The organism is Pseudomonas sp. WS 5051 (assembly GCF_012985715.1).
In the GTDB taxonomy this organism is placed as follows: domain Bacteria; phylum Pseudomonadota; class Gammaproteobacteria; order Pseudomonadales; family Pseudomonadaceae; genus Aquipseudomonas; species Aquipseudomonas bubulae.
This window is the reverse complement of the sequence record NZ_JAAQWV010000004.1, coordinates 339,975-396,853: the sequence shown is the minus strand read 5'-3', so window position 1 is coordinate 396,853 and position 56,879 is coordinate 339,975. Positions and strand designations below refer to the sequence as shown.

At 58.7% G+C, this 56,879-nt stretch carries 52 protein-coding genes and 2 pseudogenes (1 of these 54 only partly in view); 36 read left to right on the top strand and 18 right to left on the bottom strand.

All coding sequences use genetic code 11. The annotated features are described in order from the left end of the window. From HBN79_RS09050 to HBN79_RS09010, 9 genes are all read left to right on the top strand, one after another. Window positions 1-1,598, top strand: partial view of an ABC transporter ATP-binding protein gene (locus HBN79_RS09050; RefSeq protein ID WP_095039033.1) — the 3' portion only. 226 nt of this gene lie to the left of the window's left edge; 1,598 of the gene's 1,824 nt are visible here — the last part of the coding sequence; its start codon lies off the left edge, out of view; its stop codon occupies window positions 1,596-1,598. Between the two features lie 669 nt (window positions 1,599-2,267). Further along, window positions 2,268-3,077: an energy transducer TonB gene (locus HBN79_RS09045; RefSeq protein ID WP_095002840.1), complete on the top strand. Its 810-nt coding sequence runs from the start codon at window positions 2,268-2,270 to the stop codon at window positions 3,075-3,077. A 53-nt stretch (window positions 3,078-3,130) separates the two neighbouring features. Then, on the top strand, window positions 3,131-3,835 hold the full coding sequence (locus HBN79_RS09040; RefSeq protein ID WP_095002841.1) for a MotA/TolQ/ExbB proton channel family protein: 705 nt from the start codon (window positions 3,131-3,133) through the stop codon (window positions 3,833-3,835). After that, window positions 3,835-4,236, top strand: a complete 402-nt coding sequence (locus tag HBN79_RS09035) for a biopolymer transporter ExbD (RefSeq protein ID WP_016780647.1) — start codon at window positions 3,835-3,837, stop codon at window positions 4,234-4,236. Before HBN79_RS09040 ends, HBN79_RS09035 begins: the two co-directional genes overlap by 1 nt. 118 nt (window positions 4,237-4,354) lie before the next feature. Further along, window positions 4,355-7,183 carry a TonB-dependent receptor gene (locus tag HBN79_RS09030; protein ID WP_169916577.1) on the top strand — a complete coding sequence of 943 codons (2,829 nt, stop codon included), beginning with the start codon at window positions 4,355-4,357 and terminating at the stop codon, window positions 7,181-7,183. Between the two features lie 136 nt (window positions 7,184-7,319). After that, on the top strand, window positions 7,320-9,197 hold the full coding sequence (locus HBN79_RS09025) for an extracellular solute-binding protein (RefSeq protein WP_169916576.1): 1,878 nt from the start codon (window positions 7,320-7,322) through the stop codon (window positions 9,195-9,197). 1 nt (window position 9,198) lies between these two features. After that, complete coding sequence (gene yejB, locus HBN79_RS09020; protein ID WP_095002844.1) at window positions 9,199-10,269, top strand: microcin C ABC transporter permease YejB; 1,071 nt, start codon at window positions 9,199-9,201, stop codon at window positions 10,267-10,269. Next, entirely contained in the window at window positions 10,269-11,291 is a 1,023-nt protein-coding gene (locus HBN79_RS09015) for an ABC transporter permease (RefSeq protein ID WP_169916575.1), read from the top strand. The genes yejB and HBN79_RS09015 overlap by 1 nt, the downstream gene beginning before the upstream one ends. 8 nt (window positions 11,292-11,299) lie before the next feature. Continuing rightward, window positions 11,300-12,907: an ABC transporter ATP-binding protein gene (locus HBN79_RS09010; RefSeq protein WP_138738307.1), complete on the top strand. Its 1,608-nt coding sequence runs from the start codon at window positions 11,300-11,302 to the stop codon at window positions 12,905-12,907. Between the two features lie 138 nt (window positions 12,908-13,045). Here HBN79_RS09010 and HBN79_RS09005 read toward each other — a convergent pair whose 3' ends face one another. Further along, window positions 13,046-13,924 carry a LysR family transcriptional regulator gene (locus tag HBN79_RS09005; RefSeq protein ID WP_095032047.1) on the bottom strand — a complete coding sequence of 293 codons (879 nt, stop codon included), beginning with the start codon at window positions 13,922-13,924 and terminating at the stop codon, window positions 13,046-13,048. Window positions 13,925-14,066: 142 nt separating this feature from the next. On the opposite strand from HBN79_RS09005, the gene HBN79_RS09000 reads away from it, so the two are divergent. The 5 genes from HBN79_RS09000 to HBN79_RS08980 all read left to right on the top strand — a co-directional run bounded on the left by HBN79_RS09000 (window position 14,067) and on the right by HBN79_RS08980 (window position 18,153). Beyond that, window positions 14,067-14,828, top strand: a complete 762-nt coding sequence (locus HBN79_RS09000; RefSeq protein WP_238705515.1) for an iron-containing redox enzyme family protein — start codon at window positions 14,067-14,069, stop codon at window positions 14,826-14,828. Beyond that, window positions 14,825-15,694 carry a DMT family transporter gene (locus tag HBN79_RS08995; protein WP_169916574.1) on the top strand — a complete coding sequence of 290 codons (870 nt, stop codon included), beginning with the start codon at window positions 14,825-14,827 and terminating at the stop codon, window positions 15,692-15,694. The genes HBN79_RS09000 and HBN79_RS08995 overlap by 4 nt, the downstream gene beginning before the upstream one ends. A 117-nt stretch (window positions 15,695-15,811) precedes the next feature. Further along, the gene (locus HBN79_RS08990; RefSeq protein ID WP_095002848.1) at window positions 15,812-16,618 is read left to right on the top strand and encodes an ABC transporter substrate-binding protein; all 807 of its coding nucleotides are present in this window, start codon (window positions 15,812-15,814) and stop codon (window positions 16,616-16,618) included. Between the two features lie 134 nt (window positions 16,619-16,752). After that, entirely contained in the window at window positions 16,753-17,481 is a 729-nt protein-coding gene (locus HBN79_RS08985) for an amino acid ABC transporter permease (protein ID WP_095020718.1), read from the top strand. 3 nt (window positions 17,482-17,484) lie between these two features. Further along, complete coding sequence (locus HBN79_RS08980) at window positions 17,485-18,153, top strand: amino acid ABC transporter permease (protein ID WP_095002850.1); 669 nt, start codon at window positions 17,485-17,487, stop codon at window positions 18,151-18,153. 104 nt (window positions 18,154-18,257) lie between these two features. Here HBN79_RS08980 and HBN79_RS08975 read toward each other — a convergent pair whose 3' ends face one another. The 4 genes from HBN79_RS08975 to HBN79_RS08960 form a co-directional block, all read right to left on the bottom strand. Further along, window positions 18,258-18,593, bottom strand: a complete 336-nt coding sequence (locus HBN79_RS08975) for a DUF3325 domain-containing protein (RefSeq protein ID WP_095002851.1) — start codon at window positions 18,591-18,593, stop codon at window positions 18,258-18,260. Between the two features lies 1 nt (window position 18,594). After that, on the bottom strand, window positions 18,595-20,133 hold the full coding sequence (locus HBN79_RS08970; protein WP_095018630.1) for a PepSY-associated TM helix domain-containing protein: 1,539 nt from the start codon (window positions 20,131-20,133) through the stop codon (window positions 18,595-18,597). Further along, entirely contained in the window at window positions 20,130-20,420 is a 291-nt protein-coding gene (locus HBN79_RS08965) for an iron transporter (protein WP_095002853.1), read from the bottom strand. Before HBN79_RS08965 ends, HBN79_RS08970 begins: the two co-directional genes overlap by 4 nt. A 103-nt stretch (window positions 20,421-20,523) precedes the next feature. Beyond that, window positions 20,524-22,782, bottom strand: a complete 2,259-nt coding sequence (locus HBN79_RS08960; RefSeq protein ID WP_095020720.1) for a FepA family TonB-dependent siderophore receptor — start codon at window positions 22,780-22,782, stop codon at window positions 20,524-20,526. A 306-nt stretch (window positions 22,783-23,088) separates the two neighbouring features. Between HBN79_RS08960 and HBN79_RS08955 the strand changes: the two genes are divergently transcribed. From HBN79_RS08955 to HBN79_RS08945, 3 genes are all read left to right on the top strand, one after another. Further along, window positions 23,089-23,430 carry an FKBP-type peptidyl-prolyl cis-trans isomerase gene (locus HBN79_RS08955; protein ID WP_169916573.1) on the top strand — a complete coding sequence of 114 codons (342 nt, stop codon included), beginning with the start codon at window positions 23,089-23,091 and terminating at the stop codon, window positions 23,428-23,430. An 83-nt stretch (window positions 23,431-23,513) separates the two neighbouring features. After that, window positions 23,514-24,575: a DUF1615 domain-containing protein gene (locus HBN79_RS08950; RefSeq protein WP_169916636.1), complete on the top strand. Its 1,062-nt coding sequence runs from the start codon at window positions 23,514-23,516 to the stop codon at window positions 24,573-24,575. Window positions 24,576-24,829: 254 nt separating this feature from the next. Further along, complete coding sequence (locus tag HBN79_RS08945; protein ID WP_095002857.1) at window positions 24,830-25,369, top strand: DUF1523 family protein; 540 nt, start codon at window positions 24,830-24,832, stop codon at window positions 25,367-25,369. Window positions 25,370-25,459: 90 nt separating this feature from the next. On the opposite strand, the gene HBN79_RS08940 is transcribed toward HBN79_RS08945, so the two are convergent. Both HBN79_RS08940 and HBN79_RS08935 read right to left on the bottom strand, forming a co-directional pair. Beyond that, window positions 25,460-26,761, bottom strand: a complete 1,302-nt coding sequence (locus tag HBN79_RS08940; protein WP_095002858.1) for an MFS transporter — start codon at window positions 26,759-26,761, stop codon at window positions 25,460-25,462. A 273-nt stretch (window positions 26,762-27,034) separates the two neighbouring features. Further along, a complete protein-coding gene (locus HBN79_RS08935) occupies window positions 27,035-27,898 on the bottom strand; it encodes a sensor domain-containing diguanylate cyclase (protein ID WP_095018626.1) in 864 nt (287 codons plus the stop codon). Between the two features lie 183 nt (window positions 27,899-28,081). Between HBN79_RS08935 and HBN79_RS08930 the strand changes: the two genes are divergently transcribed. Further along, window positions 28,082-28,453 (top strand): GFA family protein, encoded by a 372-nt coding sequence (locus tag HBN79_RS08930; RefSeq protein ID WP_169916572.1) that lies wholly within the window; start codon window positions 28,082-28,084, stop codon window positions 28,451-28,453. A 57-nt stretch (window positions 28,454-28,510) separates the two neighbouring features. Here the strand turns inward: HBN79_RS08930 and HBN79_RS08925 are convergent, their stop codons facing one another. Beyond that, window positions 28,511-28,891, bottom strand: coding sequence for a RidA family protein (locus HBN79_RS08925; protein WP_169916571.1), 381 nt, complete (start codon window positions 28,889-28,891; stop codon window positions 28,511-28,513). Window positions 28,892-29,051: 160 nt separating this feature from the next. On the opposite strand from HBN79_RS08925, the gene HBN79_RS08920 reads away from it, so the two are divergent. Beyond that, window positions 29,052-29,954, top strand: a complete 903-nt coding sequence (locus tag HBN79_RS08920; RefSeq protein WP_095020727.1) for a LysR family transcriptional regulator — start codon at window positions 29,052-29,054, stop codon at window positions 29,952-29,954. Here the strand turns inward: HBN79_RS08920 and HBN79_RS08915 are convergent. Further along, a complete protein-coding gene (locus HBN79_RS08915; protein WP_169916570.1) occupies window positions 29,902-30,486 on the bottom strand; it encodes a TetR/AcrR family transcriptional regulator in 585 nt (194 codons plus the stop codon). The genes HBN79_RS08920 and HBN79_RS08915 overlap by 53 nt on opposite strands. A gap of 105 nt (window positions 30,487-30,591) precedes the next feature. Here HBN79_RS08915 and HBN79_RS08910 point away from each other — a divergent pair, with 105 nt between their 5' ends. After that, window positions 30,592-31,092: an HPP family protein gene (locus HBN79_RS08910; RefSeq protein WP_169916569.1), complete on the top strand. Its 501-nt coding sequence runs from the start codon at window positions 30,592-30,594 to the stop codon at window positions 31,090-31,092. 202 nt (window positions 31,093-31,294) lie between these two features. After that, window positions 31,295-33,445: a TonB-dependent receptor gene (locus HBN79_RS08905; protein ID WP_138738296.1), complete on the top strand. Its 2,151-nt coding sequence runs from the start codon at window positions 31,295-31,297 to the stop codon at window positions 33,443-33,445. 42 nt (window positions 33,446-33,487) lie between these two features. Here HBN79_RS08905 and HBN79_RS08900 read toward each other — a convergent pair whose 3' ends face one another. The 4 genes from HBN79_RS08900 to HBN79_RS08885 form a co-directional block, all read right to left on the bottom strand. Next, a complete protein-coding gene (locus tag HBN79_RS08900; RefSeq protein WP_095023727.1) occupies window positions 33,488-33,991 on the bottom strand; it encodes a RidA family protein in 504 nt (167 codons plus the stop codon). A gap of 51 nt (window positions 33,992-34,042) precedes the next feature. Further along, on the bottom strand, window positions 34,043-34,438 hold the full coding sequence (locus HBN79_RS08895; protein WP_238705514.1) for a cytochrome c: 396 nt from the start codon (window positions 34,436-34,438) through the stop codon (window positions 34,043-34,045). Window positions 34,439-34,452: 14 nt separating this feature from the next. Further along, a complete protein-coding gene (locus HBN79_RS08890; RefSeq protein WP_095020784.1) occupies window positions 34,453-35,982 on the bottom strand; it encodes a flavin monoamine oxidase family protein in 1,530 nt (509 codons plus the stop codon). Between the two features lie 376 nt (window positions 35,983-36,358). After that, the gene (locus HBN79_RS08885; RefSeq protein WP_095018622.1) at window positions 36,359-36,868 is read right to left on the bottom strand and encodes a DUF2938 domain-containing protein; all 510 of its coding nucleotides are present in this window, start codon (window positions 36,866-36,868) and stop codon (window positions 36,359-36,361) included. Between the two features lie 78 nt (window positions 36,869-36,946). On the opposite strand from HBN79_RS08885, the gene HBN79_RS08880 reads away from it, so the two are divergent. Beyond that, window positions 36,947-37,402, top strand: a complete 456-nt coding sequence (locus HBN79_RS08880) for a helix-turn-helix domain-containing protein (RefSeq protein ID WP_095018621.1) — start codon at window positions 36,947-36,949, stop codon at window positions 37,400-37,402. Here the strand turns inward: HBN79_RS08880 and HBN79_RS23960 are convergent. Beyond that, window positions 37,387-37,602, bottom strand: a pseudogene (locus tag HBN79_RS23960) (hypothetical protein); the annotation flags it as partial. The gene HBN79_RS08880 and the pseudogene HBN79_RS23960 overlap by 16 nt on opposite strands. Here HBN79_RS23960 and HBN79_RS08875 point away from each other — a divergent pair. Continuing rightward, window positions 37,531-37,986 (top strand): N-acetyltransferase, encoded by a 456-nt coding sequence (locus HBN79_RS08875; protein ID WP_169916634.1) that lies wholly within the window; start codon window positions 37,531-37,533, stop codon window positions 37,984-37,986. The pseudogene HBN79_RS23960 and the gene HBN79_RS08875 overlap by 72 nt on opposite strands. Window positions 37,987-38,182: 196 nt before the next feature. On the opposite strand, the gene HBN79_RS08870 is transcribed toward HBN79_RS08875, so the two are convergent. Beyond that, complete coding sequence (locus HBN79_RS08870) at window positions 38,183-38,788, bottom strand: hypothetical protein (RefSeq protein WP_095025364.1); 606 nt, start codon at window positions 38,786-38,788, stop codon at window positions 38,183-38,185. A gap of 728 nt (window positions 38,789-39,516) precedes the next feature. On the opposite strand from HBN79_RS08870, the gene HBN79_RS08865 reads away from it, so the two are divergent. The 7 genes and pseudogenes from HBN79_RS08865 (at window position 39,517) to HBN79_RS08835 (ending at window position 46,951) form a co-directional block, all read left to right on the top strand. Then, window positions 39,517-40,233 carry a response regulator transcription factor gene (locus HBN79_RS08865; protein ID WP_095025363.1) on the top strand — a complete coding sequence of 239 codons (717 nt, stop codon included), beginning with the start codon at window positions 39,517-39,519 and terminating at the stop codon, window positions 40,231-40,233. Beyond that, window positions 40,230-41,573: pseudogene (locus tag HBN79_RS08860) on the top strand (histidine kinase sensor domain-containing protein). The gene HBN79_RS08865 and the pseudogene HBN79_RS08860 overlap by 4 nt, the downstream one beginning before the upstream one ends. A 130-nt stretch (window positions 41,574-41,703) precedes the next feature. Next, the gene (locus HBN79_RS08855) at window positions 41,704-43,938 is read left to right on the top strand and encodes a TonB-dependent siderophore receptor (RefSeq protein ID WP_169916568.1); all 2,235 of its coding nucleotides are present in this window, start codon (window positions 41,704-41,706) and stop codon (window positions 43,936-43,938) included. Between the two features lie 123 nt (window positions 43,939-44,061). Next, entirely contained in the window at window positions 44,062-44,349 is a 288-nt protein-coding gene (locus HBN79_RS08850; RefSeq protein WP_095002875.1) for a DUF3649 domain-containing protein, read from the top strand. Further along, the gene (locus HBN79_RS08845) at window positions 44,346-45,953 is read left to right on the top strand and encodes a PepSY-associated TM helix domain-containing protein (protein ID WP_169916567.1); all 1,608 of its coding nucleotides are present in this window, start codon (window positions 44,346-44,348) and stop codon (window positions 45,951-45,953) included. The genes HBN79_RS08850 and HBN79_RS08845 overlap by 4 nt, the downstream gene beginning before the upstream one ends. 1 nt (window position 45,954) lies before the next feature. Beyond that, the gene (locus tag HBN79_RS08840; RefSeq protein WP_169916566.1) at window positions 45,955-46,278 is read left to right on the top strand and encodes a DUF3325 domain-containing protein; all 324 of its coding nucleotides are present in this window, start codon (window positions 45,955-45,957) and stop codon (window positions 46,276-46,278) included. Window positions 46,279-46,366: 88 nt separating this feature from the next. After that, window positions 46,367-46,951, top strand: a complete 585-nt coding sequence (locus HBN79_RS08835) for a hypothetical protein (RefSeq protein ID WP_169916565.1) — start codon at window positions 46,367-46,369, stop codon at window positions 46,949-46,951. A 264-nt stretch (window positions 46,952-47,215) separates the two neighbouring features. Here HBN79_RS08835 and HBN79_RS08830 read toward each other — a convergent pair whose 3' ends face one another. Then, on the bottom strand, window positions 47,216-48,430 hold the full coding sequence (locus HBN79_RS08830) for an aldose 1-epimerase family protein (RefSeq protein WP_169916564.1): 1,215 nt from the start codon (window positions 48,428-48,430) through the stop codon (window positions 47,216-47,218). A gap of 463 nt (window positions 48,431-48,893) precedes the next feature. Between HBN79_RS08830 and HBN79_RS08825 the strand changes: the two genes are divergently transcribed. Further along, window positions 48,894-49,220, top strand: a complete 327-nt coding sequence (locus HBN79_RS08825) for a hypothetical protein (RefSeq protein WP_133145014.1) — start codon at window positions 48,894-48,896, stop codon at window positions 49,218-49,220. A 380-nt stretch (window positions 49,221-49,600) separates the two neighbouring features. Here the strand turns inward: HBN79_RS08825 and HBN79_RS08820 are convergent, their stop codons facing one another. Continuing rightward, the gene (locus HBN79_RS08820; RefSeq protein WP_169916563.1) at window positions 49,601-50,509 is read right to left on the bottom strand and encodes a LysR family transcriptional regulator; all 909 of its coding nucleotides are present in this window, start codon (window positions 50,507-50,509) and stop codon (window positions 49,601-49,603) included. A gap of 154 nt (window positions 50,510-50,663) precedes the next feature. On the opposite strand from HBN79_RS08820, the gene HBN79_RS08815 reads away from it, so the two are divergent. The 5 genes from HBN79_RS08815 to HBN79_RS08795 all read left to right on the top strand — a co-directional run bounded on the left by HBN79_RS08815 (window position 50,664) and on the right by HBN79_RS08795 (window position 55,243). Continuing rightward, the gene (locus tag HBN79_RS08815) at window positions 50,664-51,434 is read left to right on the top strand and encodes an SDR family NAD(P)-dependent oxidoreductase (RefSeq protein ID WP_133145013.1); all 771 of its coding nucleotides are present in this window, start codon (window positions 50,664-50,666) and stop codon (window positions 51,432-51,434) included. Window positions 51,435-51,457: 23 nt separating this feature from the next. Then, window positions 51,458-52,798, top strand: a complete 1,341-nt coding sequence (locus HBN79_RS08810) for an MFS transporter (RefSeq protein ID WP_345789303.1) — start codon at window positions 51,458-51,460, stop codon at window positions 52,796-52,798. A 71-nt stretch (window positions 52,799-52,869) separates the two neighbouring features. Beyond that, on the top strand, window positions 52,870-53,742 hold the full coding sequence (locus tag HBN79_RS08805; protein ID WP_095018612.1) for an NAD(P)-dependent oxidoreductase: 873 nt from the start codon (window positions 52,870-52,872) through the stop codon (window positions 53,740-53,742). A gap of 172 nt (window positions 53,743-53,914) precedes the next feature. After that, complete coding sequence (locus tag HBN79_RS08800; RefSeq protein WP_169916562.1) at window positions 53,915-54,772, top strand: fumarylacetoacetate hydrolase family protein; 858 nt, start codon at window positions 53,915-53,917, stop codon at window positions 54,770-54,772. Between the two features lie 117 nt (window positions 54,773-54,889). Continuing rightward, complete coding sequence (locus tag HBN79_RS08795) at window positions 54,890-55,243, top strand: hypothetical protein (protein ID WP_095002886.1); 354 nt, start codon at window positions 54,890-54,892, stop codon at window positions 55,241-55,243. 253 nt (window positions 55,244-55,496) lie between these two features. Here HBN79_RS08795 and HBN79_RS08790 read toward each other — a convergent pair whose 3' ends face one another. Then, a complete protein-coding gene (locus tag HBN79_RS08790) occupies window positions 55,497-56,720 on the bottom strand; it encodes an amidohydrolase family protein (protein WP_138738281.1) in 1,224 nt (407 codons plus the stop codon). Window positions 56,721-56,879: the final 159 nt, after the last annotated feature.

Genomic DNA, 56,879 nt, shown 5'->3' with positions numbered 1-56,879 from the left:
GCCTGCTGTTCGCCCTGGCAGTGGTGCAATTGCTCTGTGCCAGGGGTGCCACGCTGTGCATGATCATGGTCAGGCCCCTGCAGAAAATTCGTATCGTGCGCGACATGTTTGCCTATCTGCAGCGTCACTCGGCCCGTTATTTCGGTGAACACTTTGCCGGTAGCCTGGCCCACCGGATCAATGAAGGCACCATCGGCCTGCTGGAAATCACCTGGCTGCTGATCGTGGAAATGCTGCCGATTGTCGCGGTGCTGGTCACCAGCCTGGTCATGCTGACCCTGGCTTCGCCCTGGTTGGGCCTGGGCCTGCTGGTCTGGGTAGCGGCGTACACCTGGCTGGCGTATCGGTTGTCGCTCAAGGCACAAAAACTCGCCGCCAGGCATGCCAGCGCGCGCAGCCTGACCACCGGCAAGATTGTCGATGCGGTGGGCAACCTCAACAGCATCCGTCTGTTCGCCCGTCAGGATTACGAACTCAACTACCTGAACCGCTACCAGATCGAGGAAAAACAGGCCGGACAACGCTCCTTCTTCTATCAGGAAAAGGTCCGCATGCTGCAGGACAGCCTGGCCATTGTGTTGCGGGTGGGGCTGGTGGCCCTGGCGCTGTACTTGTGGCATCTGGGCAAGATCGATGTGGGCCAGTTTGTCATGGTGGCCACCCTGGGCCTGATGATCGTGGCGCAATGCAGCTTTTTGAGCATGCAGTTCATGCATTTTTTCGAGTGCATCGGCAATATCGAGAGCAGTATCGATACCCTGCTGCAACCCCATGAAATGCCCGATCAGCACAGCGCCCAACCCGTCAATATCGAGAAAGGCGCCATCCGCTTTCGCGATGTCAACTTCGGCTATAGCCCCGACAGGCCGATCTTCAAGCACTTCAACCTGGATATTCGGGCCGGGCAACGGGTGGGTATTGTCGGTTTGTCCGGCTCGGGCAAATCAACGTTGCTAAGTTTGCTGTTGCGTTCGTACGATCCCCAGGGTGGCAAAATTGAAGTGGACGGCATCGATATACAGGCCATGACCCAGCAGTCGCTGCACACCCATATCGGCTTGATCCCCCAGGAGCCCGGACTGTTTCATCGATCCTTGCGCGAGAATATCGGCTATGGCGATGTGCATGCCGGTGACGCGCAAATTATCCTGGCCGCCAAGCGCGCCCATGCCCATGAGTTCATTCTGCAAATGCCCGAAGGGTATGACGCCCTGGTCGGTGAGCGCGGGGTCAAGTTGTCCGGTGGTCAGCGCCAGCGTATCGCTATTGCCCGGGCACTGTTAAAGAACGCGCCCATCCTGATACTGGACGAAGCCACCGCCAGTCTTGATTCAGAAACCGAAAGTCTGATTCAGAACAGCCTCGACGACATCATGTCGGACAAAACCGTACTGGTAGTAGCTCATCGCCTTTCAACTATCGCCCATCTCGATCGCATTGTTGTATTGGACAAAGGGCAGATTGCCGAAGATGGCACTCACCACCAACTACTGGAACGTAAAGGCCTGTACTACCGACTTTGGCAACATCAGTCCGATGGATTGTTGAGTGAACAAGATGAACTGAAAGATGACTTGCCAGTCACGGAAAAAGCGTAACAGCCCCTCCCCCCATATTATTCAGTTGCTTTTCCGCAACACTAACTGCCTGGTACGTTTTACGTTATTACTTGATGATAGTTGCCTATAAGCACCTGCCCACCGACATTCGGCTGGCCGGTGCTTTTTTATTTGCCATCGGTAACATCGAGGGGGTGCGCTCCCTGATGGCACACGCTTCCCAGCCTGCCAGCCATAGGACCCGACAACTGCACTGTTAGTTGGCAGTCACTGTTCACGTTGGTGCACTCTTTTATTACACCCGCCTGCGATTGCCTGATTGTCAGACAATGACGCCGTATCATTCATTCAACTAAGCCCCTTACTTTGTGCGACGCCTTAGTTCATGCCCCGTCATTATCCCTTGCACTATTACTCTGGATGAAACCTGTCACACCCATATTAAATAAACCGCCATCACCCTACATTTCCTGCGCTGTTGGCATAGCTGTTGCTTTACCTAACTTAACGGAACTTTACAAACCTCCAGACACCGTACCTCTTGATTCAACACAAGGAATACACATGACATTCTTGCCCTCCCGCTTTTGACACACCGTAATAAGTGTTTTCCTGCACTTATTACACAACCGTTAAACAAACAGTTCTCGTCCCTGCGTGCAAGGGCGAACGGAGCCTTATTGCCCTTCATTTAGTCGAGGGACTTTTATGAGTGACGAGGTAAAGAATAAAACGCGGTCTGCCCCGCTGCTCGACGCCGAACGAGTACAGCAGTGGACCCATATTCCCCATGTAGCCAACACCTCGACACCCGCAGGCCTGGTTACATCGCGGGCGTTGTTGCTGGTGGGCCTGGTTGCCCTGCTGCACGCAGGCGCCTGGTGGGTCATGCAGCAGGCCAAGGCCGAGCCCGTGGTCACGCCGCCCGAAATTCCGGAAATGACCGTCGAACTGACCAGCCCGGCACCACCGGCGCCACCCGTGGAAGAGCCGCCACCGCCACCGCCGCCGCCAGAACCCGAAGCTCCACCCGAGGACGAAGATGCGGTGAAGGAGCCGCCAAAACCGGTGGAAAAACCCAAGCCCATAGAAAAACCCAAACCGGTGGTCAAGCCCAAGCCGGTGCAAAAACCGCAGCCGGTCAAGTCCGCCCCACCGGCGCCAGCTGCTCCGGCGGCACCGACTGCGCCAGCAGCACCCGCGGCGCCTGCCGCAGCACCGGGTCCGGTCAAGGAAACCGCAGCGGTATCGGGGCTCGCCAGCCTTGGCAACCCGCCGCCCGAGTACCCATCCCTGGCCTTGCGACGCAGTTGGGAAGGCACTGTGGTGCTGCGAATCAAGGTACTGCCCAACGGGCGCGCCGGGACGGTGGAGGTCACCAAATCCAGCGGTAAACAGGCACTCGATGACGCGGCTGTAGAAGCCGTACGCAACTGGAAGTTTGTCCCGGCCAAACGAGGGGATACCCCCATCGAAGGATTTGCCACCCAGACCATCTCTTTCAAATTGCCGGAATAACCCAGCCGGGTGCCGACACTAACTTTTATTTAGCCGCCGTGTGAGGTGTAACCATGAACGAGTCTATGTCTTCCATGATTGTCCCCGGGGTGCTCTGGGCACTGGTGCTGTTTTCGGTGGTGAGCTGGGCCTTGCTGCTCATCAAGTCATCGCAATACCTGCGCCAGAAAGCGCAAAACTCGCAATTCAGCAAAGCCTTCTGGGCAGCCCCTGACCTGCTGACGGCGGCCGAACACGCCAGCCAGTACCCCGGTGCCCTGGCCCGCATCGCCAACAGTGGTTTTGAAGCCATGATTGTTGATGACAGCCCGCGCACCACCCAGCAACTGGCCCACACCATCAACCGCTCCGATCGTCTGGAGCGCAACCTGCGCCAGCAGATCCAAAAAGAGCGCCGCGCCCTGGAAAGCGGTCAGGCGATTCTTGCCAGTATCGGCAGCACCGCGCCCTTTATCGGTCTGTTCGGCACCGTGTGGGGAATCATGGAAGCGCTGCAAACCATCGGCGCAACCGGCTCCGCCAGCCTGGAGACCGTGGCCGGGCCCATCGGTCATGCCCTGATCGCCACCGGCGTGGGGATCGCGGTCGCGGTACCGGCAGTGCTGATTTACAACTTCTTCCTGCGTCGCCTCAAGCTGGCCTCGGCCAACATGGACGACTTTGCCCATGACTTCGACGCCCTCGCCCAGCGCAGCGCCTTTGCCATCGACCGCCAGGCCATTTCCAACAAGCGCACCCCAGTGCGGGAGGCAAGCTGATGTCTTTCTCAACCCAGGACAGTGACGAAGTACTCAGCGAAATGAACGTCACCCCGCTGGTGGACGTGATGCTGGTACTGCTGGTGGTGTTTATCGTGACCACGCCGATGATGACCAACGCGATCAAGATCAACCTGCCCAAGACCGACGCCGTGGCCTCGGCGCAAAAAAAGGACCCGGTGGTGGTCAGCGTTGACCAGGACGGCAAGTTCTACCTGGCCAAGAACGAAGTGGCCCCCGAACTGCTGGAAAAAAGCCTGCAGGACGTGAAGGCCCAGGACCCGGAAGTGCGCGTGCAGTTGCAGGCGGACGAAGGTGTCAACTACGGCCAGGTGGCCAAGGCCATGGCCTCCATTGAACGCTCGGGCATTACCAAGATATCGGTGATGACCGCCAGATGAAGCCCTCACCCCACCCCTCTCCCATAGGGAGAAGGCCAGGGTGAGGGGCTTTTGATCCTGATGTAACCACGCACCACCCACGCCGCGCAGGGGCTTTTGGCCCCTGCAGGGGAGCGGCTTGCTTGAAAAAAGTGTTTTGCCCGGGTCGACACAACCCAACTGGAGTCATGAGGGCTCACAAGGCCATTCCAATAAACGTCTGAATAAGCCGGAAATAACCATGCAGATGAAGAGTTCAGGTTTTACCCTCAAGCCGCTCGTTGCAAGCTTGCAGCGACACCGTTTTGTGCCGTTGTATCTGGTCGCTCTGGGGATGAGCGCGGGCCAGTTGCAGGCAGCCGAAGTGAGCACCACGGATGATTCGTCCGCTGCCGTCAGTGCGGCCACGGTCAGCACCGACAGCGCCGCAGCGCCGGCCACCACGCAACTGGACCGGGTCGAAGTGACCGGTTCGGCGATTCGCCGGGTGGATGCCGAAACCGCCGTGCCGATCACCATCCTGCGCGCCGAGCAGTTGCGCAACGAAGGCGTGACCACCACGGCCGAAATCATGCAGCGCGTGACGGGCAACCAGTCACTTCGCAACTCGGCCAGCTCCGTGGGTTCCGGTACCGGGGGGTCGACCTTTGCCGACATGCGCGGTATCGGTGCCAACAAGACCCTGGTGCTGCTCAACGGCCGCCGTTTGGGCAATAACGCCATTGACGGTTCTGCGGTAGACCTGAACACCATCCCGTTTGCCGCCATTGACCGCGTCGAGGTATTGCGCGACGGCGCATCGGCCTTGTACGGCACTGACGCGATTGGCGGCGTGATCAACTTCATCACCAAAAAATCCATGACCGACGGCACCCTGTCACTGGGCGGCGAAGGTGCAGATGCCAGTGGTGGTGGCGACAGCCACGATATCAGCGGTAGCTGGGGCTACGGCGATCTGGAAAAAGACCGTTTCAACGTCATGGCCGTTGCCGGCTATAACAAGCAAAACGCCTTGCATGCCAAGGACCGCACGTTCGCCAGTAACTACGAACCGGGCCGCGGCCTGGATCAGACTTCCGGCACGTCCAACCCCGCCAACTGGAGCCAGGGCAATATCAATACCAACCCGCTGGCGGCCAATGGTTGCAACGGGGCAAACCTGGTCCTGCGCCAGGGGCTATGCCGCTATGACACGCGCAACTATATCGACCTGCTGCCTGAAACCGAGAAGACCTCCTTTTTCGGCAAAGCGACCGGCAAGATCACCGATGACGACAACGTCAACCTGGAGTATTTCTGGGCCCGTAACAACAATGCCGTGGGTGTTGCCCCCGCACCACTGATTGGCGCCAGCATGGACCCGAGTTCGCCTTACTACCCGGGCAACGGCATAACCCCGGGCACCAGCGATCCATCCTTCGATCCCTCGCAACCGATCGGCCTGAACTGGCGTGAAACCGCTGCCGGTGGCCGCCAGAGCAAAGACCAGAATACCAGCCAGCGCCTGGTATTGAGCTTCGATGGTGTGGCCAAGGGCTGGGATTACAATGTCGGTGCCTCGTACAACCAGAATCAGGTGAACTCCAGTGTGACTGGCGGTTACGCCAGCGACGCGGCCATGCTCAACGGCATTGCTGATGGCATCATCAACCCGTTTGGCCCGCAAACACCTGCCGGGCAGGCCTATATCGACGATCACCAATACCATGGCCAGTACATGTCCTCGGTGGGCCGGGTCACCGGTATCGACGGGCGCATGAGCCGTGAGATCGGCGACTGGTTCGGCGCAGGCCCGTCGGGCCTGGCGATCGGCGGTGAATATCGTCAGGAGAAGTTCCACCAGACCTTCGATGGTTTTGTCGCGGATATTTCCAGCCTCGGGGCCGACCCCGACGCCAGTGTCTCGGGTGACCGTAACGTCAAGGCGGTGTACACCGAGCTGAACGTGCCCGTACTCGACAGCCTCGAACTGTCAGCCGCCGTGCGTCACGACAAGTACAGCGACTTTGGCAGCACCACCAACCCGAAATACTCGTTCCGCTACCAGCCGGTCAAGGAGCTGGTGGTTCGCGGTGCCTACAGTGAGGGCTTCCGCGCACCGTCGCTGTACGAGCTGTACAACCCGCAGTACACCACTTACACCCAGGGCTACTACAACGATCCGCGCCTGTGCACCGGTGGCGTAGTGCAACCGGGGGGCAACGCCGGGCGCGATTGCGGCCAGCAGTTCCATAACCGCACCGGCGGCAACACTGAACTGTCCCCTGAAAAAGCCCGCAACGTGACCGTCGGTTTTGTCTACCAACCGGTGCGCAATCTGTCGATGGGCCTGGATTTCTGGTGGATCCACATCGCCAACCAGATTGCCGAGTTCCCGGAATCCACCGTCTTTGACGATCCGAACGCCTATGCCGACCGCTATGTGCGCAATGCCGACGGTTCGCTCAACTATGTACAGACCGGCCTCGCCAACCTGGGTGCTGTCAAGACCAGCGGTGTTGACGTGTCGCTGGACTACAAGTTCCCCAACACTCCCTACGGCCAGTTCGGCCTTGGCCTGCAAGGCACCTATGTGTCGCGCTATGACTACCAGACCACCATTGGCGGCAGCTACACCGACAAAGTGGGCGCGTTCAAGGATGACGGCATGGTCGCGCGCTGGAAACACGTGTTGAGCGGCACCTGGAACCTGGGCGCCTACCGGGCCTCGCTGGTCAACCGCTTCACCAGCGGCTATGACGACGCCGATCCGGACACCCACTCCCGTGTAGCGTCTTATACCTTGTGGGATATCTCCGGTGGCTACACTTTCAATAAGACCGTGGACCTGGATGCGGGGATCAAGAACATGTTCGACCGTAACCCGCCGTTCTCCAACCAGGCCTACAACTTCCAGAATGGCTTCGATCCGCGTTATGCCGATCCGATGGGCCGTACGTTCTTCGCCCGTGCCACCTATCACTTCTGAGCAACCACCGCTGCCGGCTCACTCCGGCTGGTAGCGGGTTAACTGCGAAATCGCGACCCCGCCGCATTTTAACGCGCAATGCGGCGGGGATTTTTCCAGGCAGTCGATGGTTCAACACGCGGTACAAGGAAGCCCAATGATGTCTGCATTTTTCCTGCCCCTGCTCCGTTCGCTGCTGGTGCCCGTGCTGTCCTGCGTGTGCCTGAGCGTCAACGCCGCGCCCGGCCATGCCCTGACGGTGTATGGCGAAGCGCCCAAATACCCGGCCGACTTCCAGCACTTCGATTTTGTAAACCCGAACGCGCCCAAGGGCGGTTCGCTCAGTCGAACATCGATGGAAATCGGTCAGTTCACCTACCTGTCGCCCTATATCGACCAGGGCACCGGTGTCGCCCAGGTCGATCAATGGGTGAATGCCCCCCTGGCCTTCCGCTCGCTGGACGAGCCCTATACGGTTTACGGGCTTGTCGCGCAGAAGATCGAGCGCGAACCCGACGGCCTGTGGGTGCGTTTCTACCTGAACCCCAAGGCCCGTTTCGCTGACGACACGCCGATCACCGCCCAAGACGTGGCCTTTACCTACGACACGCTGATGACCAAAGGCAGCCTGAGCTATCGCATGCTCTACGGCGAGGTCAAGGACAGGGTCATCGAAGGCCCGCTGCAGATTCGTTTCGACTTCAAGAACAACCAGAACCGCACCCTGGCGCTGGATCTGGCCAGTCTGCATATCCTCCCGGAACACTGGTGGAAGACCCGCGACTTTACCGCCGGTGGCGGCTACGAGCCACCGCTGGGCAGCGGTCCGTATTCGGTCTCCGGGGTTGACCCGGGGCGCAGTGTCACCTTTGCGCGCAACAAAAACTGGTGGGCCAAAGACTTGCCCGTCAGCAAGGGCCTGTACAACTTCGATAGCTTGAAAGTGATGTTTTACAGTGACATCGACGTGGCCCGCGAGATGCTCAAGGCCGGGGCATTCGATTACAACCGCGAGTTCTCCGCCACCGGTTTCAGCATCGGCTACGCCAGCCCGGTGCTCAGCGACGGGCGCCTGCAAAAAGGCGTGTTCGCCAAGGAAAAACCCAGTGCCGGCCAGGGGTTTACCTTCAACCTGCAAAACCCGTTTTTCCAGGATCGCCGGGTACGCGAGGCGCTGAGCCTGCTGTGGGATTTTGAATGGACCAACAAGCAGATGATGCGCAACTTCTATGTCCGCGCGCAGAGCTACTTCCCGAAAAGCGAAATGTCCGCCACGGCACTGCCCGACGCCCGTGAACTGGAGATTCTCGAACCCTTGCGCGGGCAGATCCCCGATGAAGTGTTCACCCAGGTGTACCAGGCGCCGAAAACCGATGGCAGCGGTTATATCCGCGACAAACAACTGCAAGCCCTGGCGCTGCTCAAGGAAGCCGGCTGGACACCCAAAGACAACCTGCTGGTCAACGCCAAGGGCGAACCGCTGCGCTTCACCTTTCTCGACAGCCCCAGCGGCTTCGATCGCATGGTTTTGCCCTGGAAACGTACGCTGGCGCAGATCGGTATCACCATGGACATTCGCAAAGTCGACTCGGCGCAGTACATCAACCGCACCAATGCCCGTGACTACGACATGATGGTCGGCCAGTTCCCCCGCAGCGGCCATCCGATCGTCTCGCCCGGCCGTGAGTTGTACGACATGTTTGGCTCACGCAGCGCCACCCAGGCGGGCGCTTCCAACAACATGGTGCTGCGCAACCCGGCCGTCGACAAGCTGATTGACGGGGTAGTCCAGGCCAACAGCCGCGAAGAGATGGTGCATTACACCCGCGCCCTCGACCGCGTATTGCTGTGGAACTACTACATGATCCCTCACTACTACTCGGTCGGCACCCCGACGGTGTACCTGAACCGCTTCGGCCAGCCCGCCAGGGAGGCCAAATTCGACGAAGGCCTGGACACCTGGTGGGAAGTCAGCAAAACCCCATTAACCAATGCTGCGTATGGCCAGGCCAACGCACAGCCGGAGGGTCATTGAGATGCTGCATTACATCAGCCGTCGCCTGTTACTCATCATCCCCACCCTGCTGTGCATTCTGGTGGTCAATTTTATGATCGTGCAGGCCGCCCCCGGTGGTCCGGTGGATCAGGCCATTGCCCGCCTGCAGGGCTTCGGTGGCGCTGCGGTCGGCGGCGGCGGTGGCGAAATGGCCGCGGCCGCCGGCGGGGCCAGCCGTAGCAGTCGCGGCCTTGACCCGGCATTGATCGAAGAAATCACCAAGCATTACGGCTTCGACAAACCCATGCACGAGCGTCTCTGGCTGATGCTCAAGAACTACGCGCAACTGGACTTCGGCAGCAGTTTCTTTCGCGGGGCCAAGGTCACTGACCTGATCGTGGAGAAACTGCCGGTATCCATCTCGCTGGGCCTGTGGGCGACGCTGATCACCTACCTGATTTCCATTCCGCTGGGCATCCGCAAGGCCATACACAACGGCAGCGCCTTCGATGTATGGACCAGCACGGCGATCATCATCGGCTACGCCATGCCCGCCTTTCTGTTCGCCATTCTGTTGATCGTGGTGTTTGCCGGCGGCAGTTATGTCAGCTGGTTCCCGGTGCAGGGCATCGTCTCGGACAACTTCGACAGCCTGAGTTTCTTCGGCAAGATCGGCGATTATCTGTGGCATATGGTACTGCCCGTGTCGGCGCTGGTGATCGGCGGTTTTGCCACCCTGACCATCCTCACCAAAAACAGCTTTCTCAACGAAATCAGCCGACAGTATGTGGTTACCGCGCGGGCCAAAGGCCTGACCGAGCGCCGCGTGCTTTACGGCCATGTGATGCGCAACGCCATGCTGCTGGTGGTAGCCGGGATTCCCCAGGCGTTGATCGAGGTGTTCTTTGCTGGCTCCCTGCTGATTGAAACCATCTTCAACCTCGACGGCATCGGCCGCATGAGCTACGAAGCGGCGGTATCACGGGACTACCCGGTGGTGTTTGGCACCCTGTTTCTGTTCACCCTGTTCGGCCTGCTGATCAAGCTGATCGGCGACCTGTGCTACACCCTGCTCGATCCCCGTATTGATTTCTCGGCGAGGACTGCCTGATGTTCAACCTCTCTCCTCTTGGCCGTCGCCGCCTCAAACATTTCAAGGCCAACCGCCGTGGCTGGTGGTCACTGTGGATTTTTATCGGGCTGTTCGTGGTATGTCTGGGCGGTGAACTGATTGCCAACGACAAGCCCCTGGCGATTCACTACAAGGACAGCTGGTACTTTCCGATTGTCAGCAGTCACCTCGAAACCGATTTCGGCGGCGAGTTGCCCTTTGAACCCGACTACCGCAGCGACTACGTACGCAAGCTGATTGCCGATCAGGGCGGCTGGATGCTCTTCGCGCCGATTCCGTTCAGCTACGACACCGTCAACTACGACCTCCAGGAGCCCTCACCCAGCCCGCCGAGCGCCACCAACTGGCTGGGCACTGACGATCAGGCCCGGGATGTACTGGCCCGCGTGATCTTCGGCGCACGGATTTCCATCCTCTTTGCCTTGATCCTGACCGCCATCAGCACCCTGGTGGGCATTACCGCCGGTGCCCTGCAAGGCTTCTATGGAGGCCTGGTCGACCTGCTTGGCCAGCGCGTGCAGGAAATCTGGGCCGGGTTACCGGTGCTGTACCTGCTGATCATTTTGTCCGGCTTTGTCGCTCCGAGTTTCTGGTGGCTGCTGGGCATCATGGCGCTGTTCAGCTGGCTGGCCCTGGTGGATGTGGTGCGCGCCGAGTTCTTGCGCGGGCGCAGCCTGGAGTACGTCAAGGCTGCGCGGGCCCTGGGCCTGACTGACGGCGCACTGATGCGCCGGCATATCCTGCCCAACGCCATGACCTCCACCCTGACCTACCTGCCGTTTATCCTGACCGGTGCCATTGCCACCCTCACCGCCCTGGACTTTCTCGGCTTTGGCATGCCCCCGGGCAGCGCATCCCTGGGCGAACTGATCGGCCAGGCCAAACACAATCTGCAGGCGCCGTGGCTGGGCCTGACCGCGTTCTGTGCGCTGGCGCTGATCCTGTCGCTACTGGTGTTTATCGGCGAAGCCTGCCGCGACGCCTTCGATCCCCGGACCTGAGAATTGACATGACCAACACACTGATAGAAATCCGCGACTTGCGCGTGAGCTTTGCCGGGGCAGAAGTGGTTCACGGCATCAACCTCGATATCCGCCGTGGCGAGTGTATGGCGCTGGTGGGCGAGTCGGGCTCGGGAAAATCGGTGACCGCGCACTCGATCCTGCGCCTGCTGCCCGGCAAGGCTGTCGAGACCCAAGGCAGTATCCGCTACGACGGCGTCGATCTGGTGCATGCCAGCGAAGCCCAGTTGCGCAGCTTGCGCGGCAACCGCATTGCGATGATCTTCCAGGAGCCGATGACCTCGCTCAATCCGCTGCACACCGTGCAAAAACAGATCAGTGAAATCCTTATCACCCACAAGGGCCTGAAAACCCGCGCTGCGCGGCAACGCACCCTGGAGCTGCTGGAACTGGTGGGCATCCGCGAACCGGCCAAGCGCCTCAATGCCTATCCGCACCAACTGTCTGGCGGGCAGCGCCAGCGGGTGATGATCGCCATGGCCCTGGCCAATGAGCCGGAACTGCTGATCGCCGATGAGCCGACCACGGCGCTGGACGTGACGGTGCAGCAAAAAATCCTCGAACTGCTGATCGACCTGCAACAGCGCCTGGGCATGTCGTTGCTGCTGATCAGCCACGACCTCAATCTGGTGCGCAAGATTGCCCAGCGCGTGTGCGTGATGCGCGGTGGCGAGATTGTCGAGCAGGCCAGTTGCGAGGCCCTGTTCAACGAGCCGAAGCACCCCTACAGCCGCATGCTGATCGAGGCCGAGCCCAGTGGCCGACCGGTACCGGGAGAGCACCGTCACAACCTGCTGCAAGTGGACAACCTGAAAGTCTGGTTCCCCCTGCCCAAACCGCTGTTCAGTCGCGAGCGACACTTTATCAAGGCGGTGGATGGGGTCAGTTTTGAACTGAAAAAAGGCCGCACCCTGGGCATCGTCGGCGAGTCCGGCTCGGGCAAATCGACCCTTGGCCAGGCTATTTTGCGGCTGGTGGACTCAGAGGGCGAAATCCGCTTCGGTAATAAACAACTGAACATCCTCAGCCAGAACCTGTTGCGCCCGTTGCGCCGGCAAATGCAGGTGGTGTTCCAGGACCCGTTTGGCAGCCTGAGCCCGCGCATGTCGGTGCAGCAGATCATCAGCGAAGGCTTGCTGGCCCATGACATTGGCACTGAGCAAGAACGCGAGGCAGCGGTGATCCGGGTCTTGCAGGAAGTGGGCCTGGACCCGCAAAGCCGTCATCGCTACCCCCATGAGTTCTCGGGCGGGCAGCGCCAGCGCATCTCCATTGCCAGGGCGCTGGTCATGGAACCGGAGCTGATACTGCTCGACGAACCCACCTCGGCCCTGGACCGCACGGTGCAAAAACAGGTGGTCGACCTGCTGCGCGACCTGCAGGCCCGGCATGGCCTGACCTACCTGTTTATCAGCCACGACCTGGCGGTGGTGCATGCCCTGGCCCACGACATGATCGTGATCAAGGACGGCAAGGTGGTGGAACAAGGGGATGCGCAGTCCATCTTCGACAACCCGCAACACCCCTATACCCGGGAACTGCTGCAGGCCAGCAGCTTGAAGATGCGGAAAACTGCGCTTGCCGATGCGGTGTAGCCGCTGACGAGGAACGCAGGCTGCGATCGGCTGCGCAGCGGCCGTAAAACCTGGGCAGCGGACTCAACTGGCACTCCGCGGTATCAGATTTTGCGACTGCTGCGCAGCCGATCGCAGCCTCGCTCCGCTCGTCAGCGGCTACAAGGTGTCGGCAGGGTCTACAAGCTCGGCCAACAACTCGGCAAACGCCTCCCGGGCACTGTGATGGCCGGTTTCACTGTGCCAGTAAAACTGGTTAGGGACCGGCTCCAGTTCGGCAAATCGGTAGCGTGCCAACTGAACGCAAACGCCAAAATGCTCAAGTAGCCCTTCAGGCACCAACGCCAGACCCGCACCCGCCCTGACGCAACCAATAATACTGCCCCAACTGGCGTAATCGACCCAGTTGACTTCAAGCCCCTGCACCGCCAACCCTCGCGCCAATACGGCGCGGTACGGGCAACCGGGTGGCCAGGCGAACACCGTGTGTTGATGCATATCCCCAAGACCCGTAAGCGGTGCGAGTGCCGGGCTGGCAATCACTATCAGGGGCTCGTGATAAAGCGGGGTTTTTGTAAGTTTTGGCTGATCGATGCCCCCTGCAATCACGGCGCCGTCGAGCCGGTGGTGCTGCACATCATCAATCAGTTGCCGCCATTGCCCAGTGACCAGTTCCAGGGTCACATGCGGATAGCGCTGATGGAACTCGGCCAGCATCGGCGGCAACCGCCCTGTGGCACAGGACTCAATCGCGCCGATACGCAGCTTGCCCGCAGGCACGGCATGGGGCTGCACGGCACGCCGGGCCTGGTCGACCAGCGCCAGGATCTGCTCGCAATAGCCGACAAACACCTGGCCCGCCGGGCTGATGCACAACCCCCGGCCCGCACGGGTAAACAACGCGGTGCCCAGCTCACTCTCCAGCTGTTTGATCCGGGTGGTGATATTCGACGGCACGCAATGCAGTTGCTGAGCCGCCAGCGCGATGCTGCCGCACTCTGCCACCGACTTGACCATACGCAACTGGCTAAGCTCCATGGTTCACTCCTGATGATTACAGAAATCTTTATATATCACTTGTCATGAATTAATAAACTGACAAAATTTGAGGTCTGTAAATAGCTTTGTTGAATCAAGACAGTGCCCCCCAAAAAATAAAAACCATAATGGAGTGGACAGCGTGGACACTAAAGAGGCAGTTATTGAAGCATTGGCACATTCCGTCTTTGACCATGGCGCGCTGAACAACGCATTCTATCAACGCTGGTTAGGCTCTCCAATGAAGCTCCGGGAGGTAGAAATATTTGCGCAAAATTATTGGGCCAGGACATGTCGTACAGCCTTGATGGTCGCGCTTTCTTTTTTACATGCAAAGCACATTTCAGCAAGAGCAGAAATCGTCAAAAACCTATACTCTGAGTTAGGCAACGGCGATGCAAAAAAAGCACACAGTGTGCTTTTAGAAAAGTACTTACTTGACCTGTTAAGTCGTCTAGCCGGAAGAAAATACACCTTGGACGAGTTAGAGGCGGGAGAGGTCTTACCCTCAACACATCTCTTTATTGCAGAGCAGGAAGCACTGTATGCACCCGCTGAGCAAGGACGACCGTCAAGTCATGCTCTAGGAGCACTGCTTGCCCAAGAGTGGCTTGCGTATTCAATGCTGACACGTTTATACGAGGGCGCACGAAATTATCAAAACTTGTATTCCAACAATGATGAATTCCACGAGTGGTGTGAATATTTTTACATCCATATTGGAGAAGCTGAAAAAGAGCATAAAGTTCAGTCACTAATAGCAGCAGCGCTTGAGTGCAGCAACGAAGCTGATTTGGCCGAACTAACCATTGGCTTCAAACGCTTTCTCGACATCACAGAAAACTACTGGAACGGAATAGCACGAGCTATTGAAGACGCTAAGACGTTGGAAATAAACATTTGAAGTGTTCGCACACAAGGAAGCAAATAATCGCAGCCCTGGCCGCTGTCGTACTGTGCTGGGCCTATTCACCGATCGGGATAAACATCGGCCTGCAGGATTATTCTCCGGGGCATCTGGCGTTGCTGCGGTTTTTGATTGCCTCGGTCTTTATGGCGGCTGTTGCGCTGGTGTTGCGCATTGGCCTGCCCCGGCTCAGGGATGTGCCCTGGCTGATCGTGCTGGGCTTTTTCGCCATTGTGCTGCATCACGTGGCGCTCAATTTCGGCCAGCGCTGGATCAGCCCCGGCGCGTCCAGCGTGTTGGCACAATCCGCACCACTGTTCAGCACCCTGATCGCACGGGTGTTTTTGAAAGAAACTGTCAGCGGCTGGCGCTGGTTATGGGTGGCTGTGGGGTTTCTGGGCGCGCTGGTGGTGGTGATCAGCGATAAAGGCATCGCAGGGTTCAGGCCCCAGGGCTTGCTGGTTTTGCTCGCGGCGTTTTCCTGGAGCGTCTATTTCGCCCTGCAAAAACATTACTCCAACCGCTACAGCCCTTTGACTCTGGTGTGCTACACGATCTGGAGCGGGACCTTGCTGCTGGGTGTATACACGCCGGGGCTCGTGGATGCAGTCTTGAATGCGCCGGCCCGGGTGAACGGGGCGGTGTTACTGCTGGGGATTTTCCCCAGCGCCCTGGCCTATCTGTTCTGGGCCTTTGTGTTGGCCCGCGCCGAGGTCAGTCGCGTAGTAGGAGTCATGTATTTGATCCCGCCGGTGGCAATGGTGATGGCGGCCGTCGTGTTGGGCAGCACCGTGTCGATGGGGGTGATGGCCGGCGCAGCCATCATATTAGCCAGTGTGATGGCGATGAGTCGCGTGCGGTAAAGACATGCTCTTTATTATTCCTAAAATGAATATATAAATCATTTTATATTCTTTTTTAAAAGCTAATTTTCCTGCAAGACTCTCGTCATAACTCTTCCAACTCATGATGAGAACGAAATGAAAAAATTCACTGCCCTCACCGCCCTGACCCTGGCTGTTTTGTCTGGCCTGGCCCATGCCGATCGTCTGGATGACATCAAAAAATCCGGTGTGCTGCGCGTGGCGTCCTTCGACAGCAACCCGCCCTTTGGTTTTGTCGATGCCAACAGCAAGCAGATCGAAGGCCTCGACGTCGACTACGCCAAGGCCATCGCCGACAAGCTGGGCGTGAAGTTGCAGTTGCAGCCAACCAACCCGGCCAACCGCGTACCGCTGCTGGTGGCCAACAAGGTGGACCTGGTACTGGCCAACTTCACCATCACCCCCGAGCGCGCCGAGCAGGTGAATTTCAGCATTCCGTACTTTGCTTCGGGCCAGCAATTTATCGTCAAGAAAGGCACCCTCACATCCCCCGAGGAGCTGAACAAATGGCGCGTAGGGGTGGACAAGGGCACGGTCAATGAAGGCGTGCTGCGCGAGAAATTCCCCGGTGCCAAAGTGGTGGCCTACGATGACACCCCGTTCGCCTTCACTGCCCTGCGCAACGGTAACGTCCAGGCCATCACCCAGGACGGCCCGAAGCTGATCGGCCTGCTGGCCAATGTGCCGGACAAGGACAAATACGAAGTGCCGCCGTTCACCATTTCCAATGACCTGATCGGTGTCGGTATTCCTAAAGGCGAAGCGCGCCTGACCGAGGTGGTCAACCAGACCCTCACCGACCTCGAAGCCCAGGGCAAGGCCCAGGGCATTTATGACGCCTGGTTCGGCCCGACCACCAAGACCCCGCTGACCCGCCTGTACAAGATTGGCGACAAGAGCTAAGCCACTGCCTCTGTGGGAGCGAGCCTGATCGCGAAAACTTTTCGCGAGCAGGCTCGCTCCCACAGTTCCTGTCTCCTTCAGCCCGTCACGGTCAACCGGACGGGTTTGCTCGTTTCTGGATGGACGCTGTTTCTATGTTCGGTGAACTGCTTGCCCCGCAATACCTGCACTGGTTGCTCGATGGTTTTGTCCTCACCCTGATCCTTTCCCTGCTGACCTGCCTGGTGGCTACCGGGCTGGGGTTTTTGCTGTGCCTGGCACGCATCTCGCCTTTGCGTGTGTGGTCGTGGCCGGCACGGGCCTACCTGGCCCTGTTTCGCAACACGCCACTGCTGGTGCAGCTGTTTTTCTGGTACTTCGGGGTCACGGCCATGCTGCCCGAAGGGCTGGTGATGTGGCTCAACCAGCCGCGCAGCCTGTCACTGGGGCTGTTTGAAGTTGACTGGCCGTCGTTTGAGTTTCTCGCCGGGTTCTGGGGGCTGATGCTCTACACCGCCGCTTTTATTTGCGAGGAGTTTCGCGCCGGTGTCAGTTCGGTGCGGGTGGAACAACGGGCGGCAGGTCTGGCGCTGGGCTTGAGGCCGGCACAGGTGTGGCGCTATATCGTGTTCCCGCAGGCGCTGCGCACGGCGTTGGGACCGTTGCTGGGCCAGTATATGAACGCCCTGAAAAACTCGTCTCTGACCATGGCCATTGGCTTGGCCGAGCTGTCCTACGCCTCGCGTCAGGTCGAGACCGAAACCTTCAAGACCTTTCAGGCCTTCGGTTTTGCCACTCTGCTGTATGTGGCCAGCATTGCCTTGCTCGAAGTACTTGGCCAATTGATTGCACGCAGCAAGTGGTATCGCCAGGGAGGGGTGTAAGTCATGGATTTTTCGGTTATCAGCGACAACTTTTCGTATTTCATGCTCGGCGCCTGGCCCAACGGACCTTTGGGCGGTGCAGCACTGACGCTGCTGCTCAGCCTGTTGTCGGGGATCATCTCGGCACTGCTGGGGCTGGTGCTGGGCATTGCCCTGGTGATGATTCGCGGCAAGGTGCGCTGGCTGTTGTTGGGTGTGCTGGGCTTTTTGCGGGCAATTCCGGTGGTGATGCTGATTTTCTGGAGTTACTTCCTGCTGCCCATCCTGTTCAAGGTCGATGTACCCGCGCTGGCCACCGTGGTGTGTGCGCTGTCGTTGATCGGCGGTGCGTACCTGGCCCACTCGGTGTATGCCGGGATCAGCAGCCTGCCGGCCGGGCAATGGGCGGCGGGCAAGGCTCTCGGCCTGGGTAGCTGGCAAGTGTTGCGTCTGATCATTCTGCCGCAGGCCCTGCCGATGATGCTGCCCTCCTTCCTCAACCAATGGATTTCACTGATCAAGGACACCTCGCTGGCGTACGTGATCGGGGTCGGCGAGCTGTCGTTTGTTGCCACCCAGATCAGCAACCGGGTGATGGTGCACCCGACGGAAATCTTCCTGTTTGTGGCGCTGGTGTACTTTGTGTTGTGCAGTGGCCTGGACTGGATGGCCAATCGGTGGGTCAAGCGCTAACCACCTTCTCACCTGTGGGAGCGGGCTTGCTCGCGATGGCATCACTGCGGTTTGCCTGGCAGACCGCGTTGTCCAAATCGCGGGCAGGCCCGCTCCCACAACGATCAGTGCAAGGTTGCGATCACCGCCCAAACCGGCACAAAGCCCATTGGCAGCCACACGGCCAGTCGCGGCCGATACGGCAACAGCATCAGCAGGCTAAAACCGCTTAACGAGATCATGCCAAACCAGCCCACCGGCCCCATCGCCCAGCCCCAGGCCAACCCGCAAAACCAGAAACTCAGCCCCAGGCTTAGCCAACCGGCAACCCGTAGCACACGGCGCAAGCGGGCCGCAGGCGGCTTTCCCCACACCTGTTTGTAATGACGCTCCAACCCCTGGCACAAGGTAAGCATGCCGATGTAAGCGAACGCCAGTGCAGCAAAATAATCAGCCAGCATCTCAATTTACCTCGGCCATGACGGCGGTTTTTTTACGTGGCACCCGCTCAACCGCCGGTTGCGAGACTTTCCAGCAGGCCCACAGCAACAAAGCGCCCAGGGCCATAGCAGTCAGCTCGACGCCCATGCTGCTGTGCAGTGCCCAAGGCCGGTTGACGGTGAAGACACTCAACAACGGCAAGGCCAGGCACAACCCTCCCGCCAACCCGAGTTGCTCGCGCCAGGCCTGCATGCGCGGGCGCAGCAAGGCATGGGCAAAGCTCAACGCCCACATGCCGAAGAACACATTCAATTCAGCATCCGCCCGTTCGGTCATCCCCGACGGCAACAGCCGGTTGCCCCACAACAGGCTGATGCAGGCCAGGCTCAAGCCCGCCATAACGGTGACGTTAATCGCTTCGACCAGACGGTAGAGCACCTGGGCGACGCGACTTTCACTGGCGTATTTGCGCCGCCGCTTGACGGTGAACAGCACCAGCCCGCTGGCGATCATGGCGCTGCTGATCAGCCCGCAAATAAAGTACAGCCAGCGCATCGGGTAACCGCCGAACTGGGCAAAGTGCAGCCCGGAAATCACCCGATGGGTCAGCACCGTGGGGCGCATCTCTGTGGGGCCGGCCAATTGCTCGCCGGTGACGCCGTCAAAGCGCATGCCCTGGCCCTTGGTCAGGGCAATGCGATTGCCCAGGATCGGACGAATCTGGATTTCGGCATTGCTCATGCCGGGGTTGCTGATGCTGATCCCGCCCAACGGCCCCATGACAGCCCGGGCCTGGCTCAGCAACGGCCCCAGGGCCACCAGCGGTGCAGGCTCTGCGGTTGCCGGGCGCTGTACGGCAACGCTGGCCGGCGCCTTGTCCTGTGCCTTGAAAAAGGCCTCGCGGTCACCATCGAACAATGCATCCATGGCCGCCGGCATATAGATCACCAGAAAAATCGCCAGCCCGGTGTAGGTGATCATCAAGTGAAAAGGCAGCAACAGCACGGCACTGGCGTTGTGCGCGTCAAGCCACGAGCGCTGGCCTTTGGCGGGACGAAAGGTGAAGAATTCCTTGAAGAACTTCTTGTGGATCACGATGCCGCTGACCAAAGCCGCGAGCATGCCCATGGCCAGCGCACCCACCAGGTAAATGCCGATCATGCGCGGCATGTGCAGGGTGAAGTGGAACAGAAAGAAAAACCGCCCTCCTACCGTTTCGCGAACCGGCATCACCTCGCCGGTATCCGGGTCCAGGGTCACCGACACGCCATCACGGCGCCCGCCGGTGGAGGCCTGCAATTGCGGCGAGCGCTCATAGGGCAGGCTGATACCCCACTGTTTTGCGTCAGCCTTGTGCGTCTGCAAGTAGCTCAGTGCGCGTTGCGCGGCCTGCTCATCGGTCAGGTGGTGGGCCGGCAGCTCGGGGGTCATCCAGTTGTCGATCTCCTGATCGAACACGGCCAGGCTGCCGGTCAAAAAGATCACGAACAACAACCAGCCGACGATCAGGCCACCCCAGGTGTGCAGCCAGGCCATGGATTGGGTCAGGGTCTGTTTCATCCCAGTCGCTCCAGCAGTTGCGGCCAAAAACCGATGGCGGCCAGGGGCACGGCGAGCACCGCGCCCATCCAGGCCGACCACTGGTGGCGGGCAGCAAATGCCCACAAAATGGCGAAGGTGTAGATCACAAACGACAGCAGGCTGGCGACGATCATCGCGTCTACATTGTCCAGCGGCAGCAGCCGCGCCAATGCCGCAGTAAAGGCATAGGTAAAGACATAACCACCAACCAGTGCTGCCAGTGTGCGAGACACGATCGGCGCCCAGGCCGACGTTGCAAGTTTCATGTGTTCAATCCTCTATCGAGCTCCGGTTTTTGCCTGCGCCAGATGCGACAACGGCGCGACACCCGTTTTCACGGATGTCGCGCCTGCATGGGCCGCGGTGTTGTCAGAACGAACTGGTCACAGACGCAAAGTACGCACGGCCTGCCTCGTTGTAGGTTTGCGCGCCCGCCTCGTCCGAGTTGCCCTTGCGGTACAGTTGCTTGTCGAACAGGTTGTTGATGCCCACCCGCACACTGAAGTTTTTGTTGAACTCATAGCCGCTGCTCAAGCCCACCAGACCATAAGGATCGACGGGCTGCTGCACCGACTTGTCCAGTGCTTCATTGGCGCGGTTGTTGCGCTTGGGCGCTTCCTGCTTGCCGTAGTAAGTCCCGCTGACCTGGAACGACAGTTTTTCGGTGGCGTACCAGTCGAGCATGGTGTTGACGGTGTACTTGGGAATGATGCTCAGCGGGTCGCCGGTTTCCTTGTCCTTGCTTTCGATCATGTAGGTCAGGTTGGTGTTCCAGTCCAGATCCTCACGCAAGCTGACAAACAGGTTGCCTTCCACCCCCTGGACGATGGCCTTGCCGCTGTTTTCCCATTGCAGCACGCGACGGCCGTTGGGCAGGCGGAATGCCGATTCGTTGCTGGCATTGATCTTGTTCTGGTAGTCGTTGCGGAAATAGGTGGCACTGGTGCGCCAGGTGCCCTTGTCGAACGCCAGACCGATCTCTTTGTTGACGCTGATTTCCGGTTTGAGATCCGGGTTACCCACCAGGTAGCAGCCACCGATATTCACTTCAACCGAGCTGCAGCCACCACCGCGGCTGTACAGCAGGTAGTTGGGGTTGGACTGGTACAGGTTCGGGGTCTTGTAGGCCCGGGCAATACCGCCCTTGATGCTCAACTCATCGGTGAGCTGATGCGAGGCGTTGAGGCTCGGGCTCCAGTTGCCGCCAAATTCGCTGTGGTGATCGAAACGCACGCCGGGAGTAACGATGGTTTTGGCGCCGACTTCGATATTGTCTTCGACGTAGAACGCATAGCTGTTGGCCGTGGTTTTGGTTTGTGTACGGTCCGTACCCGGCAGGCCGGGTGTGCCGTCAGCCCCCGGATCCCAGCTTTGCGGACGCAACGAGCCCGGGTCATTGAGCGACTCGTAGAGGTATTCACCACCCAGAGTCAGTACCTGGGCGGTGCCCATGTTCAGCGGCAGATTGACCTCACCTGTAGCGCGGGTATTGCGCAGGCGCGATTCAAAACTGCCGGCGCTGGCAGAAGGTGCACCTTCACCATAACCGGCCAGGCCTTCGTTGAGGCGCGCGTTGCGGGTCAGGTCGTGGGTCAGCGAGGCCGAAGTCGAGCCCCAGTCAAACGAACCATTGTGGGTAGCCGAAAAGGTGCTCCGCTGTAGCACGCTGGTCTCTTTGCCGGTCAGGCTGTTGACGAAGTCACCCCCGCTGTTGAGCATGGTGTCGCCGGCAAAAATATTGCCCTGGCGGCTGTAACTGGCTTCCAGGTCCAGGCTCTGCTCAGGGGTGAATTGCCAGCTGAGCAGGCCGTTGATGTCTTTGTTGCGCACGCCTTCGCGGCCCGCCACGACGCTGTCGGGGGAGGCCTGGGCAGCGGTATTGATGCCCGGATCGTCAGCATCGGTCTTGTTCAGGCCGCCATACACACGAAACACCAGATCATCCGTGATCGGCCCGCTGAGGTTGAAGTTGGTGCGTTTGCTGACACCTTCGGCGTCGTCTTCCGGCGCCAGGTAATAGGCGGTCAACGAGCCTTTGAGCTTGTCCGATGGACGCTTGGTGATGATATTGACCACCCCGCCCATTGCCCCTGAACCGTAGCGCGCCGCTGCCGGGCCGCGCAGGATCTCGATGCGCTCGACTTCTTCGGCCGGTACCCAGTTGGTTTCGCCGCGGGTATCACGGTCGCCGCTCCAGCCATAGCGCTGGGCGTTGCGCGAAGAAGACGGCTTGCCGTCGATGAGGATCAGGGTGTTTTCCGGGCCCATGCCACGCAGGTCGATCTGCCGGTTATTGCCGCGGGCGCCGCTGGAACTGTTACCGGTGAGGTTGACCCCGGGTTCGCGACGAATGATGTCGGACAGGTCATTGGCCGGCGGGCGTTTCTTGATGTCTTCGGCGGTGATGATCGACACGCCGGGTGCCTGCTTCAGCTCCTGGGCAGCAGTGCCCAATACACGGGTTTCTTCGAGTTGCAACGCCTGGCGGGTGCCATCCACCGGCAAATCGGTGGCCTCTACCGGTACTTCGTCACGCTCACGCTCAAGTGCGTCGGCAAGCAGGGTGGGCGAAGCCAGAGCGGCCATGAGAGCCAGTGAAAGATGACTGCGGTTGAATCGAGACGACATGTCCAGTTGATCCCTTAACAATGGAGTGTGCTCAGCAGGCCAAAGGCTGGTAATTGCTGACGCACGACCTCGAAAGGACCTACGTGTTTAGCTTTCCCCGGCACTGCCAGGGCTGCGATGATAGGGACTCTCATTTGAGAGTAAAGCGCAAATGACATCAATACTCATTTGGAAGCTCCGCAACCCCTTTGTTTCAGAGCCTTTTCCTACATAAAATAATTAATACAAAATGTAACAATGCCTTTGGATCAAGAAATCCCCCTGCCCTGTACAATCCTTCATCCTACTTTTTTGAGCCTTATCGCCATGACTGACGAACTGCACATCACTGACCTGTTACCCGGCGACGGTAAAGCCGTGGTCAAAGGTGCCCTGATTACCACGCACTACACCGGCTGGCTCGAAGACGGCACGGTATTCGACTCTTCATATCAGCGCGGCAAGCCGTTCCAGTGCGTGATCGGCACCGGGCGAGTGATCAAGGGCTGGGACATCGGCCTGATGGGCATGCAGGTCGGCGGCAAGCGCGCACTGCAGGTACCCGCGCACCTGGCCTATGGTGAAAGAAGCATGGGCGCGCATATCACACCGAACTCCAACCTGCGGTTTGAGATCGAACTGCTGGAAGTGCTTACACGCGACGATTGAGCGCGACTGCAGGTTGCGCACTAATAGGGAGTTAAACGCTGGTGAATCGATTTTTCAGGTATTGTTTACCGATTATTCCGCTAATGGTACTGGCAGGTTGCAGCAGTCCGAGCACACAAACACTGCCAAGCCGGACTCCCGACCAGACCCGCGCCCGCATTGTGCAACTGCTACCGGCCAAAGTTGCAGACCGCACCGGCTGGGCAACTGATATCCAGGTCGCATTCACTGCCCAAGGCCTGGCGGCCACCGATGAAAACCTCTGTTCCGTGCTGGCTGTGACCGAGCAGGAATCGACCTTTCAGGCCGACCCGCCGGTACCGGGGCTGGGCAAGATCGCCCGCAGCGAAATCAACCGCCGCGCCGGCAAGCTGCATATCCCCGAATTTGTAGTGCGCAGTGCCTTGAGCATCACTTCGCCCGACGGTAAAACCTACAACCAACGCCTGGATGCGGCCCGCACCGAGGGCCAGTTGAGCGCCATTTTTGATGATTTCATCGGCATGGTGCCACTGGGCAAAAGCTTGTTTGGCGGCTTGAACCCGGTGCATACCGGCGGGCCAATGCAGGTCAGCATCGCTTTTGCCGAAAAGCGTGCACGGGACTACCCCTACCCGGTAGCCCACTCGATCCGCCAGGAAGTCTTCACCCGCCGCGGTGGCATGTATTTCGGCATCGCCCATCTGCTCGGTTACCCGGTGGACTACAACCAGTCGCTGTACCGTTTTGCCGACTTCAACGCGGGCTGGTACGCCAGCCGCAATGCCGCTTTTCAGAATGCCGTCAGCCGTGCATCTGGCATACCGCTGGCACTGGATGGCGACCTGACTATTCCGGGCTCTTACGCGGTTGGCTCCACCGAGCGGGCTGTACGCGCCCTGGGCAAGCAACTGGGCCTGAGCCATAACGCTATCCGCCGTCAGCTTGAAAAAGGCGACAGCCTGGACTTCAACGAAACCGACCTGTACCAGGACGTGTTCGCCCTCGCCGACCGCCAGCAAGGCAAGCCGCTGCCCCGTGCGGTATTACCGGGCATCACCCTGCAAAGCCCGAAAATCACCCGCAACCTGACCACCGCCTGGTTTGCCCAGCGGGTTGATGAACGCCGCCAGCGTTGCATCAGCCGGGCAGCGGCCAGCCGTTGATTTTCTGTGGGAGCGAGCCTGCTCGCGAGGGTATCGACACGATCTACCTCACAGACCGTGTCGTCAGTATCGCGAGCAGGCTCGCTGCCACAAAGAGAGGTGCGCAGGCCTGCGAGCAAACGCACAGCTAAAATGCTACAAATTATGTAGCCAGCGCATGCAGGCCTTGTAGTCCCTTGGGCAGGCTGCGATAAGCTGCGCCGCAAGTTCAATCAACAGTCATCAGGAATAATTGATATGTGCGTGGTTTTTGCATGAAATGGCTCAAAGGCATCATTCTGGGAGTCATCCTGCTGGCAGTTGGCGCCGTGGGGCTGGGGCTGTTTTACTTTCTGCCCCAGCACGATGTGGTGATGGTCACGGGGGTTGAGGTCAAGCGCATGGATCACAACGGTGTGATCAGCGCAGAAAACCCGGCTGACGGCCCGACCCGGGATGTGTATTTCATCAACACTGAAGACCCGGTGACCAAGGAGGTCATGGTTTATCGCAACGAAGACACCGGCTGGTCCTTCCCCTGGTATTTCAAGTTCGACTCTGCCGATATCCAGGCCAAGGCCCAGGGTTACTCCCGCGATGCCAACCAGCTGGCGCTGATCCGCTACTACGGCTGGCGTATCAAGATCTTCTCAGTATTTCCCAATATCACCGCGATCGAAGCCACCAACAGCCGGGATGAGCCTTTCCCCTGGTTCAACACGGTGTTCTTCAGCGTGCTGGCACTGCTCTTGATCGTGATTGCCGTCTTTATCAAGCGTCGCGTCAAACGTCGCCCGCAAATGCCGGTCAATTGATCGCTGCGCCCCTGCGGGGGCGCATTCCAGGGGCCGTGAATCGGTCACCCGCGACACCCTCCCCTACGGCCACACCGGCAGTCCTTGACCTCAAGGTTTGCCGGTAGCAACAGCCAACTCGTCTGACACCTCACCATCGGCCTCGCGCTCATGCTCCAGCACCGCCTGGGCCAGGTCTTCGGTGACGCGCATCTCGACCCCGACGGCCGACATTTGTGCCGCCGCGGTAAAGGGTGCAGCGGTCACTGGCTCCGAGCCCTTGGCACGACGCCAGGCAAACAGCAGCACCAGGCCCAGGTTCAGCGCGGCCAGGGCCCAGAATAGCCCGGCTTCACCGACCCGGGTCATCAGCGGCGAAATCACCAGCGGGCTGATGGCACAGCCCAGGGAGTTGATCAGCAACAGGCCCTGGATCATGCTCACAATCGCCCCCGACGATGCCCGATCCGCCGCATGGCTGACCGCCACCGGGTAAATCGCGAAGATACCGCCCCCCAGCAGAAAAAACGCCACTACCAGTAACGGCGAACCCGCTGGCAGCATCAGGATGATCAATGACAGCACTGCGCAGGCAGCGCCCAGCACGATCAATACCAGATGCCGGTCCTGATGGTCCGACCAGCGCCCGACCGGGTACTGCAACAGCATGGCGCCAAGAATCACCCAGGCCATCATATGCCCGACCTCGGTCACGTCCAGGCCGATACGTTGCAGGTACAAGGGCAGCAACGCATACACCGCGGCAATGGCAATACCCGAACCAAAACAGCCAATCACCCCGGTGGGCGTGGCACGCAGCAACTGCAAGGGCATCAGCGGTTCTGCGCGTTCAACAATCGGGGTTGCCCGCGGCAACATGACAATGGGCAACAACGATAGCGAGGCCAATATGGCGGCGATCATAAAGGGCACCGTGTCACCGGTCAGGGCAATGGCGCCCAGGTTGACCTGCCCCAGCAACCCCGCACCGTAGAGGGCAATCATGTACAGGGCCAGCAGGCGCCCGCGAATCTTGGGGTCGGCGGCCATCAACAACCAGCTTTCCACCACCAGGAATACGCCGACGCTGGCCCAACCGTTGACCAGGCGCAGGACAAACCATGTCCAGGGCTCGGATGACATGCCCTGGAACAGGATCGAGGTGGCAATCAATGCCGCGAAGCAGCTGTAGGCGCGGATATGACCGATGCGTACGATCAGCCGGTCATTGAAGATCGAGCCCAGGGTCAGCCCGATAAAATACGCCGAAGACACGATACCGACCATGGTCGCCGACTGGCCCATTGTGTCCAGGCGCAGGGTAGTCAGCGAGGCAAGCATGCCGTTGCCGATACTGATGATAAACAGCCCAAGTAACGGCGCCAGCGCCATCGCCAGCAATTGGACAGACATGATTGACTCAAGACCTCATTGATCAATGGATAACCCGCTCGGGCAAAAGCACAGCGGCACCTGCCGGCAAAGGCCGGGGCGAGACAGAAAAACCGGGGTGTGTGATTGTGCATCCTCGACGCCACGGACGTGGCCGGCGAGTGACAGGCAGGGCTCAAGACAAGCATCGACCAGGCAGAATCAGGGCGCGCATAGTAGCCGCAGACAGGTACAAGTTGAAGAGCGCGGCCCGGGATTTGTCAGGCCATTTTGACGCAGGTACCCTCCCCCTTGTTACCCGGCTCTGGAACCGTGCCTTTTTATCCGGTACATGTCGCCATCGGCATGGCTGAGCAACGTATCGGCATCCTCTCCGTCCACGGGGTAAAAGGCCATGCCAATACTGCAGGATGGCATTTTGATCCCGCCGAATTCAGCCCCGAGCGGCTCGGCCATCGCCGCAGTAATCTGTTCGATCTTCCAGGCCACGTCGTCCGCGGACTGGATATCGGTCAACAGCACGGTGAACTCATCACCGCCCATGCGCGCCACCGTGTCCGATTCGCGCACACAACGGTGCAGGCGTTGCGCAGCCATGCACAACACGCGATCGCCCATGGCATGCCCATAGACATCATTGATGTCCTTGAAGTCATTCATATCCACAAACAGCAGGGCCAGGGTGCCTTGGCGCCGGTGTGCTGCACGCAGGGCAGATTCCAGGCGGTCATTGAACAGCGAGCGGTTAGTCAGTTTGGTCAGCGGGTCGTGATGGGCCAGAAAACGCAATTCGTCCTCGGCCGCCCTCAAGGCTGTCACGTCCCGCGCAACCCCGATCCGCGCACCGACATCCTCAGACCAGAAGGCAGCCCAGAGGATATGCACGACAGCGCCATCCTTGCGCACATAACGGTTGCGAAAATCGACATGAGCCTGGCCATTCATCACCCGAACAATGGAGGCCCGTGAAATCGCCAGGTCTTCAGGGTGTATATAGTCCGTGATCAAGGTCCCCGTAAGCTCGTCGGCACGGTAGCCGAGCAGGGTCTGGCAGGCATCACTGACAAAGGCAATCCGGTTGTCCCTGTCGACCACAAAAACCGTGTCCAGCATCAGGTGGATCAGTTTGGGATAGAGCGCCTGCAGGTCAACGGCCATAGCTCAGGGTGTCCGATTTGAAAATCGCCTTGATCATAGCCTGATAGCAAAGCAATGGCCAAATTACCATTTTATGTGGCATTTTTGGCGTCAAAATCCGGACGTCCGCCTCTCTAACAGTGACACCCAACGGATTGCATCGAGGTGCTAAAGTCAGCATTTGCTCAAACACAGGGACGACCCATGACAGGGCGATATCAAGGAAGCTGCCTGTGTGCAGCGGTCCGTTATGAACTGCTCACAACGCCAAAAGCAGTGAGTCATTGCCATTGCGGACAGTGCCGCAAAGGCCATGGCGCAGCATTCGCCTCCTATGCCAGCATTGCGCGCAGCGCATTGCGGATAGTCCAAGGGGCGGACAAGATTACGGCCTACTCTTCTTCGCCGTCAGTGCTGCGCGAGTTCTGCTCTCAGTGCGGTTCGACCCTGTTCTGGTCACGCAGCGAAGGTGAATTTGCCGACTGGATTTCCATAGCACTGGGCACGCTCGACAGCCCCTTTGTGACGCAAAAGCAAACACACCTTTACCTCGACTCGCCTGTGCACTGGGTTTGACCCTCGCCCTATGGGAGAGGGTCAGGGCGAGGGGCTTTCAACCCCTTCGCCTTGTTATCAGCCCTTGGCCGCCATGGCCGTCACTTCAACCTGCATCCCCGCAACGGCCAGCTCGGCCACGCCCACAGCTGCCCGCACCGGCCAAGGCTTGGCAAAAAATCGCTTGTACACTTCATTGAACGCTGCCCGATCAGCCATATCGGTCAGGTAAATGGTCAGGTGCAACACCCGCTCCATCGAGCTGCCCGCCTTCTCCAGCGCCAGCTTGAGCGCCTGCAATGTGCACTCGCTCTGCTCGACAATCCCGCCCAGTTCCAGGCTGCCATCCGCACGGGTTGGAATCTGCGTCGAAACCAGCAAACCCGCAAAGCCGGCAACATCCGAAGAGATGGAGTCCGCATCAGGATCGGGGATGAAAGTCAGGTCGTGTTGCGACATAAGTGATCACTCGCTTGAGTTAAAACACCCATTGTCCAACGTCCGCTCGCGCCGTGCGCGTCTTTTTGCGCAGCAGCACATTGTCGTGCTTGGCTAAAACTGCCCGTGATCCATTACCATGCGCTTCGCCATGACGTCGTTGCATAGCCTGGAGTGCTCTGTGGAAATCAAACACCTGCGATCATTTGTGACCCTGGCCGAAGAGCTGCACTTCGGCCGCGCCGCGCAACGGCTGTCCATCGTGCAACCGGCCCTGAGCATGCAGATCAAAATGCTTGAAGAAGAGCTGGGGGTGCGTTTGTTCGAGCGTAACCGGCACTCGGTGGCACTGACCGAAGTGGGCACTCTCTTCCTGCCCGAAGCCAGGGCCACGCTCTACCAGTCGGCCCATGCCGCGGATGTGGCCAGGGCGTGCGGGCGCGGCGAAATCGGCCGGGTACGCTTTGGTTTTGTGTCCTCGGTACTGCCCCAATTGCTGCCAAGGCTGATCCGCTCGCTGCATGCCCGCTTCCCGCGCATCGAACTGGAACTCAAGGACATGCCGGGCCCGGATCAGGCCGTGGCACTGAAAAACGGCCAGCTTGATTTCGGACTGATGCGTCTGCCAGCCACCATCCCGGGCATCCAGACCCGCGAAGTGCTGCAGGAAAGCTTTATTGTCGCCCTGCCCGGCGACCATCCGCTGGTGGCCTGCACCAGCCTGCACCCAACCGACCTGAGCCAACTGCCGGTGTTTATCCTGGCCCGGCGCTACGCCCCCGGTTTTTACGATGAAGTGATGCAGGCGCTCACCCACCGGGGCGCGCATCTGCAAAATGCTACCGAGCTGGGCGAGTTCACCACCATGCTTGCGCTGGTCTCTGCTGGGTTGGGGGTCGGTTTGCTGCCGGCCAATGCCGGGCGCGCATTACCCGCCAATGTCATCTCCAGGCCGCTGGAACTGCAGGGCTACCGGGCAACGACCGGGCTGGCATGGACCGAGCTCAACAGCGCAGTGAAAAGCACCGTGTTCAGCTTGCTGGATGAGCTCTTTGCGCCGGGTCAGCAGCCCGTTGAGCACTGAGCAAAACCAGCATCTCCTTGCCCGCCATGATCAGCTCAGGGCACGCAGCATTGACCTGGCAGGACACGATCAGGCCCTCGCCGATCAGCAGTAACTGCATGGCTGCCACGCGCGGATTCATATAGCCCGCTTGCGCACATATTTCCTCAAGATAGGCCTGAAGGGCCTGCTTGTGCTGGTGCGCCAGCCTGTGCGGCTGCTCTGACAGACTGGCATATTCAGCGGATGCATTGATAAAGGCACAGCCGTAAAAATCCGCTTCCTGAACCCAGGATGCTATGAAATCAAGGTAGCCAGCCGGGCGCTGTGAGACCGCAACCGCATCCACTGCCGCTCGCACTTTCGCCATGAACTCGTTGTGGCGGAGTTCCAGAGCTGCCTCGACCAGATGGTCCTTGCTGGAAAAATGCCGGTACAGCGTCTTCTTGGTAACGCCTGCCTCCTGGCTCAACTGCTCCACCCCGGTGGCGTGAAAACCCTGTCGATAGAACAGGCGCAGCGCGGCGCGGGTGATTGCATCAGACGTACTCATGGGTACTGGCCTCCTGTGGAATGCAACACAGTGTATACCGATCGGTTGACTTGCAGGTATACCGATCGGTATCCTTTTGTCACATCCCCCGTCGCGAGTACTCCCATGTCTGCACGTCGCCTGCTCATATCCGGTGCGCCAGCCGCACCCTCCCTGCGTTTTACGCTGACATCGTTTATGGGTGCAGTCATCGCCATTGGTGCTACTGGCTGGCTGAGCAACCTGTCAGGCACTCCATGGCTTATGGCTTCAATGGGGGCCAGTTGCGTATTGGCCTTTGGCGTCCCCGACTCGCCGCTGGCTCAACCACGCAGCATCATCGGCGGGCATGTCATATCCACCCTGGTCGGACTGATTATTTTGCATACCCTGGGCAATTCGTGGTGGGCCTGCGCATTGGCCGTCGGGCTGGCTCTGGTTGCCATGCAACAGTCCCGTACCCTGCATGCCCCGGCAGGGGTCAACCCGATTGTGGTGCTGATGACAGGCGCGCCGCTGTCTTTTCTGCTGACCCCGGTGCTGGCGGGCTCCATCGTGATCGTGGTGGTTGCCTGGTGCCTGAATAACACACGCCACCGCGGCAGTTACCCCAAGTACTGGTGGTAGTGCGCTGCCTGCAACACCAAAGTAAATGATAAACATTCCTGCTGCTGATACGATTCAGCCCCGCTGCCGAGTCTGAAACGCGCGTCATAGACGTTTCAACCCACGCACTGAACAGCGAAGCATCAACAACTTCGCACCGTTTATTGCCCGGTTCTCGGCAGCGCGTTCAGTTATCTGCCGTCATTGGTGTGGAGTGTTACGGATGTTGCAAAGGAAGCATGGATTCAAACGGGCAGGCTTTGTGCCACTGGGTGTATGTACCGGCCTGGTGATCAGTTGCACGGTGCTTGCGGGTGAAAACGCGCCCATGCAACTGCCCAGTATTCAGGTCGACGGCGTGCAATCTGCCGAAGACGATACGGACTACCGTGCGGGCTACAGCTCGACGGCTGACAAGACTGAAACGCCCTTTCTGCAGCAGTCGCAAGTGGTCGATACAGTGACCCGCCAGCAACTCAAGGATCAAGCACCGCAAACCCTCGAAGACGTAATCAAGTTCATGCCCGGGGTGGTGGTCAGCAATAACTTCGGCGGCACCCAGGACAGTTTTATCAAGCGCGGATTCGGTAATTCCGATGATGGCGGCGTATTGCGCGATGGTGTACGCATGCCCATCGGCCGCAACTTTCAACGTGTCACCACCGAGCGCGTGGAGATGCTCAAGGGCCCTGCTTCACTGCTCTACGGCATGCAGGAACCCGGCGGAGTGATCAACGTGATCACGAAAAAACCGCAGTACCAATGGAACAGCACACTGGGCGGCACCCTGAGCGATCAGGGCGGTGGCGATGGCTGGTTCGATGTCACCGGGCCGCTGGGTGACAGCGGGTTCGCCTTTCGATTGATCGGGCAAAACCGCGACGAGGATTACTGGCGCAACTTTGGTCAGAACAAGTCGAAACTGGTCGCCCCTTCGCTGTCCTACGAGTCTGACGATCTGTCGTTTCTCGCCGCTTATGAATACAACGACTACAGCAATACCCTGGACCGTGGCGCGCTGTTCTACAACGGCCATCATGTGGGCAGCCGCGACAAACGCCTGGACGAAAAATGGACCCGCGCCCAAGGCCAGCGCCAGTCGCTCAACACCACCACCGAGTACCGCCTCGACCCCACTTCAAGGGTGCGCCTGACCACGGGCTGGGTGTATGACCATTACAACGACTACCAGGCCGACCCCAGTGAATATCGCCCGGCAACAGGCGAGCTGACCCGGCGGTTTCGTCGTAACGTGGGCGCCAACCGGGAGAACGCTTACCTGTCGCTGGACTGGATTGGTAACAAGACCTGGCTCGGTATCGATCACGACCTGGTCACGGGTGTCGACTATGAAACCCGCCGCGAAGCCAACGGCGACTTCCTGCAAAGCAGCAATGTCGGCGGTTTCTACCCGGCCGATCCGCAGTATGGCCTGCTGCCGCCGGTGGGTAAGGTGAACCCGTCCAACACCAACGGCAAAAGCCATATCAAGGGCCAGTCGCTGTACGTCAAAGACACTATCCACCTGGGCGAAAAATGGATTCTGGCCCCGGGCCTGCGCTATCAGCATTATTCGATCGACTCTGGCGCGGGCCTGGACTTCAAGCAAACCACCGATGAGGGCGAATCCAGGCTTTTGCCCTTCCTGGGGCTGGTGTATCAGATGCGTGACGACCTCTCGCTGTATGGCAACTACAGCCAGTCATTCGCACCCAATGAGATGGAAACCGGCACCACGTTCGAAGGCACCTACAAGTCTGAAACCGGCCGCCAGTACGAAGTCGGCATGAAGTATGACAACGGCGACTGGACCAGCCAGCTGGCGGTGTACGACATCCTGAAAAAGAACGTACAACAGAACACCGGCGAGCTCGACGCGTTCGGCAATATGATCCAGCGCATTGCCGGTGAAGTGCAGTCAAACGGTCTGGAATGGAGCATGAGCGGACGCCTGAACGCGCAGTGGAGCGTCATCGCCAACTACGCCTACACCGATGCACGGATCAAAAAGGACACCCGGCAAACCGAGGGCAACCGCCTGTTCAACGTGGCCCGTCATGTGGGCGGGGCTTACCTGACCTATGAAGTACCGGCCGATATTTTCGCCGGCCGCTTGCGCCTGGGCTCCGGGGCCCGTTATGTGGGCAAGCGCGCAGGGGATATCAGCAACTCTTTCGAGCTGCCGGACTACACCACGGTGGATGCTTTTGCATCCTGGAAGACCAGCCATCTGCTGGGCAAGGAAACCTCACTGCAGCTCAACGCCAGCAACCTGACCGATCGCAGCTACTTTGTGGCTTCGGGCGGCAACACCCGGCGTGTGAGTTGGGGAGAAGGAAGGACGCTGCGCCTGACTGGAGAAGTCAGCTTCTAGCCTGACAGGCAGGCGCGCTCGCGCCTGCCCCTTGGCCCGGAGTTAAGGCCGGGCGGCCGTCACCTCGATCTCTACCAGGTAGTTGGGGTTGGCCAGGCCGGCTACCTGGAACGCCGAGCGGGTTGGCAGCTTGGGCTGGGCCTGGGTGCCGAAGAACTGGGTATAGCCCTTCATAAATCCGGCGAAGTCCATTTTGCCGGTTTCCGGCGTGCCCACCAGATACACCTGCATCTTGATCACATCGCCCATGCTCAGGCCCAGGCTTTTGAGGGTAGCCTCGATATTTTTCAGCACGTTGACCGTCTGCACTTCGGTGTCGCCATAGGCCGCCAGGGTCTTGGGATCGGCCTTGCTGTCGGCAATAGGCGGCACCACGCCACTGAGGTTGACCACGGTGACACCCGGTGGAATTTCCACGGCCAGAGAGATCGGGAAGTCCGAGTTGGGCAGCTTGTGACGGATCACTTCTGCGGCGTTGACCTGGGTAGTCATCAGGCCGGCCAGCACCGAGGTCAACACAAAAGCGGGGATCAATTTTTTAGACATTTTTGTATTCCTTGAGGGTCATGAAAAAAGCGCGCAGTCCATGGTTGCTTGTCAGCGTCGGGTGACCGCCTGAACATCCTCCACTGTCACGGAGTCAGCATAGTGATTGCCAAAATGAGTCCGTACATAGTTGACCACCGAGGCTATCTGCTGGTCATCCATGTACTTCTTGAAACCCGGCATACCGCCCTGCCCTGATGTCACCATATACACCGGGTACACCTTGGCCCCCAGTTTCTGGTTGGCAGCCAGCGCCGGGTAGGCCCCCGCCCCGTGGGAGCCCTGGCCTTCAGCCATATGGCAGCCCTGGCAGACCTGATTGAACAGAGCTTCGCCGCTGGCCTGATCGAACTTGCCGGAGGTGGACAGCATGGGTGCATCTTCAGCAAGCGCAGTGGCACTGACCAGCAGGCCTGCCAGGGTAGCGGTGGTTAAAGTCATTCTCATGGCTAACTCCTGGCTCAGGCCGCTTTCGCGCTGGCAATAATATGGGTATGCAGACGCTTGATCGCATCCTGGGAGGACAGGATCGCGCCCTCCATCCAGGCCGGGATATAGGAAGCATGCTCACCGGCAAGGACGATGCGACCGTCAATCTGGCACAGATTCTTGTAATGCTGCTGGCGGGTTTCAGGGGTCCACAGGCCATAGCAACCGTTGGTCCAGGGCACGCGGTGCCAGCCGACGGCAATGCCGTTTTCGAACTCTGCCGGGTATTGGGGGTGGACCTGGGCACCGTACTCAACGGCTTTCTGCACGCGCATTTGCGGGCTCATGGCAGTGAACTCATAAGCGTTCGGCCCCCAGATATAGGCACCGAGCAATACGCCCTTGCCCTGCTTGCCATAGTCGGTGCTCGGGTAGCTGATTTTGCTGATCGGCGTATCGGTGTAACTGATGCCGCCGTAGATATGCTCATCCTGCTCCCAAAAACGGCGCTTGAATTGCAGTCCGACCTTGATCGAAGACTCGTAAGGCACGGCGCGGATCGCGCTCATCATCGGTGCACTGACATCAACCGGCAGTTGCCCGAGGATCGACAGCGGCAATGTGCACACGCACCAGTCGGCCTGCTCCTGTTGTGCCCCGCCGCTACCGTCGCTGTTTTGATAGGTCACGGTCACGCCTTTGTCGTTTTGCTGGATGCGCGTGACCTTGGCGTTGTAATGGATCAGGTCATTGACCTGCTTCTGGAAGGCCTGGGCAATCATGTCCATACCGCCTACGGGCTGGAAAATGCTGCTCTGGAATTCATATTCCTGGCCGCTGGCGATGCTTTGCCACAGATTCGAATCCAGCAGCGCCTTGCAGTCGATCGGCTCGGACGCCACCGCCTCGGGCATCAGGCCACCACCATCGTCCACGGCAAAACCACGGCGCATGCTGGTCTCCAAGGATTTTTTGTAGGCGTTGCTGGCATCCAGCGCACCCCATTTGCGCATCACTTCCAGCAGGCGTTCGCGGTCTTCCCGGGTCAGTGCCTGATCCAGGCCGTGCTGATTGACGGCCTTGCTCAACAACTCGGCCACATGCCCCTGAAAGTCCGCCTGCACTTCACGATAACGCTGCGGCTTGCCGCCAAACGCCTTGGTGGAGTGCACCATTGCGTTGTAGTTGACCTGAATAAAGGGCTCCAGTGCGACGCCGAATTTGTGGCAGTAGTCGAGCACCGCATGGTGGTGATACGGGATGCGCCAAGGGCCGGGGTTGAGGTACAGACCCTTGTCGAATTCGCAATGCTGGGTAGCGCCGCCCAGCTCGGTGAAGCGGTCACCGCCACGCAACGTCCAGCAACGCCCACCGGGTTTGGCATTGAACTCCAGCACCTTGACCTGGTAGCCGGCCTTGCGCAGTTCGTAGGCGGCGGTCATGCCGGCCAGCCCGGCCCCAAGGATCAGTACGCGGGTGCCTTTCGGTGCGCCGCTCAAGGCGAAGTCACGCTGGTAATTTGATTCTGCGGCAAAGCCCAATGAGCTCATCGCCTGATACATCGCAGCGGCGCCTGCTGTCACGCCGATCCAGTTGAGTACTTTGCGTCGGCTCACAACCATTGCTTTCTCTTGCATGACCAGTCCTTTGCATCGAAGGGAAATACGCAGGCAATGACTGACGAACAACCCGGCATGCGGCATCGCCCGACCACAGAAATGTCTGCGCCCGGTGATGTCCCAGAGCAAGCGCTATGCCATGAATTAACGAAGGGAGAAAAAACCGCAACCAGAGAAAAGATTGCAAAACAGATACGGCCAAATGCTTCTACTTAGGTCAGGCAGGTCTGTTTTTGGTGCAAAGCGGATGCGCCAGTATTGGGCAGCTCAGGTGGCTGTGTACCTCATGGGCGCATCGCTGCCGGGTCGGGGCAACGCCTCAGGCATGCGGCGTCGGATAGAGCAGCAGTACCAGCCACCCGGCGACATAGAGCCCCAGGCCAAACGTCAGATGGGTGATCAGGGTTCGGCGCCTTGCCACGTAGGGAGCCGCCGTCTTCGATGCAGCGATGCCGAAGCCGAAGGCGGGCTGCAAGATAAAAAACGGTGCCGCCATACTGATCAAGCCAGCGGCCAATGCAGGCATCAGCGTGGGATGGAACAACCACTCCACACCCGTGAGTACAACCAGCAGCAACGCGAAGACAATGCCCGTCAGGTAATGAAAAACCCAGCCGATCAGACGCTCATGCCTGACACGCGGCGCAGCCACAATCGAGGTATGCTGAAACTGCCCCTGGCGCATGAGGCCCAGCCAACGACCGACGAGCCCATAGTCAAGGGACGGGATACCAAAGACCCGTGCACGAATTAAAGCGCCTGCGTCCATGATCAAGGTGGCCCCCACGCCAACCAACAGAATACGCAGTACCATCTCACTTGTTTGCATGTTGTACCCTCTGCATTAAGCCTGTTTTGTCGGCCTGGTCAGAGCAGTCTGCAAGTTCAAGTCGACTTGAGGTCAAGCATGAAAGAAATGGAGATCGGTGAAGTGGCACGGCGCTGCGGCCTGCCGCCCTCAACCCTGCGCTACTACGAAGAAAAAGGGCTGATCCGCTCGACAGGCCGTCGGGGCCTGAGCCGTGTGTTCAGTGCGGATGTACTTCAGTGCCTGTCGTTGATCGCACTGGGGCAGTGTTCGGGGTTTTCACTGGACGATATCGCCGCCATGCTGAAGGCGGACGGTCAGCCTGAAATTGATCACCAGCGCCTGGCAGAAAAGGCTGACGAACTTGATCGCACCATCCAGCGCTTGAGTACAATTCGCGACGAGCTCAGGCGAGCAGCAGCCTGCCCCGCTCCCCGTCATATTGAATGCCCTGCCTTTCAGAAAAAACTGGCCGCTGTCAGGCCACGCAGCCTCGACAGGAAAAAACCGGGACGCAGTCAAGCTCCCACGGACAAAAGTCAGAACACCCCATGAATGGCGTTAACAGCCCTGCCCTGTGCGGCTGATAGTGCATCATCGTGGATTTCAGACTGCAAACCAAATTGGCCAGCCAGTGCTTTACGCCCCTTGGGCGTCACTGCAAGCGCCCGGCTGTCGAGGTCCTGGACTACCCATTTGCGGCTCAGGGCCATCTGCAGAAAAGCGCCGCCAAGAGCACCGGCAAGATTGCACTGCGGCGCACCGGGCAACTGAGCATCTCCCTGGTGGCGGCAGAACATGACGAAATCCTCGGCCATGTCGCCATTTCCCCTGTCAGCATTTCGTCCGGGGTAACCGGATGGTATGGCCTGGGGCCGATCAGTGTAAGGCCTGACCGTCAGGGCAAGGGCATCGGTTCGGCATTGATGTGGGCCGCACTGCAACAGCTGCGGCAACAGGGCGCAGCGGGTTGCGTTGTGCTGGGCGACCCTGCCTATTACGGCCGCTTCGGGTTTAAAGCCCACCCCGGCCTTGAGTTGCCCGACGTTCCCCCTGAATACTTCCAGGCCCTGTCCTTTACTGGCGAGCTGCCTGTCGGGGTAGTGAAATACGCTGCGGCGTTTGATGCACGCGAGTAAGTGACCGGGCGTGGTGGGCATTGTTGTTCATTCAAACGATTTCTGCCTTTGTGGGAGCGGGCTTGCTCGCGATGGTCGTCAACGATGACGCGTATTAGCTGAGTAAATGCGGCGCCATGAAGAACATCGCGAGCAAGCCCGCTCCCATACTTGAGCAGCATTGCGGGCGTGGTGGGCATTGCTGCGTTAGCTCTGATTACTTACCGGGCAGCAATGCGATCATCCGGTCAAAGGCCGCCAACGGGTACCTGTCATTACGTGGTTGCGCAACGGGCATTTTTGCAGGAAAGCCCACGTGCACACTGCCGGGCAGCACGTGCTCGATCGCTGCGTACCAGGTCAGTAACGCCTGCTGCAGCCGTACATGCAGCTCGAAATTGCTTCTGCGCCGAGTGGAGTCTGCACGGGCTCGCTGCCGTGCCAGTTGCGGGTCTATGCGCCCGACAATGTAAGCGTCTGCAAAGCCGATACGCCCCTGTGCGACAGTGTCACGGGTGGCGTCCAGTTCTGTTTGCCAGTCGTTTGTGCTGGCTTCATCGATCTGCCAGAGGCACCACAGGTAGTGAAGCTTGAGCGGGTCGCTGTCGCACACCGCCCATGGAGCCCTGGCTTCCATGGCCAGCGCGGCCTGCCATCGATCGACGTTACGCTCGGCCCAGAAAACTGCGGCTGCGACGGGATCACTGGCACGCTCCGGCACACCGTCAAGACGGCCGTGCTCAGCAATCACATGCGGCCCTCCATGCCGGGTGCACCACGTGGTTTTACCGCTGGCGCTGATGCCTTCAACCACCAAAATCATTGATATGGCTACTCCGGCCACAATAGGGGCTCAGGCAGGAAACTGTTGATCAGACCCGGGATAACCCGGAGCTCAGGTTGGACTCAATAACTGAAAAGCCTGTTCCGCGCCTGCTCCACTGGCTACACGCAAGTACATACAGGGGCCCCGGCTGGCTTGAGCCGCATGAGACTTGCCGACGGATGCCTGAAAAATTTACACACTTTTACTCAAGTCCTTATATCACCCGCTAATGGCTATTTGCTATTGTTTTGGATCCAATCATGGAGGCGTAAAAACATGGACAGGGCCAAGGTATCCAAACGCGGCTGGGCGTGGGCGTACCGGAAACTACGCGACTTGCACTGTTCACGGCTATCGTCGTTTTACAGAGCAACCCTGTATGCGGTTCGCGGTGATAGCGGCACTTTTCGCTGCGACCTGACCAGGCAGAAAATCCGCCTGCATCGATAATAAGCGCCGCTCCCATACGTTGAAGAGGATCATCCTGTTTGAGCTAACCTGGCTTGAACTGCCCTGCTGTCTTCCTGTCTTTGCCCTGCTTGCTGGCGTTGCATTCAATGCTGGAGCGCCCGGGTATGTCCATACGTACTGACGCCTTCAGAGCGACCGAAAGCTGAAAGCTCGTACATCTGCATGACGAAAATCTTGCTTTGGTTAGGAATGTGCAACATTTTTTGTCAGAATGAATTATGCATAATAATTCTCATTCACAGGTCTGCCCCTCCATGCAATTCGCCTCTGCTTCCCATATGCCCATCCGTATTCTGGCTATTGAGGATGATCCGGTGCTTGCCGCCGACCTGGATAGCCATCTGGGCCAGCGGGGCTTTTCGGTCACGTTGCGTCACGACGCAGACGACATTCTGCATCTGGTGCGCTCCGAGGGTTTCGATTTGATCCTGATGGACATCATGTTACCCGGCAGCAGTGGCCTGGAGGTGCTCGCCCAAGTGCGCCAGTGCCAGCGTGTCCCGGTCATCCTGATGTCGGCGCTGGGTGCCGAGCAGGACCGGATAACCGGTTTCAGCCAGGGCGCGGACGATTACTTGCCCAAGCCATTCAGCATGCAGGAGATGGATGTACGCATCGATGCCATTCTGAGGCGCGTGGCCTACGAGCACGAGGCCCAGGTAAAAGTGCGCAGCGATTCGCAACTGGAACTTGATCAGCAGGCCATGGATGTTTGCCGCAACGGCCGCTGGGCCGATCTGACCAACACCGAATTCCGGGTACTGGAAATCCTCATTCAGCATCCCGGCGAGGTGTTGAGCAAAGCCTTTCTGTACCAACAGGTCATGCATCGGGCGCACTCACAACATGACCGCAGCCTGGACATGCATGTCAGTCGGGTTCGTCGCAAATTGCAGGCCATCGGTTACAGCGCCGGGCGCGTCGAGACCATACGCGGCATGGGGTATGTGCTGGCGCCGTTGCAGTCATGAGGCTGCCGAACCGGCACTCGCTGCTGTGGCAACTGGTCGGCGTGCTCGCGCTTTTGTGCATGCTGGTGATCAGTTTGCAGGCCGACCTGAGCAAGCGTCTCAAGGATGCCACCGCCCTCCTCTCCGAACCGGCCAAGCAGAGCCATATCGCTTATGCACAACAGGCCGAAACGGCGTGGCGGGAACGCGGCACGCAAGGCGTTGACGAGTTCCTGCACAGCTTGCGCAAACAGGAACGGGTGTGGGCCGCCGTCGTCGATGAGCACCAGCAATCATTGTCTTCGCAGCCTCTGGATGAACATGAGCGTCGTAAGCTCGACTTTGTCCGTCCGCTTCACTGGACCGTAGGACGGCCAAACGGCTGGCCAACGTTCTATGTGCCTTTCAGCGACGACAAAGCGCGTCTGGTCATGGAGCTGCCGCATCGTTTCAACCCGCGTGAGCACTTGCGGGTGTGGGAGGTGCTGCTGCAATGGGTACTGCCGGCGGGCTTGGCGCTGCTGCTCGGCTTCCTGCTCTACCGTGTGTTGATCGCCCCCGTGGTGACCCTGCGCCGCCAGGCGGCAGCATTGAGCTCGGGCAACCTGTCGGCCCGCGCAGGGCCGCAGGTGGCTCGGCGGCGCGACGAGCTGGGCGACCTGGGGCGAACCTTCGATCACATGGCCGAGCGCCTGGAAAACACCCTGGCGCTGCAGCGTCGGCTGATGCGTGACTTGTCCCATGAGTTGCGTACGCCGTTGAGCCGACTGCGCGTGACCGGTGAACGTGAACCGGACATGGATGCCATGCGCCAGCGCCTCGAACGTTAGGTACAGAGCATGGACCGATTGATCGGCGATACGCTGGAGCTGGTGTGGCTGGACACCGAGCGCCCCGCCCTGGCGCTGGAGCCGGTGGAGCTGGACCAGCTATGGGAGGTGTTAAGTGGCGACGCCAGCTTCGAGAGCGGTTGGCCGATCGAGCGTCTGCGCTGTGATTTGCCCCCTGACTGTCGCGTCATGGGTAACCTGAACAGCCTGGCGCAGGCGCTGGAAAACATCTTGCGCAACGCCATCCGCCATTCACCGCAACACGGCGCAGTCACATTCACCGGTGTCAGCAAGGGCGCCTATTGGTACGTGTGGATCGAAGACCAGGGGCCCGGCGTCGCTCCCGACAAGCTCGAACAGATTTTTCAGCCCTTCACCCGACTCAACGCCGCACGCCCCGGCGGCAGTGGCTTCGGCCTCGGTTTGTCGATTGCGCGCAGCGTCGTGCAATTGCAGGGCGGCGAAATCTGGGCAGAAAACACTGACAGTGGATTGCGCATAAATCTGAAATTGCAAATGTATAAAATGTAAATAAGATTTACTCACGTTTGCGAATCACTTCTATTAGCGCCGCCCATGGAGATTCAGGCTTAACCGAGCCCCCTGCTGACAGGATGCTCAGACACTCCATTGGGCTCATCCACTAACAGGAGTGTTGTCGATGTACCCGCGATTCAAGCTCAATCATCTTGTCCTCGCCTTGATGGCCTGCTCGCCCGGCGCTGCGCTGGCCGAAACCGAACTGCTGGCGGCGCCGGCGTCAGACAATGTCTTGCAACTCGATGATACCCATGTTGTGGCCACTGCCGCGCAAGAGCTCAAGCAAGCCCCCGGGGCATCGATCATCACGGCCGAAGACATCAAGAAACGCCCGCCCGTCAATGACCTGTCCGATATCATCCGCAAAATGCCAGGGGTCAACCTGAGCGGCAACAGCGCCAGCGGTACACGCGGCAATAACCGCCAGATCGACCTGCGCGGCATGGGCCCGGAGAACACCCTGATCCTGATCGACGGCAAGCCCGTGACCTCACGCAACGCCGTGCGTTACACCCGTTCCGGCGAGCGCGATACCCGTGGCGACAGCAACTGGGTGCCGGCTGACGAAGTCGAGAGCATCGAGGTGCTGCGAGGCCCGGCGGCCGCACGCTACGGCTCCGGCTCGATGGGCGGCGTGGTGAACATCATCACCAAGCGCCCGACACAGGAACTCAGCGGTTCGCTCTCGGCGTACACCAACCTGCCCGAGGACGATGCCGAAGGCATGACCAAACGCACCACGTTCAGCCTCTCCGGCGCGCTGACCGAAGCGCTGGCATTTCGTGTCTACGGCAACCTGAACAAGACTGACGCCGACGACTCCGATATCAACCTCGCGCACACCGACACCGCCTCCGGTTCTGCATTGGCTGCCGGCCGCGAAGGGGTCCGCAATAAAGACATCAACGCGTTGTTGAGCTGGGCGCTGGACGATCAGCAGACCCTCGATTTCGAGACCGGTTTTAGCCGGCAAGGCAATATTTACACCGGGGATGTCGGCACCGGGGGAACAGACTCGCAGACGCCCGGCAGCACGATCAACCAATGGCTGGGGCGTGAAACCAACACCATGTACCGGCAGAATTTTTCCGTTACCCATCGGGGTGACTGGGCGTTCGGGACATCACGGGTGTTGGCGCAATACGAGAAAACCCGCAACAACCGATTGCAAGAAGGCCAGACCGGTGCGGTCGATGGTGACATCAGCGCCAACGCAGACAAGAGTACCAGTACCTATGACAGCTACTTGCTCCAGGGCGAACTGAACATTCCCCTGCAAGTGCTGCTGCCACAAACCTTGACCCTCGGCGCGGAATGGAATCGCCAGGAGCTGGACGACCCGAGCACCTTCGACCGGGCCGTCGGCACCACATTGCCCAACTCGGCGTTGGGTGCACGCTCGTCCTATATGGACGCGACGATCATGGCCTTGTTCATGGAAGACAATATCGAGTTGAGCCCCAAATGGTTCCTGACGCCCGGGCTGCGCCTGGACCATCATGATCAATTCGGCGCCAACTGGAGCCCGAGCCTGAACAGTTCCTACATGTTGACCGACGACATCACGTTGAAGGGCGGTATTGCCCGCGCCTTCAAGGCGCCGAATTTGTACCAGTTGAACCCCAACTACCTGTATCGCAGTAACGGCAACGGGTGTGCACCCACACTGCTCAGCACGGGTTGCTATGTGTTGGGCAATAAAAACCTCGAGCCCGAGATCAGCATTAACAAAGAGCTGGGCATCAGCTTTGCCCGGGATGGATGGACCGCCGGGATCACCTACTTCCGTAATGATTACGACAACAAAATCGTGGCTTCGAACGATTTGGTCGACAAGACCCTGGCCAACGAGGCCATCCTGCAATGGGATAACGCCAAGGATGCCGTGGTCAAGGGATGGGAAGGAAACGTCGGCATTCCATTGCTCGGTGAGAATGGCAATACGCTGAGCTGGAACACCAACTTCACCTATATGCAGTCCAACAAGGACGGCGACGGCAACCCGTTGTCGGTGGTGCCCAAGTACACGGTAAACACCATGCTCGACTGGCAGGCTACGCAGGCACTTACCCTGAGCCTGACCGGGACCTATTACGGCAAGCAAGAGCCGCGGGTATTCAACCCGACACGTAATGTTGCCGTCATCGCCACAAACGAGCTGCAAACCCTTGACCCTTACCATATCTGGGGTGTTGGCGGGACCTACCAGGTAAACAAGAACCTGTCGCTCGGTGCCGGCATCAACAACCTGTTCGACAAGCGCGTGTACCGCGAGGGCTCGGGCACCACAGCCGGGGCCAGCACTTACAACGAGCCGGGGCGCGCGTTCTACGCATCGATCAGCACCTCGTTCTGATCCCCGCGCTCACAGGCGCACTTGATCACCCACCCAACGCTCAGCCGCTGACCAGGCTGGGCGTTGGCATACAGCTTGATAAAAATACTCCGGTATCGTGCCGGGAACTGATGAGCATGCCAGATGAAAACACCCCCCCATTACGGCCCGACAGTGTCGCGTATCCTTGCGGCGCTGTGCGGCGGCTACCTGTTCACTTACGCCTTCACTGCGGCACTTGCGCGCTTGCTGCCGATGAATAAAGTCGATGCGCTGGTGACGGCCAGCCTGGTGTCATTTGCGGTCTACAGCCTGGCGATTCTTTGGGCATTTGCCTGCCGCAGTGCCCGCCGCGCATGGGCCGGGCTAAGCCTGGCTGTGCCCTTGGCGGCGATCGGTTTCTGGCCGCAGTGGATGGAGATACCGGGATGAAAAGCAAAACCATCACCCAGTCCCTTGCCTGGCTGCACACGTGGGGCGGGCTGATTTTCGGCTGGATCCTGTTTGCAATCTTCCTCACCGGCACCCTCGCAGTGTTTGATAAGGAAATTGATAGCTGGATGCGGCCGGAAATCCCGGCCCACACGCTCACGTCAAGCGAAGCCGCACAACGCGCACTCGACTATCTGCACGCGCAACAACCGAACGCCAGCACCTGGAACATCGGCCTGCCCACCGAGCGATCATCAGGGCTGACCGTCTCCAGCGGTGAACAACGGCGTGGCGGTGGCGTGAACCTGGACCCGGAAAGCGGCGCCCCGCTTGACGTCCGCAAGACAGCGGGTGGCGGGTTCTTTTTTCGCTTCCATTTCACCCTCGACCTGCCGCGCAATATCGGCATCTGGGTGGTTGGCCTGGCCGCCATGGGCATGCTCGTCGCACTTGTCAGCGGCATCGTCATTCACAAAAAATTCTTCAAGGATTTTTTCACCTTCCGCCCGGCCAAGGGCCAACGTTCCTGGCTGGACGCGCATAACGCCACCGGTGTGCTGGTACTGCCTTTCCATCTGATGATTACCTACACCGGCCTGGTGATTTTTTACCTGACCTACATGCCCGCGGCGATGGACGCACTGTTCGATGGCGATCGTGTCGCGGCCAGTGGAGCGCTACGCGGGGCGCCTGCTGAACAGCGTGCAGAACACAATCACACACCCGGCAAGCAAGACGTCGCCACTGCGGGTGCACGCCGTGAGGGACAGAGGCCAGGGCGTGGCGAGCCTCTTCACCCCGTCTCCCAGCCTGCACCGCTGACCGCCATAGGACCTTTACTGGCCGAAGCCGAGCGAAGCATGGGGCCGGTTTCCGGACTGTCGATTAAACATCCCGGTCGCAGTGATGCTCGTATTGAAGCGCGCCCCTTGCTGGGTAATCGTATCGAGCTGACCAAGGGCGCCAGCATGGTGTTCGACGGCGTTACGGGCAAAGTCTTGCGGCAACCGCCGCAGAGCCGAGCGAGCCTGCTGACCCAGAAAGTCATGTCCGGCTTGCACTTCGCCCAGTTCGGCGGTTATCCCATGCGCTGGTTGTACTTTGTCTGCGGCCTGGCCAGTTGCGCCATGCTGGCCACCGGTGTGGTGCTGTTTACCGTCAAACGGCGCCGTCGTCACGATAGCGAAGGGGTGATCGGTGCGATGCTGTATCACGCTGCCGAACGCATCAACGTAGCGGTCGTGGCCGGACTGGTGCTGGCATCTATCGCACTGCTGTGGGCCAACCGGTTGCTGCCGTTGCAATGGGCCGGGCGTGATCAATGGGAAGTGCGGGTTTTCTTTCTGGTGTGGCTCGCCAGCCTGGGCCATGCCATCGTCAGGCCCAGACTCGCTGCCTGGCGCGAACAGTTGGGCCTCGCGGCCTTGATGTGTTTGAACTTGCCCCTGCTGAATCTGATTGTTGTCAATCGAGGGGACGGGCTCTACCTGGAACTCACCCTCGTAGTGATAGGTGCGCTGCTGGCCTGGGCAGCCTGGCAGACAGGACAACCGGCCAGACAAGCAGTACCGCGTAAATCCTCTAACACCCTGGAGCAGCATTGAAATGAACCTTGCCTTGATCGCGAGTATGTTGCTGGCCTGTAGCGGCATGTTGGGTTTGTGCCTTGGGCTGGAGCGGTATTACAAACAGCTCAGGCAACCCACGCCCGCCCCTGTCGTCCTGCGAACATTACGCTGCACCGGCTGGATTGCCCTGTTGGCCAGCTTGGCCTGTTGTATTCAAGCCTGGGATGGGCCCATGGCTGCCGTGGCCTGGCTCGGCAACCTCTCCCTCGCGGCACTCACGGTAGCGTTCCTGCTGCCTTACGCGTCGCGGCTGCGCAGAGTGCCTGAGCCAGAGAGGGCTGAGGTCAGGCAAACAACCTGAGAGACGCTTGGGTGGGGGTTGCCTTCAAGGCCGGGACGACTCAGATTACGCAACAGGATGTAACTTCTGACTTTCCAAGGTGGAATAGATGTTGAACAAAGCCCTGAGACGCAACGCACTCCTTGCCCTCCTCTCTGCCGTTTTGCCCTCTGCGGTCATGGCTGCCACCCCTGAAATGCCCAAGGGTATGACGGTCAAAGAGCTCATGCCCAGCAAGCCGTTCCCAACGACGTACCCCGGGTTTGAAGGCCAGAAAAGCAAGTTTCCGGCGCAACTTGAAGGCAGCGGCGAGTTCGAGGTGACGCGTGTGGCCAGCGTTTGCGCTGACCCGGACAACCCGATCAACTTCGCGATGGAGGCCGAGAGTTTTATCCGAATGGGTAACAAGCCGGTGGCCGATGTACTGGAAAAACGCAACATTGATTGGGAGATGTGTGACGCCTCGGTGGTAGGCCAGAAACTCAAGGTGGTTCGCTTGCAGCTGTTGGGCATGGGCTGCGGCTTTCCCTTTGTGGGCCAGCAAAAAATCCCTGTCGACCAGATCAGCCAGCATGCCTGCTTTTACGTGCCCGTGGTTGAGTTCAACGGCAAGGAGCAATTGATGGCCAGCGATGCGCTGAAAGGTTTCGAGGGGTTTGCGGTAGAGCGTTTGAGTGCTTACCTGAACCCGTAAATGCCTCTACGCCACAGGCTTGATGCCTCGCTACCCCTTACCTGCGCCGAGTGCCTGGCGTCCTGAAACGGGGACAGCCTCAACGCGCTGGCCTCTGCCTGCGCGTTGCCCCATCAGCATCAGCCCCCCGCCCAACAGCAGCAAACCGGCGGCGAAGAAGATGTAAATCCCGCACACACCGGTGGACCTTGAACAAACCGAGGAATAAGGCGCGAACATTTGGCCGAGGCTGCGTCACATCGGCCGACGGTGCTCTAGCCGGTGCTATCCCTTGGTCAGATCAACCAATGGCGTTTGCCGTACCTCAGTTTCCCGCCCACCCTGAATGTCGCTCACTCGCTTCAAAGCCTTATCAACAGCCACCTTATCCGCCAATAAGCTATAGCTAATGTGGAACTGCTTGTGTTCCTTCGGCCCAATTGTTGGTACCAAATTCAGTGGCCGCTGATAACGGCGGTTGTAGGAAAAACTTGTCCCCGGTTCCAAGCCGGTAACATAGCCCTGGCCTTGGGTATCGGTGTTTTTCCACAGGGAAAACACCGGCAGTGTCTGAGTATTGAAGCCGACTGAAACGCCCAGGCTGCCAGCCTTGTTATGCAACACGGTCAACGTATCGCCCTTGGCATCGCCATACGGCACCACGTTGTAAACCGTTTCGTCGTAGTCCTTGGTCGGTGCACGGTAGGTTTGCCAGTCGGGCAGATCGTTCTTGGCCTTGTCGTTGAACGGCGACACCTGTTTCACCGGTGCGGCGAAACGAGCGCCCTGCTCCAGGAACGGGGTGCTGAAGTTACTGTGATAAAGCGCCTGGTATTCCTTTGGATAGTCACCGTTGTTGGTTAGGGTGTCGTTGAGGGAGAACACTACGCTGCCGGGCTCGGTGACCAATTCGGTAGCGACGGAAAAATCGACCTTTTTGAACGCCTGCTCTTTCAGTTCGCCGCGCAGGGTGATGGCATACGGCGGTTTTTCATCGATATGCAGGGTGACTTTACTTGCAGGAATGTTAGCGGCCCGACCATGCAGGGTCAGCAGTTCGCCGTTGTCGACTCCTGGGTGGCCGACCCATTCGTATCCACAGCGGGTGACCAGCTCATTGAAACCTTCCAGCCAGCCCAGACCACCACGACCATTAAGCTCGATAAAGGACGGGTTGACCACTTCCTTGACCGGCGAATCCCAGCCCATGCGCACATTACCTACCGAGGCCTGCAAGACGTTCATTCCGCGAGTAGGCACTACCGAGAGTTTCATCGTACCGTTATCGATGTCCACAATGCTGACGCCCTCCTGCCGGCCACCGTGCAAGGTGCGCAAGGTGATGCTGAAGGGTTTATCGGTTTTTACGCCGAGTTGCTGGCTGGTGATCTGCCAGTTCTGGGCGCCATGGTCGGTGTCGAGCAGAACGTAATCCCAGGCCATGGCGTGGGAGGCAGCGGACAGTGTAGTGAGGGCAACAAAGAGTTTGAGCGGGGTCATGGCAGCAGCCTTTCTTGGAATTGTGCCTTTTTATAGACTTGATGAAACGTTTCATCAAGCTTTAAAACCGACCCAAAGCCGCAAAATACCCAGAAAAATCGGGGGAACATCGAATATTTTTTCGATGTCATCACCAGCACACTTGCTCCCAAATCAGATCGAATATGAGCGCCCGCAGGTGAGGCACTTATCGCAGTAACTCCTGCAAGATGAACTTCACCCACTGCGGATCGGAAGCGCCCCTGATGCGCAGCCTGGCTGTTCCTGGCTCAATACCGATCTCGGAAACCGATTCTATTGACGAAACATGGTTAGCGATAAAACAGCATAAACAATCACACACACTATTCCACCCAGCCAAGCTAAAGAACAGTACTCCCCTCCCCACCTGAAGTGCTACTGTCTTTATAAGTCGAGCACGGCGCACGACTTGTAAATCGAACTTCTCACAAGGACAAGCAAAGTGACAAAATATTACTTCCTATTCACTTATTCAATTTCTCCGACAGGAGATACTGACACTGCAGCCAAAGCAGCTGACAAAGTCAGAAAAGGGATTGCCAATATAGAAAATTCCGACTGGAACAAACTCTCCACTGTTGAAACCACGTTCTCCGGCCGGCTGACACTGACAGCTGAAACGGTCTGTGAAAAAAGAGAGGAAGCAAGAGGCCTTGTCTGTCGTGAAGTGAAAGCCGTAGTCGACGCTCATAAAGCGTGCTGCGAGATACGTGCCGACATCTCTTTACTCGTCGACGGCCTCGGCCCGCGCATGGATATCGTCATTTAATTGCACGCCAGTCCTCAACCGGGTGCAATTGAAAAGTAACTTGCAGCACTTCCCCTGCCCCTTCCCACCCAAGTCGGGCGAATTCAATATATATTACCAGCACTTACCGGGACATACGTTTTTCGAAGGAAGAAAACACTGTAACTCAAACATGACAACCTGAACACCACCTGACAGTTACACCTAAATATCCAAACTATAATTAATAAACATCGCTCCAACTTTCTTCACTCAAGATCGAGCCAGTAGTTTTGCATCTGAATACGATCTTCGGAGACGTAGTTACTTGTGTAAGTGATTTAAAAAACGGGTTTTGTCTGCAAGACTGAAGTAGCACGCAGCGGCTTGCTTACTCCTGATGCAGGCCCAACCCGTTTCAATCAGCGAACCAGGCCTGCGACGAAATCAAGAAGCGCGCGAGTCTTTGCGGGAACATGATGTCGCGACGGGTAGTATGCATAGAGCGGAAAACGCTGCTCCGACCAATCGGGAAACAGCTGAACAAGCTGCCTGGAAGAGGTATATTCTTCAATTCCCAACTCGAACAACTGCGCAATACCGAGCCCGGCCAAGCATGTGCTATAGACCGTACCCGGATCGTTGACGGTCAACATGCCCTGCGGCTTGACTGTGACCTTCTTGCGGCGCTGATGAAACTCCCAGGCAAACGGACGGCCGGTGACTGGCTCCCTGAACAGGATGCAGCGATGGTCCGAAGTCTCGAGTTCCATAGGGTCCTTGGGATGACCGAAACGCTCAAGATAAGCTGGCGATGCCATGGCCAAAACTCGCGTATCGAGGAGTTTTCTCGCCACTAACGACGACGGCTGAGGATGGCCGAAGCGGATCGCAATGTCGAAACCATCCGCGATCAAATCACCCAGGTCTTCCTTGCTGCGCAGCTCCATTTCGAGCTCAGGGTGGCTATCCATGAACGCGCCCAATCGGGGACCGAGGATCAGTCTCGCAAATAGCGGGTCCACGTTGACGCGCAGCCGGCCACGAACCTTTTGCGCATCACTGGCGGCGCTGCCTGTCGCCTCGGCAAGCGCATCGATCAGAGGCATCACCTCTTCGTAGAAACTGCGCCCTTCGTCGGTCAGCCTCACTGATCGCGTCGTGCGCTCGAACACTCTGATGCCCAATCTTGTCTCCAGGCGGGCTATTGCCCTGCTCACGCCAGATTGAGACATATCCAGTACCTCAGCAGCCCCGCCAAAGCTGCGCGCATCAACGACAGCCGCCATAACGTCGACGCCTTCCAGCAACCGGGAACTTAATGCCTTCATTGATGACTCCTGCGCATGAATATTATGCGTTCCATGCTATCGCATTATAAGGCCCGAAATCCCAACATTGCTCCAACGCTGAGCCGGCTACCCCATGCCGACCCTACACCCCATTGAGGCCACCCCCGACGTGGCATTCACCGGAGCAATGACAATGACGCGCATCCTCGTTACCGGATCCTCCGACGGCCTGGGCCAAATGGCGGCACGCCTGCTCGTGGCCAACGGTCATCAGGTCGTGTTGCATGCCCGAAACCACGCCCGGGCGGCCCATGCCATCGCTCAAGTTCCCGGCGCGCAGACGGCACTCGTCGGGGACCTTTCCAGCATCGCAGAAACCAAGGCGCTTGCTGCCAGCATCAATGAACTGGGCCCCTTCGATGCCATCATTCACAATGCCGCTGTCGGCTATCAGGAGCGCGAGCGCATCGCCACAGTGGATGGCCTGCCCCATGTCTTTGCCGTGAACTCTCTGGCGCCCTACATTCTGACCGCCATGGTCAAGCGACCCAAGCGCCTGGTTTACATGAGCTCCAGGCTTCACTTGAAGGGTAATCCCTCTCTCAGCGACCTGACCTGGGAATCGCGACGCTGGTCCGGGATGCAGGCCTACTCGGACTCCAAGCTTCACGCGGTCCTGCTTGCTTTTGCCGCCGCGCGTCACTGGCCAGATGTGCTGTCCAACTGCGTCGAACCAGGTTGGGTTGCCACGAAGATGGGCGGCCCTGAGGCTACGGATGACCTTGACCTCGCGCCCCGCACCCAGGCGTGGCTCGCTGCAGGCACTGCAGCGCGCGTAACCGGCGACTACTTCTATCACCAGCGGTCGGCAGAAGTTCACAGCGCTGCGTTTGACCCCGCGCTTCAAGAGCGATACCTGGCCGCTTGTGCGCAACTCTCAGGCATTGAGTTTCCCCCACGATAAGTTCGCATGGCCCATCAGTCGGCATGCCGGTCGCCACAGTACACCGGGTGCACGCACGGCTTGGCCTTGAAAAACCTCACCTTTGCGACCTTTATTTTGAATTTCACAGAGATACGCCCATGCAATCGAAAGTCATAAGGCATCAGGCCGTTACTACGCCGGCAAGTGCCCACGCACCCGCAACGCCACACCCTCATGGGGTAACTGTATCCAGGGCACAGGCGATAGCGGCTGTTCTTGCCCTGAGCCTCGGCTGCTTCTCCTTTGTCAGCACCGAGCTCATGCCCGTAGGCGTGCTGCCAGCGATGGCCGCTGGCCTGAATGTCTCGCTCGGCGCCGCAGGTTATCTGGTTACAATTTTTGCATTTATGGTCGCTCTGACCGCAGCGCCGCTGACTGGCCTGCTTGGATCGCTCAACCGCAAGACACTGATGGCCGGTCTGCTGGCGGTCTGCTGTATCGGCAATCTGATCACCTTCCTGGCGCCAAACTACTTCGTCGTTTTCCTTGGACGCATTCTGGTCGCAGGTGCAATCGGCGTGTTCTGGTCGACAGCGGTGGTCACCGCAGTGCACATGGTCTCTGCACGAAACGCAGTACGAGCTACATCGATTGTCTTTGGCGGTGTTTCGCTGGCGACGGTGCTGGGGATTCCGGCTGGCACAATGCTCGGTGAAATGTATGGATGGCGCTCCGTGTTTGCTGCGCTCTCGATACTCAGCCTGGTCGTCTTCACGCTGATCGCATGGTCAGTTCCGGCGGTCCGCATCTCGAAGGCTGCCAAGCGAGGGGCGATGTCAGCCGTGCTCAAAAGTGGCCCCTTGCTTGTGGTTTTCGGGATCACCGCCCTTGTCGTCACCGGCAACTTTCTGGCTTACACCTACGTGTCTCCGTACCTTGAGCAGATTGCCGGCCAGAGCCCTGCACAGGTCAGCATGCTTCTGTTGGTCTATGGCGCGGCAGGTGTAATTACCAACTTCGCCGTGGGCCCGTTCGCGTCCAGGGCACCAAGAACCAGCCTGGGTCTGGTAACAGCACTCCTTGCCGCAAGCTTGTCATGCATGAACGCGGCAGCGGTCAGTCATGCCGCCATTTTCGCTGTGCTTGCTGCGTGGGGCGCTGCATATGGCGCACTTCCGGTGCTGCTGCAGACCCTGGTGTTCAAGGAGGCCTCCAGGATTCCAGGCGGAGCCGACGCAGCCACGTCCATCAATGTATCTGTATTCAATGCAGCCATCGGCCTGGGCTCGCTGCTGGGCGGACTGCTGATCAATCTTGCCGGACCGCAACCCATTGCGTACCTGTCCGCCTGCTTCGCCATTGCAGGCTTGGCGGTGATCCTGGTGAGTCGCCAATCTTCATAGTCGCGCAACCTCTGACAACCACCGAGTCCTGTCAGCCCCTCCCCCTTACACGTTGAAATGGAACAAAGCATATGAGCAGAATCACAGTCCTGGGCCTCGGCGCCATGGGGTCGCGCATGGCCTCACAATTGCTTGCTGCAGGTCACACAGTCACTGTCTGGAATCGAACCCCCGATGCAGCAGAAGCGCTTGTCAAGCAAGGGGCCTTCCACGCGCGCACGCCAAGAGAAGCCAGCGCAGGTGCGGAGTTCGTCATTGCAATGTTGCGTGACAATGATGCGTCTCGCCATGTCTGGCTGGATCGCGAGATCGGCGCCCTCTCTGGTATGGCAGCGGGAGCAATCGCCATCGAGAGTTCGACACTCACTTCGGGCTGGATCCAGGAGCTCGGCACCCACATGCAGCATGCCCGGGTGGCGCTGCTGGAAGCGCCGGTATCGGGATCCCGTGCTCAGGCCGATGCGAGGCAGCTGGCCTATCTGGCAGGCGGAGAGGAAGAAGTCCTGGAGCGCTGCCTGCCTCTGCTACGCGTCATGGGCTCTTCAGTCCATCACGTCGGCGGCCTGGGTCATGGCGCTTTGGCGAAACTTGCCACCAACGCCATGCTGGGAATACAGGTGACGGGCCTGGCAGAGGTCATCGGGTTATTGGAGCGAAACGGAGCCGATGCATCGCGAGTGCTGGCAGCCATGGCAGGCACCTCCGTCTGGCCACCGGTTGCTGCCTATCTTTCAGGGAGCATGATGACGGAGAACTTCGCCCCGCAGTTCCCCGTGGCGTTGATTGAAAAGGACTTCGGCTACACGCTCGAGGAAGCAGGATCAGCAGAGAACGCCCCCACAATTGCCGCAGCACATAACGTTTTCCAGCGCGCAGCAGCGCGCGGAATGGGCGACCGGAACATGACAAGCGTAGTGCGATTGTTCACCGAAAAGCGTGATTGATCCCGCGAACCCACTGGGTCCTTGTGGCATGCAAACCGAGATGCCCCTCCCCCGCACTTTGCGTGCAATGAAGCATGACTGACAGTGGCTGCGGGTTTGTATCCCGCAACCAGCCTGGTGCCTGGCGCGCTCGGTTCCTGTGCATATTCTGATACTGCAACTGGAGACAACAATGAAGCTCTTTCGCTATGTTAAGCATGATGGCGTGTATCCGGGCATGGTCGATTCATCGGGACAGCTGCGGGACATATCAGCCCATGTGGATGACGTCTCGCGCGCGTGCTTGTCCGATACGGAACTTGCCCGGCTTTGTGAGCTTGACGAACACCGGCTTCCGCTTATTTCGACCCCGGTTCGCTACCTGCCACCGATAAGCGATATCGGCAAGTTCATCGCAATTGGTTTGAACTACCTGGACCACGCCGAAGAGGCCGGTCTTGCTATCCCGTCCGAACCGTTGGTGTTCTTCAAACCGGTCAGTTGCATCAGCGGGGCCGATGACCCCATCGTACAACCTCCCCACTCAAGGCAATTGGACTGGGAGGTTGAGCTGGGGGTCGTCATCGGAAAGCGCGCCCGTTACGTTCCGGTTGCCCAGGCACTTGAACATGTGGCGGGCTACTGCGTGGCCAATGATGTTTCCGATCGTGGATTCCAGTTTCAGAGCTCGCAATGGGACAAAGGCAAGAGCTCCGACTCCTTTGGGCCGCTGGGTCCCTGGCTCGTGACCCGTGATGAGGTCCCGGATCCGCAGAGCCTGCCAATGTGGCTGGAAGTCAACGGCCAACGGCGACAGGAAGGAAACACCCAGACCATGATCTTCAACGTTGCAGAGATCATTTCCTACTGCAGTCACTACATGACCCTCGATGTTGGGGATGTGATCATCACCGGCACCCCGCCTGGCGTGTCGATGGGAATGAAGCCACATCCGGAATGGCTGGAACCGGGGGATGAAGTGGTGCTGTCGATCTGCGGCCTTGGTGTGCAACGACACGTTGTGATGCGATACGAGGCAGAGCAGGCGTAAATCTTGCCTGCTCCGAACCTGAGGCTGCATAACGCAGCCTGACACGCAGCTAAGCCAAGTGCCAAACCCTGTCTACACTGATGCTCATACCACGTGAGCTCGCAGGGAGCGCAAAGCATGGGAGCAATCGCCAGCTGGACTTTTTTGTTGGTTGTGGTTGTAGTTGTGGGTGTGCTTAGCTTTTTTATGTTGCGAGCGGGTGTTCAAAACGACCGGCGTATCAGAGAAGAACTCTACCTAACCTTCGAAAGCACAATGCAACAACACGGGGTCCGGACTTACGAAATCCTGAAAGAGAGCATTTGGATTAGAAACGGCATGCGCCTATCAGAGCTGCACCGAATTGTATTGGCCGACACCGGGCACTACTTTCTTTATTTCCAGGCAACCGGTACGCCGCCCTATTTTGCCCCCTTAACAGAGAAGCGCGCGATGCAAGCTTCAGCAGGCAAGATCGGGATTCAGGCATGACCGCATAAAAGCCATGCCTTTGCCATTGGCGGGCAATGGATGCATCCACGACTTCTCGCCCAGCTGAAACAGAGCAAGCGACGACATATTGCCGACCTTCCCGCTTGAAATAGTGGCACGAGGCCTGAATCTCTAGGCGATAAATCCGCAGCCGTTACACCCGTCCACACGCGATTGTCGTCGATCATCAAAAGACGACAGATTGACTGAGTGTCACATGGGTATCCGTTACTGATCCGGCAGGCGGGGACGATCAGAAGGCTATCGAACGGTTGTAATTTGATGTCGCCACTATTTTCCCGCGCTTCAACACCATAAGACGAGCCGGCAAGTCGAGGATAACCCCGGCGACCGACTGGGTATCCACCAGCACCAGGTCTGCATTTTTGCCGGCTTCCAGCCCATAGTTATCCAGCCCCAGGGCTTTTGCAGGATTAGTTGTGAGCATTCCCAATACTGTGGCCTGATCATCGGCCCCACCCAGGTGGCATGCAGGCATTGCCAATTGCGCAATATTCAGCAGATCGCCTGTCCCATACGGGGTAAAAGCGTTGCGTATATTGTTCGTGGCCAAACAGACATTTACACCACCGTCTCGCAACGCACGAACGGGCGTGAGTGAGCGGCGGACGTTATGGCTGTCGCCTCGAGCACCGAGATGCAAGTCGGTGGCTGGCAGGCACATTACGCTGATTCCAGCATCACGGATCAGGCTGATAATACCCACTCGCTGTTCCGCTGCTACGGCTCCAAGGCTCGTAAGATGACCTACGCAGACGCGGCCTTCATACCCTTCCTTGATGGTCTTGCGCGCGAGGTATTCAATGGTCATGTTCTCTGCCGTATCGGCAAAATCCTGATGGAAATCGATATCTTTTCCAAACTGTTTAGCCAGGCTGAAAACATAATCAATATGTTCGAAGGGTGAACGATCGTTATAGGGAATACCGCCGACGACATCGGCACCTTTTTCCATCGCCGCAACCATCATGTGCTTCATTCCCGGTAGTTTGAAAATGCCTTCCTGTGGGAAGGCAACTACCTGAATGTCGATCATGTCGCGAAACTTCTTGCGTAGCTCCAGGACAACATCAAACCCTGTGAAACCTTGTGAGGGGTCAAATTCGGCATGTGCGCGTACATGGGTAGTACCGGCCTGCACAAGTGAGCGTAATACCTGCGTTGAACGCTCGAGAATATCCTCCCGGGTCAACATCGGTTTAAGCTCAGCTGTAACGGCAATCGCCTCCTTGAGGGTTCCGGTGCGATTGACCTTACGGTGCATGACATAGGCTTTTTCCAGATGCAGATGCCCCTCGACAAAAGCCGGCATCAATACATTTCCATTTCCCTGGACTTCCTGCCGTGCCCGCACTGTAATTCCCGGGGAAATAATGGCAACTTTCCCATTGTGTACGGCGACGTCGGTTAAAGGCTTTCCATCGGCAATGCGTACATTGCGAAATATCAGATCCATAAACCTCACTCCTCAATTCAGACAACTTCCGTTTCTCGAGCATCGACCTCTGGAGGTCATGCTGCGCCTGCTTCATGACTGCCAGCACATTGCCCATGAGCACGCGCGACAGAGCTGCAAAGGAACGCAACAGTGTCCAGAATCAGCAGGAAAAAATTA

Excerpts from the sequence above, each read along its gene's own strand:
- HBN79_RS09045 (WP_095002840.1), top strand. The coding sequence starts at position 2,268 with ATGAGTGACGAGGTAAAGAATAAAACGCGGTCTGCCCCGCTGCTCGAC.
- HBN79_RS09040 (WP_095002841.1), top strand. The coding sequence starts at position 3,131 with ATGAACGAGTCTATGTCTTCCATGATTGTCCCCGGGGTGCTCTGGGCA.
- HBN79_RS09035 (WP_016780647.1), top strand. The coding sequence starts at position 3,835 with ATGTCTTTCTCAACCCAGGACAGTGACGAAGTACTCAGCGAAATGAAC.
- HBN79_RS09025 (WP_169916576.1), top strand. The coding sequence starts at position 7,320 with ATGATGTCTGCATTTTTCCTGCCCCTGCTCCGTTCGCTGCTGGTGCCC.
- yejB (WP_095002844.1), top strand. The coding sequence starts at position 9,199 with ATGCTGCATTACATCAGCCGTCGCCTGTTACTCATCATCCCCACCCTG.
- HBN79_RS09015 (WP_169916575.1), top strand. The coding sequence starts at position 10,269 with ATGTTCAACCTCTCTCCTCTTGGCCGTCGCCGCCTCAAACATTTCAAG.
- HBN79_RS09010 (WP_138738307.1), top strand. The coding sequence starts at position 11,300 with ATGACCAACACACTGATAGAAATCCGCGACTTGCGCGTGAGCTTTGCC.
- HBN79_RS09005 (WP_095032047.1), bottom strand. The coding sequence starts at position 13,924 with ATGGAGCTTAGCCAGTTGCGTATGGTCAAGTCGGTGGCAGAGTGCGGC.
- HBN79_RS08990 (WP_095002848.1), top strand. The coding sequence starts at position 15,812 with ATGAAAAAATTCACTGCCCTCACCGCCCTGACCCTGGCTGTTTTGTCT.
- HBN79_RS08985 (WP_095020718.1), top strand. The coding sequence starts at position 16,753 with ATGTTCGGTGAACTGCTTGCCCCGCAATACCTGCACTGGTTGCTCGAT.
- HBN79_RS08980 (WP_095002850.1), top strand. The coding sequence starts at position 17,485 with ATGGATTTTTCGGTTATCAGCGACAACTTTTCGTATTTCATGCTCGGC.
- HBN79_RS08975 (WP_095002851.1), bottom strand. The coding sequence starts at position 18,593 with ATGCTGGCTGATTATTTTGCTGCACTGGCGTTCGCTTACATCGGCATG.
- HBN79_RS08970 (WP_095018630.1), bottom strand. The coding sequence starts at position 20,133 with ATGAAACAGACCCTGACCCAATCCATGGCCTGGCTGCACACCTGGGGT.
- HBN79_RS08965 (WP_095002853.1), bottom strand. The coding sequence starts at position 20,420 with ATGAAACTTGCAACGTCGGCCTGGGCGCCGATCGTGTCTCGCACACTG.
- HBN79_RS08960 (WP_095020720.1), bottom strand. The coding sequence starts at position 22,782 with ATGTCGTCTCGATTCAACCGCAGTCATCTTTCACTGGCTCTCATGGCC.
- HBN79_RS08955 (WP_169916573.1), top strand. The coding sequence starts at position 23,089 with ATGACTGACGAACTGCACATCACTGACCTGTTACCCGGCGACGGTAAA.
- HBN79_RS08950 (WP_169916636.1), top strand. The coding sequence starts at position 23,514 with ATGGTACTGGCAGGTTGCAGCAGTCCGAGCACACAAACACTGCCAAGC.
- HBN79_RS08945 (WP_095002857.1), top strand. The coding sequence starts at position 24,830 with ATGAAATGGCTCAAAGGCATCATTCTGGGAGTCATCCTGCTGGCAGTT.
- HBN79_RS08940 (WP_095002858.1), bottom strand. The coding sequence starts at position 26,761 with ATGTCTGTCCAATTGCTGGCGATGGCGCTGGCGCCGTTACTTGGGCTG.
- HBN79_RS08935 (WP_095018626.1), bottom strand. The coding sequence starts at position 27,898 with ATGGCCGTTGACCTGCAGGCGCTCTATCCCAAACTGATCCACCTGATG.
- HBN79_RS08930 (WP_169916572.1), top strand. The coding sequence starts at position 28,082 with ATGACAGGGCGATATCAAGGAAGCTGCCTGTGTGCAGCGGTCCGTTAT.
- HBN79_RS08925 (WP_169916571.1), bottom strand. The coding sequence starts at position 28,891 with ATGTCGCAACACGACCTGACTTTCATCCCCGATCCTGATGCGGACTCC.
- HBN79_RS08915 (WP_169916570.1), bottom strand. The coding sequence starts at position 30,486 with ATGAGTACGTCTGATGCAATCACCCGCGCCGCGCTGCGCCTGTTCTAT.
- HBN79_RS08910 (WP_169916569.1), top strand. The coding sequence starts at position 30,592 with ATGTCTGCACGTCGCCTGCTCATATCCGGTGCGCCAGCCGCACCCTCC.
- HBN79_RS08905 (WP_138738296.1), top strand. The coding sequence starts at position 31,295 with ATGTTGCAAAGGAAGCATGGATTCAAACGGGCAGGCTTTGTGCCACTG.
- HBN79_RS08900 (WP_095023727.1), bottom strand. The coding sequence starts at position 33,991 with ATGTCTAAAAAATTGATCCCCGCTTTTGTGTTGACCTCGGTGCTGGCC.
- HBN79_RS08895 (WP_238705514.1), bottom strand. The coding sequence starts at position 34,438 with ATGAGAATGACTTTAACCACCGCTACCCTGGCAGGCCTGCTGGTCAGT.
- HBN79_RS08890 (WP_095020784.1), bottom strand. The coding sequence starts at position 35,982 with ATGTATCAGGCGATGAGCTCATTGGGCTTTGCCGCAGAATCAAATTAC.
- HBN79_RS08885 (WP_095018622.1), bottom strand. The coding sequence starts at position 36,868 with ATGCAAACAAGTGAGATGGTACTGCGTATTCTGTTGGTTGGCGTGGGG.
- HBN79_RS08880 (WP_095018621.1), top strand. The coding sequence starts at position 36,947 with ATGAAAGAAATGGAGATCGGTGAAGTGGCACGGCGCTGCGGCCTGCCG.
- HBN79_RS08870 (WP_095025364.1), bottom strand. The coding sequence starts at position 38,788 with ATGATTTTGGTGGTTGAAGGCATCAGCGCCAGCGGTAAAACCACGTGG.
- HBN79_RS08865 (WP_095025363.1), top strand. The coding sequence starts at position 39,517 with ATGCAATTCGCCTCTGCTTCCCATATGCCCATCCGTATTCTGGCTATT.
- HBN79_RS08855 (WP_169916568.1), top strand. The coding sequence starts at position 41,704 with ATGTACCCGCGATTCAAGCTCAATCATCTTGTCCTCGCCTTGATGGCC.
- HBN79_RS08850 (WP_095002875.1), top strand. The coding sequence starts at position 44,062 with ATGAAAACACCCCCCCATTACGGCCCGACAGTGTCGCGTATCCTTGCG.
- HBN79_RS08845 (WP_169916567.1), top strand. The coding sequence starts at position 44,346 with ATGAAAAGCAAAACCATCACCCAGTCCCTTGCCTGGCTGCACACGTGG.
- HBN79_RS08840 (WP_169916566.1), top strand. The coding sequence starts at position 45,955 with ATGAACCTTGCCTTGATCGCGAGTATGTTGCTGGCCTGTAGCGGCATG.
- HBN79_RS08835 (WP_169916565.1), top strand. The coding sequence starts at position 46,367 with ATGTTGAACAAAGCCCTGAGACGCAACGCACTCCTTGCCCTCCTCTCT.
- HBN79_RS08830 (WP_169916564.1), bottom strand. The coding sequence starts at position 48,430 with ATGACCCCGCTCAAACTCTTTGTTGCCCTCACTACACTGTCCGCTGCC.
- HBN79_RS08820 (WP_169916563.1), bottom strand. The coding sequence starts at position 50,509 with ATGAAGGCATTAAGTTCCCGGTTGCTGGAAGGCGTCGACGTTATGGCG.
- HBN79_RS08815 (WP_133145013.1), top strand. The coding sequence starts at position 50,664 with ATGACGCGCATCCTCGTTACCGGATCCTCCGACGGCCTGGGCCAAATG.
- HBN79_RS08810 (WP_345789303.1), top strand. The coding sequence starts at position 51,458 with ATGCCGGTCGCCACAGTACACCGGGTGCACGCACGGCTTGGCCTTGAA.
- HBN79_RS08805 (WP_095018612.1), top strand. The coding sequence starts at position 52,870 with ATGAGCAGAATCACAGTCCTGGGCCTCGGCGCCATGGGGTCGCGCATG.
- HBN79_RS08800 (WP_169916562.1), top strand. The coding sequence starts at position 53,915 with ATGAAGCTCTTTCGCTATGTTAAGCATGATGGCGTGTATCCGGGCATG.
- HBN79_RS08795 (WP_095002886.1), top strand. The coding sequence starts at position 54,890 with ATGGGAGCAATCGCCAGCTGGACTTTTTTGTTGGTTGTGGTTGTAGTT.
- HBN79_RS08790 (WP_138738281.1), bottom strand. The coding sequence starts at position 56,720 with ATGGATCTGATATTTCGCAATGTACGCATTGCCGATGGAAAGCCTTTA.